The sequence below is a fragment of the Hymenobacter coccineus genome (genome assembly GCF_001816125.1).
Lineage (GTDB): Bacteria > Bacteroidota > Bacteroidia > Cytophagales > Hymenobacteraceae > Hymenobacter > Hymenobacter coccineus.
On sequence record NZ_MDZA01000210.1, the window covers coordinates 1 to 44,132 of the forward strand.

Here is a 44,132-nt window from a genome sequence, read left to right on the forward strand (position 1 = left end):
AAAATGGTGGATTTTTGGAGAGGCGCGGAGCGGAATGCGTCAGGCGTTGAACGGTTTGCCTCGTTACATCGGTACTGTTGAAACTGCTAAACATCGGATATTTCAATTTCTGGACGCAGACGTTTTGCCTGATAACATGGTCGTAGCTATTGCGCTAGATGACGCTTTTTACTTGGGCGTCTTATCAAGCCGCACCCACGTCGTTTGGGCATTAGCAGCCGGTGGAATTCTCGGTGTTGGTGCCACTCCGCGCTACAATAAGTCGCGCTGCTTCGACCCGTTCCCCTTCCCCGCTGCCACCGAAGTCCAGCAAGTCCGCATCCGCGAGTTGGCCGAAGCCCTCGACATTCACCGCAAGCGCCAGCAATCCCAACACTCCAGCCTCACCCTCACTGACCTCTACAACGTGGTCGAAAAGCTCCGCGCCGGTCTGTCCCTCACTCCTAAAGAGCAAATCACCCACGAAAACGGCTTAGCAACAGTTGTTCTTAGCTTACACCAACAACTCGACGTAGCCGTAGCTGCCGCTTACGGATGGTCTTCGACACTGAGCGACGCCGAAATTCTGACGCATTTGGTGCAATTCAACCAGCAGCGAGCTGCCGAAGAAGCCGCTGGCACCGTGCGCTACTTACGCCCCCTGTATCAGGCTCCCGGTGAGCAGCAAGCCGCGATGGCGCTGCCAGTCAACGCACCGGTGGCCACCGATGTAGCCGCAACAGCCGCCCAGCCGTGGCCGGCCGAGTTGGCGCAGCAGATGTTCGCCGTGCGCAGCATCGTGCAGCAGGCCGGCGGCGAGGCCCTGAGCAGCGCCCAGGTAGCTGCCCGGTTTCGGCGCACCAAGGCCGATAAGGTGAAGCCCTTACTCGACACGCTGGCCATGATGTCATTGGTGCGCCACCTGGAACCGGAAGACACTTATGCGGCCTAACAAGCAGACTGCAATACAGACAATACACTGCGCTTACTCACCATTCTCGGCCATACTACCCCAACTACTACCGCTTCCGTTCTGCCAACTCGTTTATTAGAATTGTGGTAGGCTTAACAGGTTGTCTTTTTGAGTCGAGTCGGGCTCTGTCTTGATATATTCGTTTCCGGCTGCGCTTTTTTGGTAGGTGACGTTGATGGTACGGCCGGCACGCGCAACGTGAAATTGATAGCCTTGCTTCAGATAAGCAATAACTTGAGCCACGGTGTATTGAAAGGTGCCGTTAACATTGGTGCCTTGTACATCGGTGATGTGCTCGTGCGAGCTGTTTACGTTCGGTTTACGGATGTGAGTAATGCGGTTGGCCATGATGAAAAGAACTACGATTTGGTGGAAAAATGATGAAGCGCCCACACCAGGCCGCAGCAGGAAAGCAGCAGCACCACGACGGCACGTGTGTCCTTGTTGAGCGAGCGTAAGAAGCGGAACGCGGAGGTTGAGGTTTGCACCGCTTGGCTGATGGTGCTCGTGATATTCATCAGCTCGTTCCCGGAGGTTGAGATACTTGGGGTCATGCGTTTGTTAAAAAGAGGGTTGAAGCTGTAAAATGGATTTAGAGTGAAGTGAGACGCGGGATTAGCTGTGAAGTCGGTGGTCCACCGCTGGACCTTCCCAGCGGCCTGTAATCTGGTAGAGTTCGTAGAACACCAGCCATTCCGCCAGCCACGGGATGGTTTTGTCGTGCAGGTGGTGCTTGTCCGACCACTGCAAATCGCCGGGATAGTAAAGGCACAAGCTGTTATCAGCCGGGTAGAAATGGGTCAGGGAGTGGTCACGGTACTCGATGCCGGGGTTTAGCACAAATACCTTTGGCGGGCGGCCCGGAGTGCATTCAATTTTGATGCGGTACGTGCCTTCGCCACCCGGCGAGGCCACTTCGCCCCGGCAGCAAAGCGCGTCGCGCGTTGACTGGCAGCGAAACGCCGGGTAATGGCGTTCAACCAATTGCTTCTCCCGGTGAAACACGGCGAACCAGTTCCGCCCCTGCCGAGCCAGCAGGTGAAAGCGCCGGCCGCCATCGAAACGGTGCGGCGGATTGGATACCCGGTCGCGGCCCTGGCTGGCAATGCTAACCGCTGCGGTCGTGGCAGCCCGCCCGCTATTGATAAGGTCGGCGGAAGCGCGCAGCTTGACTTCTTTGGCGTCCACATCCTCATCCAGCCCATCGGGGAAGCGGGGCCCCAAGTGGTGGCGCCAGAGCTTGCTAGCGCTCAACTGGTTTTTTTCGTCGTCCACCGCCTCGTCGGCATCCTCAATTAATTCATCGAGCGCGTCGAAAAAATTGCGTTTCAGTTCGTCAGAATACTTGCCGAACAGGTCGTCTCCGGGTGTGGTGGGCATGGTGCACTTCCATTCGCGCTCTAAATCCGTGCGGATGGCTTTAAGCAGGGCCCGCAAGGCGCAGTCGTCGCGGTCATTGGCCACGAAGTTGCACTCAGCCAGTACCGTCATACACAAACCGCTTGGCATCTTGTGGGCGCACCAGTCGCCCCACGATTTCAAGTACTTCACCAGCCGCACCAGCTGCCCTTTGGCGTCGCGCTGCTTCCGGAACCAGGTGATGAACTCCTTCGGGTCGCTGTCCTCCCACCCCTCGTTTTTAACTGCCAGATGCGGGTGGTCCTCGTCAGCGAGCATATAGTAGACCGGCAGGTCAATGTGGTAATCGGCCTTGTAGGTCACGCGAATGCATTTCTTGCGCCACTGTGCCGGCTCGCTGGTGTGGTCCTTCACGGCCTCGTACACCCACCGTTGCAGCGTGGTGGGCGTTACGTCGGGCTCGCACAGGAAATACACCCCGTCGTCCAGGTCGCAGGTGTCGTCGTGGATGCGGATTACCGTCCCCAGCTTTTGGCTGCCCTGCGTGAAGAATTTCGGCTTGTAAGCGGAGTGATGCTCTTTGAAGTAGTCGGTGATTTTGCGGCGCAGCTCGTTTTTAGAAGTGCTGAGCTTGGTTTTCTTTGCGCTGAGCACGTTGAGGTTCTGGTTGAAGTCCAGAAAAAGTTTGTTGCAGTTGGCCATCTTAAAGGTGTTGTGGGAAGTGATTAGGCGTGGGTTAGAGCGAGGGAGCGAAGGGGCAAACAAGGCGTGAAGGCCGGGACCGGGTCGGTACAGAAATCGTTGATAATTTTCCGGCCCCTGTCCTTGAAGTGGTTGCTGGCCCGCTCTTGCAAATCCGCGAGCTTAACAGGGTCGGTGGTGTCCAAATCGACGTATTCCTGCTCGTTGAGGAAGTTAAACTGTACCCGCTCGTAGAGGAATGCTTGCGGAGACTCGCGGCCCACACCCTGGCTGAGCACCTTGCAGATGTTGTCGGTGTAATCAGCTTGCGCATGGAGCATCATATCCAGAATGCGTTTGCTCTTAACCCAGTGAAATAGGCCCCAGTGACGCTGCTCGCGTGGTTCCGAAAACCGCTTATTGCCAGTGCCGATGGAAAGCAGCTGAATGTTGGCCCACGGCACCGACAAAGCACCGTGCGCTTCCGTGAGGCCAATCAGAGAAGGGTTGTTAGCGAAGACGCCTCCGTCCACGTTGTGACTAATGATAACCTCTTCCTCCGTCTCGTCGGCGAGGTAGCGCGGACTGTATGGGTCGAAATAGGTCGGCGCGGCAGCCGTGGACATGCCGACTTGGTAAGCAGGCATCTGGTAGTCGCGGGTGTATTCGCCGTGGTGGCAGGTTTTGTACACGCTCACTTTGCCTGATACCGCGTTGAAAACCGGAATGCATACCCGTGTCCGGGCGTGGCCTAGCCGGGTGTCGCCGTTAGGGGAGTAAGGCTTAAATTTTTCCTTCAGCAATGCTTCCAGCTTCTTGTTGGAGTACTGAGCGGTGCCCAGGCGCGAAATCCAGTTGCGGCCAGAACCGAAGATGTCTTTGGCGTGGTGCGAGTACAGGTGCACTAGTTCTCGCGCCGGCATTCCCAGGGCCAGCGCCAGAGCAATAATGCCCCCCGTAGAGGTGCCACAGATTAAATCGAAGTGCTGGTAAAGCGAGGTGTGCTCGTTGCCATCCCGTTTTAGCTGCGCTTCCAGGTCCGCCAAGAAGCGGGCGGTGTACAGGCCCCGAATTCCCCCACCGTCAAGGGAAAGGATGCGGAATGGACGTTCGGGTGAAGAAGTGGTAAGGCTCATGTAAAATCAGATTGGTTACTTTGCAGAAAAAGGGGTTGTGCTTGTTTATGCAGACGTAGCGTATGTAATACAGCTTGTGTCTATTGTAAGACACGTCTGTTTCATGAACGCAACACCTCCAAAGATTGTTCCATTGGTGAAACAAAGATTTACTTTGTGCAACAATGTCACTCCCCCATCATGAGCGTACAACTTGACACTGACAAACTTGCCGCGATGGTTAAATCCAAGCGTGCAGGCCGCGGGCTGCGGGCGGTAGCCCACGAGATAGGCGACGTCAGCGCCTCCACTCTCTCGCGCATCGAGCAGGGCTCTGTTCCCGACGTGAACACTTTCTTATTGCTTTGCAACTGGCTGAGCGTGCCCACGGATACCTTCACGATTGCGGATGAAGGAGTGGCAACACCAGAACCTGCTACCGTAGGAAGCGACAAGATTGTCGCGCACTTGCGGGCTGACCGCATTCTGCCAAAAGCCACTGCACAGGCCCTGATAGAAATGATTCAGCTGGCCTACCGACAGGTGAGCCAGTAAGCTATAGGGTACCAAAAACCGATGACCCTGTGGTTGCTAAGCCCAAACTCCCTTATCGTTTCGCCGCAGATGCGGAGCGAAAAGCAGAATCGTTACGCCAAGAACTTGGGCTGGAGCCGCATGAGCCTTTATGTGCATTCAGGCTTTGTGAGCACCTAAATATTAAGGTGGTTGTAGCTGAACAAGTGGAAGGGCTCTCTCCAGATAGCTTGCTAGTTCTAGACCATCCAAGTGGAAAAGGGTGGTCAGCTGTTACCATCCCTTTCCATTCAGCTGAGCAGTCCTCACACCTTATTATTCATAATAGGGCGCACTCGTCAGCTCGCCAGCAAAGCAACGTGATGCATGAAGTAGCGCATATTTTGCGCCGCCATGAGTTATCTGCTATTGACACGGGTAACGGACTCCCCGACTACATGAGGCTTTATCCAGAGGAGCAGGAGATGGAGGCAGACTGCTTGGGATGGACACTGCTATTGCCCCGACCAGCCTTACTTATGGCTTTAGGCAAAGGATGGGACCGAGGAGCTATTATGCAGCACTATAATGTCAGCGCCGAAATGGTCCGGCTTCGCCTGAACAGAACGGGGGTGCTACGTCAGCTTTCCTATCGGCGTTAAATATCAATTAGTTATTGAGTAACACTGGTAATATCAGTAACACTAGTAATATCGGCAATATCGATTGTAGCAGATAATAAAGTTATTTTGATGGCTCAGCAGCAGTGAGTTGGTAATCCAACGATTTGCCATGCTGACCCCGCATGAAGTCAAAGAACACGGTTAAGTCATCCGCGACGCGGCTCTGTTCCAGCGCCGCGAAATAATCCTGCCGGTCTTCGCGGAACACGATGGTCAGCGGCTGGCCGTAATAGCGCTGCACGAAGTTCATCAGCAGCCGGGAGGTGCGCCCGTTGCCATCGTTGAAGGGGTGAATGCTGACTAGGCGCTGATGCGCCTCGAAGGCCAACTCTAGTTGCTCGCGCAGCGTGGTGGCCACCGTCATCCGCTCGCGCAGCTCGCCGGTGAGGGTCGCCACCAGGGCTGGCACCTTTTGGGCGTTGGGGAAGGAGCTGGCCCCGACGATGAACACGTTGCCCCGGCGCAGGTCGCCCTGCGTGGGGTCCACCGTGCCCAGGGCGGTGTTGGTCGGGCGGCCGGTGGACTGCATCACGGCCGCCGCCAGCTCGCGTAGCAGGGCCGGGCCGGGAAGTTGCCGCGCGTCCGCCCGCTGCAAGGCCAGTTCCAGGGCGCGGGCGTGGTCGCCCAGCATGTCGTAGCCGGCCAGCGGCTTGCCCGGTCCCAGGGTGGGAGCTACCCCGAGCAGAAAATCAAACGCTTCCAGCACCGTTACGCGGGAGCCCTCAATCATGGTTGAGTGCGCCGACACCATGACTTGGCTGAGCTGCTGGCTGGTCTGCTGCCGGTCGGCCGGCAACTGCTGCACCTGATAAGTCAATTGCTCAATTTCCGTCCACGTCATGCGGCGTGCCGGAGCGTGGCCGCCCGCAGCGCAGCTGCGTCCACGGTGGCCAGGGGCAGGGGCGCGGTCAGGCCCGCGCCGTAAATCAAATCCGTCGCCCACGCCGCCAGGTCAGCCGCGTAAATCATACGCCGGCCGACCTCGTCTTGGTACTCGGTTTTGCCCGTCATAAATTTCTCCAGACCGGGACGCAGAGCCGCCGGCACGTCGGCCAGCGCCTGGTCAGACAGCGACGGGTTAAGGAGCCCGTTCAGGTAGTCCCGGAGGGCCTGGTAAGCATCTTGGCTGGAAGAAGTCATGAGAATCAGGTAAGACAGGCCGTACACGCAGCAACCAAAAGTAACGATTCCAGCCCGATTTTACCCTATTCCCATCTTGCTTTGGCCAGGTAACATTGGTAACACAAGTAATACCGGTAACATGTGTAATACTGGTAACATCAAGTTGGAAGAAGGTTGCCGGGCCGGTTAGGAAAGCAGCTGCGCATCCGCGCCCGCCGCCGGTGGCAGCACGGGCAGGGCTTGTGACTTTACCGTAAAGGCGAGGTAGAAAACAGCCCGTCCGTGTTTTTCCAAGTGACAGTCAATCCGCAGGTCGGTGGTGGCATTAATCTGCTCGATAGCCGCTTCCAATACGTGCTTGCGAAAAGACGTGAAGCCCCGCTGTTTTTCGTGTCCCTGCTCATCCAATAGGCCCAGAATCTGCTTAAAGTCAGGCATGGTGAAAGTGGGCGTGCGACCCTTGGCTTTGTAGCGGCAGCACAGCGCATAAATCCGCTTGGTGTGCTTGCTCGAAAGCTGTAAAAGCGCCCGCAAACTGGCGGCGGGAATTACGTCGCGCAGTTCGAGTAGGTATGGGATGCCGGTTCGGGCGAGTTTGATTTGCAGCAGGCCCTGTCCCGGCACGGAACGAACCCGGTCAAAAAGGCGCAGCGGCCGGTACTGCTCCTGCTTGCCCCGGATGGTCAGCGGTTGAGCTACCAGCGCCGTGGCTGCGGCCGTCACGTAGTTGTAATTATGCTTTTTGCCCGCCGCTGCGGAAAAACTGCCAAGCCACAACTCCACCGGGCGAGTGGTAGCCCCTTCTTCCAGCGTCGAGAGCAAGTAAAATAGTAAGTCGAGCTGCAAGCCACTGTAGGCAAAGCGGGCTGTAGTCAGGTCGGGTAGCCAGGTGGCGGGCAGTACGCGGGGAGGGGCGGATGCTCGCCGGGCAGCGGGCCGCCGCACGGGATGACGGGGCATGAGGCGGGTTGTGAGAAACGGTGAGCGGAAAGCAACCGGGGGCCAATTTCAACAATCCGCGCAGCTTTTCAATAATGACACACCTGTCATCGGCAATGTTAGTAATACAGGTAACATAAGTAATATAGGTAACACAAGTAACAATGGTACGATAAGTAACACCGGTAACACACCGTTGCCTATATTTGCGGCATGAGCAAAATACTGGCGTTTACGAACCAAAAGGGGGGAGTCGGCAAAACCACGTCCACGGCCAACGTCGGGGCGGGCCTCGCCCGTGCCGGCCAGCGGGTACTGCTGGTGGACTTGGACCCCCAAGCCAACCTGACCAAGGGCTTGGGCCTGGTCGATGCTGAGCAGAACGTGTACGGCGCACTCCTTGGCGAGTACAAGCTCAAAGCCTACCCGCTGCACAGCAACCTGGCTTTGGTTGCCGGCTCGCCGGCTCTCTCAGGCTTCGAGAAGGTAAAGGGCGACGAGCTGGACCGCGAGTTTCTGCTGAAGGAGCTGCTCGAACCCTTGCGCGAGCGGTGCGACTACATTCTGCTGGACTGCCCGCCGGCCTTGGGCCTGGTCACCCTCAACGCTTACGCCTGTGCCCAGGCGCTCTACGTGCCACTGGAAGCCCAGATGTACGCCGCCGATGGCCTGGAAAAAGTATTGGAGTTGGTCAGCCGGGTGCGGCGGCGGTTGAACCCCGACCTATCGGTGGGCGGCATCTTCTTCACCCGCCACGACGGCCGCAAAATATTGCGCCGCGAAACGGCGGAAGAGTTGCGCGAACTGTATCCGGGCCTCGTGCTAACCAGCTTCATCCGCGAGAGCATTGCCTTAGGTGAAGCCCCGCATTTGGGCCAGGACATTTTCACCTATGCCCCGCAGAGCGCCGGGGCCACCGACTATCAGGCGCTGGTAGCCGAGATTCTCACCCGCTAATCCGTTCGCTTCTCATGGCCAAGACCTTCAAAAACCTGCCCCGCCCCAGCGAGTCAACCACGCCCAAGCCCACGTCGGAGCGCGACTTTTTCGACCTCAGCGATGTGCCCGCGTCCGAAGAAAAAGCGGCTGATGAGCCAGAAACGGCACGTAATATCGGTAACATTGGTAATACCAGTAACACGGGTAATATTGATAACACAGCAGAAAAAGCTGAGCCTGTTTCAGCGCCTGCTACTGTCAGTGCCGCACCGGATGGCGTTCGGCAAACATTCGTGCTGAGCCGGGGCCATCTGGAGCAGCTGCGGGATTACGTGCACGCCCGCCGGGTCCAGGGCGACTATACCTACTCGCAGAAACAAGCCCTCCAGGAGGCTTTGGAATTGCTCTTTGCCAGCGCGGCCCCGGCCCCACCACGTCCGGCCCAGGCCCGCGAGCAGGAGCAGCAGCGCCGGCAGCGTATCCAGCAGGGCCGACAGGCCGGAGCCAGCGAGTAGGCTTGGCAGTGCCTGCCATTACCAGGGGAACGCGCCTTACGGATGCACGGAGGTGGGAACGTGCAGCACGGGCGTAACCGCGCTCATCTCTCCAAACACTTGCCCCGCCGCATTCTTTAGCTCCGTGATGTGGCCCAGGTGCCCGACGGAAACCACGGGGCCAAAAAAGAGCGGGCTATTGACAAAGGCGGGTTCGCGCTGCTCGTGCTCCGGCAGGGCAAGGATGGCTTCGGCGAGCTGGCGGAGAGTTAGGACTTTGTTTAACTGCATGAAGTGGGTTTCAATGGCGGTTCAGGTCAAGTGTAATCCGCCGCTAGTTCAGAGGCAGACTGTCCAGCGACATCAACAAAAGCAACTGCGAGAGGGAAGTGACAATGGTGCGCGTCCCGTCGGCGGCCACGATTGCCAGCGGCCAGGTAGGGCAAGGGCAGCGGGTCACGTAGGCATCCATCGCGGCCCACAAGGCTTGCAAGCGCGGCGCGTTCAGCGGCCGCTCGTCCAGCAGTATGAAAAAATGCCCGTAGGCGGCCGTAACGTCGGCCGGGGTAGCCAAGTGTGGGGGAAGGGGCGAAAGCGGTTCCAGGGCCATAATCCGGGCGAATTAGCGGGGTTTTTGCGTGGTACCCTCGAACAGCGGGCCGTTACTGGCTTTTTTGATGCCCAGAATGGTTAGTAGCAGGCCCGACAGGGAGTGCGATTTACCGTGTTTACCGGTTTTCAGGTCGTGGGCAAATTTATTGCAGGCGGCGACGTGCGCCGCGCTGGCCAGGATGCGTTCCACCAGGGCCGGGGTTACAATCCCGAGTTGAGCCAGCAGGCGGCCGGCATTTTCAACCTGATGCACCGCCAGACCGGCGGCCGTCGGTGCACCAGGCAGCAGTTCAAACGGCACCGGCATGGCCACGGCCTGCTTGCTGACGGTGAAGACCAGGTTCTCAAAGCTGCGGCCGTTCTTGTGCAGCCGGTAGCCGATGCGCAGGTCGGTCAGCTCGTTGATTTGCTTGACCGCCACATCGAGCACTTTGGCCTTGAACATGGACACCTCGCTGTACTGTTCGTGCCCTTTGGTATCCGCCAGGCCCAAAATCTGCTTTAGCTCCAGGATGCGAAACTTGGGGGTTTCGGTCTTGTCCTTCCACTGGCTGCAAATCGTGTAGATGCGCTTGGCGTGCTTGCTGGTGAGCAGCAGAGCCGCCTGCAACTCGAAGGAGGTGAAGTTGGCTTGCAGGTCGAACAGGTAAGGGATGGCGGGCTCCGTGAACTCGACGCGCAGCCGGCCGGTGCCCGTCACGTAGTCGATGCGCTTGAACAGCCAGAGCTGCCGGAACACCTCGCGGCCCAGCTCGTCGGTGGTCTCCAACTCGAAGCAGCGGCTGCCCATTGCCTGCGTGGCTTCCCGCAGCTGCTTGTAGTTATACTGCTTGCCGGTCAGCTCGCTCATGGCCTGCACGGAAATCTCGTAAATCGTGTCCGTCTGACTCCGGCGCAGTTGGGAGAGCAGGTAGAAAAATACGTCCAGTTGGGTTTCTGTGTACTCGTAGCGGGCCGTGGTTAGGGCATTGTGCTGGCGGACTTCTAACGGATTTTCAGAGACTTTCACGAGCGGCCAATTGGTGAGCAGCTGCAATATTACACAAACCGAACTAATTTAAAGAACCGTTCTAGAAACAGTGCGCTTTGTCTTATGAAAGGTTCGGGTTTAGCTTATGAAAGGTTCGGTTTAGCTTATGAACAGTTCGCTTTGCCTTATGAAAGGTTCGGTTTATCTTATAAGAAGTTCGGATTACCCCTTTGGGGGCATTGAAAGTCAAATAGTTATGAGCCCTACAAATAAGACAAATAAATCAAATAACACAAGTTGTGTTTCGCGCGAGCAAAAAAAGGCTTTTAGGTCCTGTTGGTTCGGACCTCCCGGCGCGAGGTAAACAAAAAACAAAACGGACCCCAACAAAAGCTTCGCACACAAAGGCGCGGGCGGTTATAAACTATATATTACTAATAATTAAAGGTTTATAACCAGAATTGTTGAGCTTGTACTAGTTAATGCTAATGGTGCTCAATAGGTGGAAACCAGAGGAGTAATCGTACTCATCAACTGCTAAATATAACCTATCGACGACTCCCAAAGAGGGGCGTTTTTCCCTGTAATATTGCCCTTAATCCAAGCAAAAAGCGAGCGATATTTCTCGACCCTGTTTTGTACTATCAGTGTATATTTTCCCGGTACCACTAATAACATAGTATGGGTAACAGCACAACTCCTAGTGCCCGAATTAGTCTTGCTAATCAGGTATGAAAGTGTGAGGATAGTCGCTGTGTTTTGCAATTGCAAAGAGTAAGAATAGCCGATGGATAGTTGCGCAACCCAGTAATAGGGTAACCAAGTAGCTCAGGGATTTTGTCGTTCGGCCCCACTGACCATGATGAAACTATGAGACTCTGAGGAGGCTATACTTTGAAGCGACGAAGAAGTGACTTTGTTGCTTGAGGCAGCATCAGTGGCACCGTGATGCTTTGGTGCTCTGGTGCTTGGTTAGTAAGTTGTAGTTACCTTGTAGCCTAGTAACCAGGAAGCCCCTGACGTATCCCTGATGCCTCCTTTGCCGTATGTTCTTGCGTCAGGGAGCAAGACAGGTTTTGCTAGCGCAAAACGTCTCGCTTTTTGCTCCCGTTGGTCGCAAAAAGAACCGCCTAACGCCTCCGCCAATGCCGACACCAGCCGCAACTGTTAATGAACAGCCCAAACCAAAACGCACGGGTAAGTCCGCTGGTGGGCGTCCGCGCAAGGCCCCGGAGGAAAAGCTAAAGAGCGTGACCACCCACGTTTCGGCAGCCCGTTATGCAGAGTTAGAGGCGGGAGCTGCTGAGGTGCGGCAGCCCATGTCGCAGTATGTGCGCCCCCTGATAGAAGCCGGCGTTGGGCGGCGCAAGCGTCCGTTGATGCAGCTCTCGGTAGAGCAGGATGGGTACCTGCGGCAGCTGGCGGGCCTGGCTAACAACCTCAACCAACTGGCCAAGAAAGCGCACCAAAATGGGTTCGAAGTAGTGGCAAACGAAGTGGCACAGCAGGCGGTAGGAGTTAGCCGGTTGTTGGATTATTTTGGGCAGGCCGTATGATAAGCCGCACGACGATAGGGCGCAGCTTTGCGGGCTTGGTGCGCTACCAGTTCGAAGGGCGGAAGGACTTGCCCAGAGACAAGCAAGCCGAGGTGCTGGCGGCCGTGGGTGTCCGGGCGGATAGTGCCGCGCACATGAGCACCGACTTTAACCGGGGGCGGCAGCTGAACCCCAATTTGGGGCAGGCCGTGTGGCACACGAGTTTGAGCTTTAACCCGGACGACGCGGCCAAACTCGACAGCGCCAAGATGCTAGCTATTGCGGAAGGCTACGTGCAGAAGATGGGGCTTGACAAGACGCAGTATGCCATCATCCGGCACCACGACCAGCCGGATAATCAGCACCTGCATATCCTGGCTAACCGGGTGGGCAATGATGGCAAAACCGTTAACGACGGCCAGAACTTCTACCGCTCGAAGGTGGCGCTCACCGAGCTAATTCAGGAACACGGGCTGACCCCACCGAAGGGCTTGCGGCCCGAGAAGCAACACCCGGCGCAGTTGCATGGTGTGGACCTTACCCGTCACGAGCTGAAAGAGGCGCTGCGCGCGGTGCTGACCACAACCACTGACGGCAAGGACATGCGCCAGCAACTGAGCCAGCAGGCCATCACGTTCCGGTTGTTCCGGACCAAGGAGGGCACACCGACCGGCATCAGCTTTTCTAAGGATGGGCAGACGCTGAAAGGGTCCGAGATTAGCCGCGAATACAGCCTGGCCGGCATCGTGAAGCAGCTCGAAGCCAACCAGGCCACGCGGCAGGCCGAGGTCGCCCGCCAGGAAACGAACCAACGTGCCGCCGAGCAGGCGCGGCAGCAAGCCGCGCTGGATGCTGCTGCCCAGGAACGGCGGCAAGTGGCCGCGCAGCTTGCTGCCCAACGCCAAGAAGCGGAGCGCCAGGCGGCGAAAGTGCCGGAGCTACCGGCTGTAGAACGCAAGTGGCAGGGGGACTACCAAAAATATGCAGCCGACTTAGCCCAACAAAATGCGCCCGTTCAGGCCCGCAACAAGGTTATCGACTCGTATAGCGCCTATTTGCAGCAGCAGCCGAACGAGGAAGGAATCGCCGCCGTGGTGCAGGCCATGAAGGGCGACCCGCGCACGGCGGCGTTAAAAGCCGAGTTAGACCGCCAGGTGGTCGCCCGGGCGACGCACGCGAAACAGTGGGCAGACAGCTACGGCCAGCAAGCGGCGCTGGAAAAGCAGGCAAAAGGCGGCATTTTTGGAAAAAACGCGGCTTCCCGGGAGGCAGAGGAAAAGCTGAAGTTCCTCACCGAAAAGGACCGACCCCTTCCCGGCCTGCTAGAGCCGGCCTTGCTGGCCTTTGCCCGCGCCGCCAAAGCAGCGGACCGACCAAGCCCACCCGTCGGTTTTGACGCCCGCGCCTATTACCAGCCCGAGCAAGCGGGCCTGAGCTTGACGGAGTACGCGGCCAAGCGCGAGGCCGAACGACAGCTGGTGGTGCGCGTGCAGGAGCCGGTAGGCGACAGTCAGGCCGCCGGCCGCGCCGACGCTTTGCAGCGCAGTTTGACGAGTAAAGGAGCTACCGTGTCGGTGAGTGATACCGTTGATGCCCAAGGTAATCGGGTAATTGAGCTAGCCGTGCAGTACAGCGTGCAGCAGCCCCGCCACGAATTGGAAGACATCAGCGTGACCCTGGATTGGGCCGCAGAACGGAAAGGGTACGAGTTGAAAGAGAGCGACACGGACCGGGCGCAGCGTCGGGCCTCCGGCCAGCGGGACGCTCAGCAGCAGCAGAGCCAAACCCCGGGCAAAAGCTTGGATTATGGCGGCCGGTAATGAGCGGCCCCGTCGGCCTAAGAAGCCACCGGAAGGGCGCGAGCGTGGCGTATTTGCGCCGTTGCCTGGCCCGGTGCCGAATACGCGACGCACGGACGATTCAAGGACGGTTAAGACGGGAGAAATAGTTTGAAAATCAAGGCGCTTAAAGTCGATGAAAACGACCTTACAAACCCCTAAAGCAAGGTTTTTGGCGTATCTTGTAGGATGGAACAACCCTTCAAAAAGCCTTCTTTTTGGGCCGAAAACGCCCCGCAGTTTACCCGCTATAATGAGCTGGATACTTTCCTCCGCATGTCCAGTTTCGCGTGGCATGCAGAACTCGCGTGCCGGAAGTGGTTGGACCGGGCGGCGGCTTTCCCGGGGGAACTGAATACGCCCAAAACCACAGCTTGGATGGCTTTGCTGAGCTACGTGAATCCTCCACTCGCTGCCGGCCATCAGTTTGGCATTTCGCCCGACGACGAACCGGACGTGGCTATTCTACGGGCGTACCAACTGCTGATTTCGGGCTTGACCCCCGAGCAGGCTGCGCAACAGATGGAAGATAATCCGTTGCCGGACAACTTAGCCGATTTTCTAGTGCAAGGCTAAGCCGCTTTTTTTGATAAAGAAGTGGCATAGCACCACCGAGACGTAACTGAGGATAAACAGCGAGGCTTGCTTTTCGAGGGGAAGCATTAGGCTACTCAACCCGTCATGGAGGATTTCGGCAGCCGTTGCGGCGAGGAATACCAAGTGCAAAAAAGGCTTCATAAAACGAAGGGTTAACTTGTGAAAGTGCTAAATGTAGCGCCGGCTGGTCGAACGCCAAAACCGGCACGGATTCCAAGACATGTCCGAGAAATAACCTTATGTTGAACGACGAAACCAAAAAACAAAAGGGGGAAAAAGCCGTCCCCCAATCGGCCAAAAGGCCTAGTTTTTTCGACGCGAAACCGGACCCCGCGACAATAAGGATGATAACCCCGCGTGAGCAGTGGACCCCCGCGCAAAAGCGCGCCGACAAACGCGACGAAGACGCCGCCCGTGCGCGGGGATACAGCTATTACCAGCAGGTGCAGGAACTGATACGGACCGGTGACCTCGCGGGAGCCGTGCGCGCCATCAATCCCTTTCCGAGTGGACATAACGGACACTCCCACATCGAAACCGTGCAGGCCGTGGCCACGGCCCAGGTGCAGGCCGGCGAGCTGCTGGCGGCCGTGGCCACGGCGCAGCGGCTGCCTTACGACGACACGAGGGGCGACCTAATCGGAGCCGTCGTCAAGGTGCTGCTGCAACGGGGCGATGTGGCCGGGGCGCAGTGGCTGGCGGCCACCGTAAGCGGATTTCGGTACGTGAGCGTGATGAAGCAGATTGCCGAGGCCCAGCAGCAGGCAGGCGACGGGGAAGCCGCCCGGTACACCCTGGTTCAGGCACGAGAGCGAGCCGAAGGGTTCAGCGAGGGCGACCCGAAAAGCGGCTATTTCCGGTCTTACTACCTGTCCGACATTGCCAAGGCCCAGGTGCAACTAGGCGACGTGGCCGGGGCGACCCATACCGCGCAGCTCATTACCCACCAGGAGGAACGGGGGTGGGCGTTTCGAGCTATCGAGGAGCATACGGCTAACGCGGCCGACACCGCCCGCAGGGACGCCGGCTTAGCCTGACGGCCGCCGTGCGAGGCAATGCCTTGCCCGTGCGGGTACTACCGGTTCATTTTCTTAACCACCTGCTGTTATGCCCAAGACTCATTTTCAGCCTGCCCCGGCTGGTCTTACCCCCGACCAACTGCGCGACTACCAGGAGCGGGAGCGGCACGCCAACAACGCGGTGGCCATCGCGTCGAGTGCCGGCACCGCGCCCAGCCCGGAGAGCCTGGCGCTGATGCAGCGCCACGTAGACGGGGAACTGAGCATCGAGCAAGTAATTGAACTGACTGATGCTATGCTCAAGGCCCGCTACGCGCCGCGTCCGCCGGGCCTGGAAGACCTTGGCGCGATGCTGCAAAGCCCGGGATTTCAGGAAAGATTCGAGGATGTGGTGAGCGGCACCGCCCGCCGCAATAACTCCTATATTGTGTACGTGGACGCGCAGAAACGCACGGTCCGCGAGTACCCGGCCACAGAGGAGATTTTCGAAACCAACGCTGACGGCAAGACCCTGACCCTGCTCTCTATTGGTGGTGTGCCAGCCGATACCGGCCAGCCCGTAGTAGTGGAGGCGACCCCGTATCGTTTTGCCCCCACTGCTTTGCTGCCACATAATACCAGTGGCGAATAGCCCATAAGCCCATGTTATCTGACGACCTACAATTTTTGGAAGACTGTCTAGCGGCCAACGAACTGCTGTTTTGTCGCAGTTGCGCGCAGCAGACCTTACATGCCCATCAGGAAGTAGTAGCGGTTCAGCCGGTGGCCACCGAGTTGCTGATGGAATGCACTCACTGCTACACCGTGCGCCGTTGGCTGGATTGGAACAGTGCCCAACTCACCTACCGCCAACGGGATTGAGTCCGCTAACTGGCACGCCGCTGCCAGGCGCTTGAAAGCAGCCGGGCTATTTGTTTAACAACCCTCATCTTAAAACCATGAGCCGCTTAGCCCACCTCGATAAATTGATTAATGACCCTGATTTTCAGCGGCGCATCCAGACCGAAATCCGCCGAAAAGCAGCGGCCTACAATTCGTCTATTATCTATCGAGACAGGCAGGGGCGAATGCTAGTGGAGTACCCAGGCAGTGGCCAGGTGTACGAACAGAACGCTGCCCAGCAACTGACCTTGCTTTCCTTGCAGGGGCAGTTGGTGAAGGGCGTTACACCCATTGCAAAAACGGAGGCGGACCAAGTGCAAACCACGTAAGAAGTAGGGCGGTAGGGAGAAAGAGCGTTGTTTTTTTGACACGAACCCGGCGGTATCTTTGTTTTAGCAGTGCATTAAAGCTCATTGGTGATGGAATCCGAACTGACCACTTTCCTGACGACGATAGATACTCCAGCGTTTCGCCGCGACAATCTGGCGAAGGTGCGAGCCAAAGCCGCCGCCGCTCAGGCTAGCCCTGGTTCCCTGGTTCTGGCCTCGGTGCCAGTCACTGAATCCGTAGACGTTGCCTTGCCAACGACCCGTTTACAAGCGGTGGTGAGCGGTAAATGAGCCCAGAGAAGCCCGTGCTACACATTTTCGGCGGCCCCAACGGCGCGGGAAAATCGACGCTGTTTGCGCGCTTCCAGGAAACGGCGCAGCAGCCCGTCGAGCAGGTAAACGGCGACGTGCTCCAGCAGCGGTACCCCCAACTGAGCGGGTTTGAAGTCGGGGAAATAACCGCCGCCCGGATTAAGGAGTTGCTGGCGGCGCGGGCCTCCTTTTCGATTGAAAACAACCTGGCCACCGCAGACAACTACAAGCTGATTGCCGGTGCGAAGGCCGCCGGCTACCGCGTCGAACTGGTGTATATCGGTTTGGATTCGGTGCAGGAGTGCCGGTTTCGGGTGCAGCAGCGGGTGAAGGAGGGGGGGCACGACGTGCCCCCGGCCATCATCGAGCACCGCTACTACCAATCCCTTTCCTTGCTCAAACAGCATTACCTCGCCTTTGACCATATCCGACTGGTGGACAATACGGACCGGGCTACGGGCTACCAAACGGCGGCCCTCATTGAAAAGGGAAAGGTGCTCGAAGTGCAGGCGGAGCCGGCCCGTTGGGCAAACGGCGTGGTGCGGCACATTCAGCAGCGGGAGCGGTTCGCGCAGCTGTCCTAGCCCCATGAGCGAACTTTCCAGCATCACGCCCGGTCACATTCAGCAGGCCAAAGCGGCCTTGCAAGCGGCCGGCATTCCGGTCGCGATTGGCCATCAAGCCCTAGACCTGGCCACGGCCTTTTACCACGAAACGCCCCAAGTCAGCCGCACGGACGCCCTGCGCCGGGAGCGCAATCTGATTCAGGACGAGTTGGAAACCGTCAGCAGCCAGTTGCAACAGGAACGCCAGAAGACGCGGCGGCTGGAACAGGAGTTAGAGGCCGCCCTGAACTCGCCGAGAGCCCACCAGAGAAAGGCGTACAATCTGCGTAAGCGGTTGCGGGCCATCCTGGCCGCGCTGCAACACCCCCAAGCGAAAGAGACCACCAAGCTTAAAAACATTGCGAAGTTGGTCGCCGTGGCGTTGAACGGGAACGAGGAGGACCCAGAGCACGATTTGTCGAGTTAGGCGTGTTTAGAAGGAAGACCAACGGTAACCAAGCTATTTCCCATGGATTTCCGCGACGAGGCGATTAAGCACAACTCCTTCATCGCCTATGGCGATGCGCAAGGGCGCCTCTTGCGGGAGTACCCCGTGAGCGGCGAGATTTACGAAGTGTCGCCCGGTCGAACGACGTTAACCCTGCTTTCGGTGCACGGCGTACCCGTCGGTCCCGCCGACCAGGTGGTGAAGCCCATCACCGATACGGCTGAAATCTATATCCAAAACCACTCGGATTCAACCCAAAAGAAAGCGCATTTTGGGTATCTGGTGGACGTTATGGAGTTGGATTTTATCACGCGGGTAGAGTTCGTGCATACCGTCGATACGGGAAGCCCGGCGTACGAGCAGCTGCGGGCCATTGGGCACGAATGCACCTACAGCGACGGAACGGACCCCCGCGCCGGCGTCCTGCAAAACAGCATCGACACCAAAGCCGAATTCATCCAGTTGTGCCGCATCATTGACCCGGCCCTAGCCACCGCAGAAGGCTGGTAACGTGCCACACCGCCAGCAGAAGTAGCGGCACCGTATTGGGTTCGCTCCGTCCTGGAATGGCGAAAGTTCCGCCCAACATCTTATTTGTCGAAGTCCAAAAAGTAGCCCATGAGGGTGTTGTTAAACAAATAGGGCAAAACCTCCGACTTGTCGGCATATCCACGCATCCTCGGTGATTAGTGCTTCGACGGCCAATGTATTGCACAGTTGCGGACAAAGTAATAGTCATAACGTTCGTTTTCGCTGCCCTGTTTCGATTGCGTTAAGGAGCGTGTAAGACTATACGGTTTCGATGCTCTCACGCCGCTTTTGCACCTTATCACGAGCGACCAAGCTACTTGGCCTCGGACTCTGATGTTTTCCCCTATTTGTTTAACAACACCCCATTTGGCAAAAAAGAAGCTTCGGCGGTCTGAGCTTCTTCCAAAAGGGCGGATTTACCAGACCCCGCAAGGCTTTCGCCTTCAACAACTTAAAAATACCACCCTACCCTCTCTTGCCTGACTGGACCACCTCGCGCTTACCCGTGCAGCGAGGTTTTGCGCCGCACCCGGCTCAGCGTTTCGGTGGTCATGCCCAGGTAAGCGGCCACCATGTGCTGGGGAATGCGCTGGGCAAACGCGGGGAATTTCGCCACAAACTCGCGGTACTTTTCCTCTGCCGAAAAGCTGATGGCCGCGTGCAGGCGGTTTTGAGACGCCAGAAAGCTCCGGTGCAGGGTGGCGTTGATGAGTCCGTCAAGCGCGGGAATCTCCTGGCGCAGCCGCGCCAACTCCTCTTTTTTGAACAGCAAAATGGTCGACTCCTCGATGGCGTCGATGTTGTAGCGGGTGGGCTGGCCCGTGGTGAGGCTTTCCTGGTCGCCGGCCCACCAGTTTTCCACCGCAAAATGGAGGATGTGCTCGGCTCCCTTCTCGTCCACCGTGTAGGTGCGCAGGCAGCCGCTGGCGACGAACGCCTGGTAGGGCCACACCTCGCCGGCTTTCACTAAATAGTGGCGCTTGGGCAAGGTCTGGACCACGGTCGCGGCCCGAATGCGCTCGATTTCAAGGGGCGTGAAATCGGCCTTGTTCAACAGGTACTTCTCGAAAACGGCAAACATGGGCACCCTCCTTACGCGTGAAACCAGCCCGCAAATAACCGGCATTTTCCGGAGAGAAACCGCTTTGTAGGTCAGTAGTTACCCGAGGCCTCGGTCGTTCTAGCTGACCAGCCGCGGCTGGCTCAGGAGCGGGCCGAAAGTAACCAGCCGCTTTTTTGACAAATGTCAATGGAAGCCGCTACCACCCGCGCGGACCTTCGCAGTGTTGTTACCAATCCATCATTAACGCCATGCAAACCGCAAACGAAGCCGTTATCCGCGCCGTCTATCAGACCGCCGAAGCCAAAGATATTAAGGGATTTGTCGCCTTGTTCACGCCCGACGGGTATTTCTGGGACGTGTCGGCGGACAAGAAATACGCCGGCGAGCAACTGGGCCTTACCGTCACGGTGTACGCGGACGCCTTCCCGGACATGCACCGGGCCCTCGACCAGGTGTACGTCGCCGACGACGTGGTGGTGGTCGAACTCTTGCTCAACGGCACCCACCAGGGGCCGCTGGCCCTGCCGGCCGGCACGATTCCCGCCACGGGCAAGGCAATTCATACGCCCTGCTGCGACGTTTTTCACCTCGAAAACGGCAAGGTGAAATCCTTCCACTGCTACACCGCCGGGACCATCCTGTTCGGGCAGTTGGGGGTGTTGGGCAACTTGGCGGCCGCTTTTAAGCAATCCTAAACCACCCATTCACTTTCTTTTAGTACCTACGGGCTTTGCCAATCTTATATGAACATCCTGCACGTTATTTCCAGCCCCCGCGCCGCCTCGTACAGCCACCGCCTCAGCAACGGCATCGTGGCGAAGCTACAAACGGCGCATCCCGGCAGCACCGTCCAGGTGCGCGACCTGGTGACGCACCCCTTCCCGCATTTGGAGGAAGCCACCATCCAGTCGTTTCAATCGCCCGCCGAGCAGCGCTCCGCTCCCCAGCGGGAAGCGACCCGCCACTCCGATGAGGTCATCGCCGAACTGCTGGCCGCCGACGTCATCGTCATCGGAGCGCCCCTCTACAATTTCGGCATTTCCTCGAACCTCAAGGCCTGGATTGACCACCTCGTGCGGGCCGGGGTCACGTTCCGCTACGGGGCCAACGGGCCGGAGGGCCTGGTGCCCAACCGGAAAGTGTACGTGGCGATGGCCAGCGGCGGCGTGTATTCGGACGGGTTCATGAAAGCCTACGACTTCGTGTCGCCGTACCTGCAGACCGTGCTCGGCTTCATCGGCCTCACCGACGTGACGGTGGCCCGCGTGGAAGGCACTTCCAACCCCGCCCTGGAGCCCACGGCCCTGGCCACGGCCCTCGACGGCGTACACGTCTAAGCAGCAACCGAGCCGGCGTAGCGGGGCGGACGCAGCCGGCTCCCTACCCCCCATCCGTTCCAGCACCGCGCCGACGCGGAAAATTTCCAGTAACTCCATCTCCACTCACATGGCCTCCACCCTGTTTCATCCCGCCGCTACCCGCCACCACGCCAACCTGGGCTGGCTCGATGCCTACCGCAGCTTTAACGCGGGCGGGGCGTACGACGCCAACCGGCAGGCGTTTGGCGCGCTGCAAATCCTCAACGACGACACCGTGGCCGGGGGGCGGGGCTTCGGGATGCACGCGCATCAGAACATGGAAATCCTCACCTTCCCCCTGGCCGGGGCCATTGCCCACGAGGATTCGCTCGGCAACCACGGCGTGATTCGGACCGGCGAAGTGCAAGTGATGAGCGCGGGTTCCGGCATCGCCCACAGCGAAAAAAACCACAGCCCGCACGAGGCGGCCCACTTCCTGCAAATCTGGATTGCCACCGACCAGACGGGGGCGGCCCCGCGCTACGACCAGCAAGCCTACGCGCCCACCCCCAACGGTCTCGTGCAAGTGGCTTCGCCCGAGGAAGGCCTGGCCGGGGTGCAGCTGCGGCAGCGGGCGTGGCTCCACCTCGGTACGCTCACGCCGGGCGGCTCCACGACCTACGTCATCAAACGGCCGGGCAACGGCGTGTACGCCCTGGTGCTGGCCGGCGAAGTGGACATCGATGGCCGGCAGTTGGCGGCCTACGACGGGCTGGGCACCTGGGACACGGCTCATCTCACGGTGAAGGCCCTCAGCCCGGCGCGGGTGCTGCTGATTGACGTGCCCATGCGCGCCTGAGGGCGAACTAACCAAGGCGCACCATTCCCTTCTTTTAAAATTCACACGCTCTTTTAAAATTCACATTCTTATGTCTCCTTCTGTTCGTAACATCGTCGCTTGGGTACTGCAAGTGCTGCTCGGCTTGGCTTTTATTGCCTCCGGCTTCAAAAAATTCACCGACCTGGCCGGTACCCTGGCCATGTTCAGCGGCATCGGGCTGCCCGGCACCCTGGCGTACGTCGTGGCCGGGGCCGAAGTGCTAGGCGGCATCGGGCTGCTGGTGCCGCGCTTCACCCGCCCCGCCGCGCTGGGGCTACTGGTCGTCATGCTCGGCGCGGTGGTAATGCACGCCACCAAAATTCCCGGCGGACTGGCCAACGGCGTGCCGGCGCTGGTGCTGCTGGTGTTGCTAGCGGTGGTATTCTGGCTGCGTCAGCGCGGCCCGCGGCGTTGCGCAACCGTTCACAAGCACTAACTCATTGTAATCATGAAATTAAATCAGTCAACGCCCGCACTGTTGGTAAAAACTACCTATCAGGTAAACCCTGGGGATGCTGAAGCATTCAAAAACATTACCCAACGCATGGCCGAGGATGCGCGGCAGCGAGAAGGAAACGCCTTTCTCCTCGCCGCACAGGACGTAAGCAATCCAGCAATTTTTCACCTCACCGAAGGGTGGGAAAATCAACAGGCAATTGACAAGCACGTCGCCAACGAAGATTTTCAGCGGGTGCTGGCGGAGGCAATGCAGCTCCGTATCGAGTCGCGTTCCGTGACCGTCTTTGAGGTTAGCCGAAGCTACGACGTTAACCTGCCTGCGTAATTGCCAGGCAGGCAGCACTAGGCAAGCAGGATATTTTCTGCTGCACCAGCCACCAGGCCTGGCTGCGTCTATTGCCAGATAAGGCAGCGCCATCGTGTAAATGCTTGCCAAAAAGCATGTAAGTAGCAGCAGCCCATCCTGGTGGTTGCACCAACCCACATCACTCACGCAACATGAATTTCTCGAAAAAAAATGTCGTCATCACGGGCGGCAGCACTGGAATCGGGTTTGCCACCGCGCAAGCCTTTCTCGATGCCGGTGCCAACGTTTGGATAACTGGCCGGAGCGAAGGCAACCTGCAGGCCGCCGCAACAAAGCTCAATAGCCCTAACCTAAAAACGATTGCGGCCGATACCTCCAGTCTAGCCGGCGTAACCGAGTTGGAAAAAGCGGTGGCGGGGAGCATAAAAACCGTCCACGTGCTGCTGCTGAACGCGGGCATCGGGGTTTTTGCGCCGATTGAACACATGACCGAAGCCGACTTCGATGCCCAGTTCAACACCAACGTGAAAGGGAATTACTTCACGTTGCAGAAACTGATGCCTTATCTGGCCGAAGGGTCGGCGGTGGTGTTCACTTCTTCGGCGGCGGCCACCGCCGCCAATCTCAACACGAGCGTGTATGCGGCGACCAAAGGCGCGTTGAACAAGATTGCGCAAATAGCGGCAAACGAACTGGCAGCCAAAAAAATACGCGTCAACATTGTCAGTCCTGGGCCCGTTGCAACGGACGGTTTGCTAAGCGTGATACCCCAAGAAGCATTGGGTCATATAGCCGCAACGACGGCGCTGCAACGATTGGCGCAACCGGAAGAGGTGGCCAAAACAATCCTGTTTCTGGCTTCGGATGATGCCAGCTACATCACGGGAACAGAGCTGCTTGTTGACGGAGGCTATGCCACTTATGCGTATAAATAAGCTCCACGTCAACCTTTAAGGGGGCAGCACAAGCGTAAGAACAAAAATTCCCGTTAGGGCAGTTGCGCGAGTGGTCGAACAGGCAGGCGCTCGTGCTGACTGAGTGCACGAAACAACGAATCACGGCTGGCCATAAAAGGATGCGGGTTTGAGTGGGCGGTCGGTCGGATGACTCTTGTGCTACCCCTTACATAATCTTCTCCTGCGCGGCCTGGTACACCGTCCGGACGACGGGCTCGAAGCCGAGGCTGCGCGCCAGGGAAGCGTCGCTCATCAGGTACCAGGGGTTGGCCAGCGGCTCGGCCGAGGCGTCCAGGGGTTTGCCCACCAGCTGCGCCAGCTCGTAGATGGTGGTCGGGGCATCGTCGGCGATGTTCACGATGCGGCCGTCCAGCTTGCCGGTCAGGGCCAACTGCATCCCCGTGGCGATGTCGCGGTGGTGGATGGTGCTCATGCGCATGGCGGGGTGCCACTTGCCCGCTACCGCGTACTTGGGCAAGTCTTCGAGGTGGCCGTCGCCGTCGCCGTACACGAAAGGAAACCGCAGCACGACCCAGTTGAGGCCGCTTTCGCGCACTTCCTTCTCCGCCGCCACCTTGCTGGCCGGGTAGGCCTGCGGCGGCGTCACGGCATCCGCTTCCCGGCCGGGGTGCCCCTGGTCGTTGCGGTACACGTTGGAGGTGCTGGCCATGATGAAGCGGGCCGTGGGCGCGTGGGCTTTTACGGCCGCCAGGAGGCCGCGCGTGCCCTCCAGGTTGCTCTTCCAAATCAGGTCCGTGTCCGGCGTGCGGAACACCGCCGCCAGGTGAATAACGGTAGAAACATCCTGCACCGCTTCGGCCAGCGCGGCCGGGTTGAACAAGTCGCCCACCACGGCCGGCACGCCGGCCGGCGCATCCTTGGCGTGGCGCACCAGGATGCGGCAGTTGTGGCCGGCTTCGATAAGCCGCGGGAGCAGACGGGCTCCCACCAGGCCGGTTACGCCGGTCAGCAGTATTTTTTCGGGTTGGGTGCTCATTTTGTGCGTTGGTTTAATTGTGCGCACAAAGTTCGGCGGCCCGGCCGGCCGTAGTGCTGGACGAAACCCGGTAAGGTCAGGACAAATCCCGCGAGAAGGGTTGTTGTTCAGCAAACAGGGCAAAACCGCTGATTCAAGCCGGTACAGTTCGTTTTTCAGTCAAGCAAAAGAGGTTCTAAACGCTAAAGGCGACAGGTTCGTCTTGGCCTTGAACAGCTTGCTGAACGAAGGCACATGCTCGAACCCTAACTCGTAGGCAATTTCGCTGACGGTCAGACGGGTAGTAGCTAATTTTTCTTTGGCTTTGGCTATCAGCCGGGCGTGAATGTGTTGCTGCGTATTTTGTCCGGTAACGACGCGCAACAGGTTACTCAAATACTTGGGGGACAGGTGCAGGCAGTCGGCCACGTACCGAACGGTGGGCAAGCCTGTTTCTGTCAAATCAGCGCGGTCGAAGTATTCATGAAGCAGCATTTCCAATCGTTCGAGCACCTCATGGTTGGCTTTCTCGCGGGTAATAAACTGGCGGTGATAAAACCGGTCCGCGTAATGCAGCAACCCTTCCACTTGCGAGACGATAATTTGCTTGCTAAATCGGTCAATGTTGGATTCATACTCCTGCCGAATAGCCACCAGTATGTTCGTAATGGCCGCTTCTTCCCTGGCCGAAAGAAATAAGGCTTCCCGGAGCGAATAATCCCAAAAATCGTAGTGGTTAATCGTTTTGGCCAGCGGGGTATTCCAGATAAAATCAGGATGCATGTTTATCACCCATCCTGATTTTTTTACTTCTTTGTCCTTGTTAGCAGTCGAAACGCTGAATACCTGGCTGGGCGACGTGAAATAGAGAATGCCTTCGTTAAAATCAAACGGATGCTGCCCGTATTTTACCCTGACGTTCTGCATTCTTTTTACAGAAATAGCGTAAAAATCCAGCGCCATTGTAATGGGCTCCTCGCTATCCAGCGGCCCAATGTCCCCAATGTCGACTACACTGATAAGCGGATGCAGGGGGGGCGGCACCTTCCAAAACCGATGCAGTTCGCTTATCGTTTTGCAGTGCTTCATCCCGGTGCGCCTTCTTTTTGCACTTCCAATACCAGCTTGCCCCGCACGCGCCAGGTTTCGCTTTCGCGGTGGGCATCGGCCACCTGGGCCAGCGGATAGGCTTGGCTCACGAGGACTTGCACCTGGTTCGCATCAATGAGCTTGGCGATTTCCTGGAGCCACTCCTGCCGGGCCTGGTTAGGGGCCAGCTCGCCGGTGGCCTGCTTCTGCGCTAGGGCGGCCAGGACGGCCCCGTCAAACGGCGCATCGATGTTAACCGTGACGAAGATGCCGCCCTGCTTCAGGACGGGGACCACCTTCAGCCGCTCGGCATTGTCGCGCATCGGCGAGGCTTCCATTACCACGTCCACGTCGTGTAGTAGCTCCCCCACTTGCTGGCTGCGGTAGTCCAGCACCTCGTCGGCTCCCAACTGCTTCACGTAGTCCAGGTTGCCGGCCGATGCGGTGCCGATGACGTACGCGCCCCGGGCTTTGGCAAACTGCACGGCGAAGCCCCCCACGCCCCCCGAGGCCCCCTGAATGAGCACGCGCTGGCCGGCCTGCACCTTGCCGTGCGCGAAGAGGGCCGTCCAGGCCGTGAGGCCGGCCAGCGGCACCCCCGCCGCCGCCATAAAGCCAATACTCTCGGGCTTGCGGGCAAACTGGCTGGCTTTGGCCGCGCAATACTCGGCGTAGCTGCCATCGCCGGGAAAATTAGGAATCCCGTACACGGCGTCGCCTATTTGAAATCCGGTTACCTCGCTGCCGACTTCTTCCACCACCCCGGCCGCATCCCAGCCCAGGGTCAGGGGCAGCGTCAGATAAGGCCGCAGCACGTCGTTGCCGCCTTCCCGAACCACCCAGTCCACCGGGTTTACGCCGCTGGCGTACACCTTAATTAAAATTTCATCGGCCGCCGGTACCGGCCGCGCTACTTCTTCCAGTTGCAGGACCTCCGGTCCGCCAAAGGCATGGATTCTAACTGCTTTCATAAGAGGGCATTTCGTTTTTGTTGACGATACAAAGGTCGCCCCCGCTTGAAAAACAGATTTAATCAAAACGCCCTTTGTTGTAGTCAAAATGACCAAGCGTGCTAGCTCCTAATACCCGACACGGCTGCTAATTAGTTACGCGCGCATGGTGCGCCCCCACCTTATCAGTAGCCAATTGATGCGCCGAGACGGAGGTTTTACCCTGTTGGTTTATCAACCCCAAGAAGGTAGCGGCGGTTTGGCCGGTCACTTTTTTAAATAAGCGCGAAAAATAGGCCGGGTCGTGGAAGCCCAGCTCAAACGCCAGCTCCTTCACGGAAGTCCACTCCCCGTAGTAGAGCCGACGCTGCGCCTCCAGCATGAGGCGGTTGGTGATGAACTCCTTGGGCGAAAGGCCGGCGTAGTGTTTCACGAGCTGGCACAAGCTGTCAGGGCTCACGGCCAGCTCGGCGGCAATCTGCCCGACGGTGGGGTGTTCGGTGAGGTTGTCCTCCACGAACACGCCGAATTGGAGGTATTTCGTGAGCCGCTCATCCGCCGGCTTTTCCGCTGCCGCAAAATACGCTACGTCGATTTCGGTGAACAGGCTATGGAGCTGCACCAAAATGAGTTCCGGGTGGGCATCCGGCGTGCGCAGCAACCCCGTCAGCAACCCAAAAATAGCGCTGACCCGGGCCGCCGCCGGAGCGGTAAACCGTATTTTTTGTTGATTGAGCGGATTCAGCAAAAAGGGGTAGTGCCGGGGCAGCCGGGCCAGGCACGCCTGCTGCAAGCCCAGCTTGTAGTACCCGTTGCCGGGCGTGGGAGCTGGCACCTGCCGAACCTGGTGCGGCAGCGCGAACACCAATTCCTGCGGCGCCACCGCGAATGTTTCCAGGTCCACCTTGAGTTCGGCCGCGCCCTCCCACAGGAAAAAAAAGAAGTAGTACGACAGCCGGTGCGTCGCCGCATAGGGCGCGGCGGCTTCCGGCGACACGTGACCAAAGCCCGGCGCTACCAGCCGAATGGGCAGGTTCTGATGCTGGCTGAGCGCCCGAAACAACGAATCACTGCTGGCCATAAAGGGATGCGGGTTGGAGTGGGCGGTCGGTCGAATGCGCAACTCGTTCGGGTGGCCCCGGCAGGCGGCTGCTTCGCGAGCTGCGAGGGAGCCAGGCCAAACCGGTTTTTAAAGGCAAACGAGAAGTGGGATAACTCCTTAACGTCTTGGTCGAACTAGGTAGCCGACGGTTTTGGTGCTGTTGGGTAAGCGGAAAATCTGAAGTTAGCCAGCCGGCCCTGGGCGGTCAACGTCCGGGACCGGCGCGGTAGTCTAGGGGTTCAACTGGTGGAAGTAAGCATCCAACTGCTCGCGGCCGGCCAAGCGGCGGGTTTCGGCGCTGCCGTAGCCAATTTCCAGTTCGCCGGCCGCCAGGCGAGCCAGAACGCTGTCGGCGAAGGCAGCGAGGGGCTCGCCGTGGGTGTGCTGCCCGGCCCCGCTCAAGTTGGTGTTGACGGCGGGCGGCACGATTTCCACTACCGCCACGCCAAGCTTGGCGGCCTCGTAGCGCAGCGACTGGGTGAACGAGTGCAGCGCCGCTTTGGTGGCGCAGTACACGGGCGCGGCCGCCCAGGCCGTGAAGGCCAGCCCCGACGTCACGTTGATAATAGTGGCTCCCGGCTGGCCCTGCAGGTGCTTGAGCAGCAGGGCCGACAGGTGAATGGGCGCGTCGAGGTTGATGGCAATTTCTGAGTGCGCCTGCTCCCAGGCGGGCGGCGAGGTGGCCAGTTCGGCCACGGCCACCCGGTTTTGGATGCCCGCGTTGTTGAAGAGTACGTTCAGGCGCGGGTGCTCGCGCTGCACCCACGCGGCCAGGGCCACGCGCGCGGCCGGCTGGGCCAGGTCGGCGACGTGGGTGAGCAGGCCCGGCACCCGTTGCTGGGCCTCGCGGAGCTTGTCGGCCCGGCGGCCTACGGCAATGACCTGGCTGCCGGCCGCGAGCAGGCGCTCGGCGAAGGCCAGACCGATACCGGTGGCCCCGCCCGTGAGCAGTACGGTGTTGTTTGCTAAATTCATAGAAAGAACAGAGGTGAGAGTTGAAGCCAAACGCCCGGCCAGCATAGCCGAAACGCTTTACGATAAGCAGCAACTCGGCGTCGAGGAGATTGATTATCCAGCGCTGACGCATCGCCGAAGTCATCCGCTATAAATAGCTGCGCCACCACAGCGTCGTTATCCACGCCACCCGGCCGCCAATGGGCGCGGTGGCCGTCTGGCCGGCCCTGTCCTTGCGCACCCAGTCAAGGCGATTGACGAGGACGACCAACCGGTAATAGGATGCCTTATTGTTGAGTGGGTAAAAATCTAACGACCAATGAAATAAGTGCCGCCGAAAAGTAATTGAGCGAGGCCGAAGACCGCGCCAAAAGTAGTTTTCTTAATGGCAATATTGTCGGGTTGACCGGGCGATGTAAACGAGAGGCGGTCGTACCCGATGCTGCCTACGGAGGCGGTGATGCCAAACTTGGGCACCGGCAGGAAAATAATGCTCGGCGTAAGGGCCGCGTAAACGCCGCTGCCAGTAGCATCCCCTGCGGGCACAAACTGGCGCTGGTAGCCCACGTCCACGGTGCCCACCACCCCAAACTGTTCGCTCAGCATGTGGTAGTACTGCCCAAACGCCCCCACACGCAACAGCGTGGCCGCCTTCGAGGTCACGGTAGTGCTCCCATCAATTTTGGCGAGTCGGCTGGCCGTCAGGCTGATTTTCAGGCCCAGCGCCGCGTTGTCGGCCACGAAGTAAGCCGCTTGGGGCTTAAAAACGAATTGACTGTAAAAATTCTCGGTGGTGCGCCCCCCTCGCGAAGAGTCCTCCACTTTATCGGTTGTGCCGCTGTAGCTGATGTCGCCGCCTACGGCAATGGTGGCCTTGGTTAAAATTTTGGTCCAAAAGTCGCATCTGGTTCAAATTTCAAAGGTGGACTATCAAGCATTCCCCACTTATATTTGTAAGAACTTACGTAAGCTTGTTAGAAACGGAATTGATGGATTTCTTTGAGCAACTGGGGCCCGCTTCCCTGGGTAGCCGCTTGCGGCGGATGAGCGAACAACTAACGGTGCAATCCGCCGAGGTGTATGCCCTCTACCACCTGCCGTTGGAGCCGCGGTGGTTTCCGGTTTTTTACACCGTGGCAGAACAGCCCGGCCAGTCCATTGGCGAACTCGCGCAGCACGTGGGCCACACCCACGCGGCGGTCAGCCAGGTAGTGAAGGAATTGGTCAAGCAGGGTTTAGTTACCGCGGAGCGCGGGGCGGCCGACCTGCGACGCAGCGTCATTCGCCCAACTGAAAAAGGAGCGGCCCTGTGGCCTGCGCTGCAAGCGCAGGCCGCCGACGTGCGCCAGGCTACCGACGCGCTGCTGGCCGAAACCCGCCACAACCTCTGGCTGGCCATTGGCGAGGCCGAGCACGCGCTCTCGCGCCGCGACCTGCCGAGCCGCGTGAAGGCCGTTCGGGACCGGCGCGTGGGGCACGAAATAGAATTGTTGGCCTACGCGTCGGAGTACCAAGCCGATTTCAAGCGCCTCAACCTGCAGTGGATTGAGCGGTATTTTCGCGTGGAGCCCGCCGATTTGCGGGCGCTCGACCACCCGGAAGAATACATTCTGGCACGGGGCGGCTACATTGCGCTGGCGGCGTATCAAGGCACCATTGTGGGGGCCTGTGCCCTCCTCAGAATGGACGCGCACACCTACGAGCTGGCCAAAATGGCGGTGGCGCCCGACGCGCAGGGCCTGGGCATCGGCCTCCGTTTGGGCCAGGCCGTGGTGGCCAAAGCGCGCGCCCTGGGGGCCACCCGCCTGTACCTGGAAAGCAACACCCGGCTCGGCCCGGCGCTGAACCTGTACTACAAGCTCGGCTTTCAAAAAACCGTCGCGGGCACCCCTTCGCCTTACGAGCGGTGCAACATCCAGATGGAACTCTTCCTTACGTAAAAAATCAAGCGCATGTACGACCACAAAATTGCCATTTTGTTGAGCGGCGACCTGCTGGAGTGGCAAAAACTCAACGTCACGGCGTTTTTAAGCAGCGCGATTGCGATTCAATTTCCGGAAACGCACGGGCAGGCGTTTGTCACCGCCTCCGGCTCGACGTTCTTGCCCTTCCTCAAGCACCCGGTGCTCGTGTACCGCGCCGACACTTCGGCCGATGTGCGCAAGGCCTTCGAGCGGGCGCGGGAACGCGGGGTGCGGTTGGGTATCTACCCCCGGCCCTTGTTTGCCACTAAAAACGAGGCGGAGAACCTGGCGATTATTGCCGGCCTGCCCGATGCTGAGCTGGACCTGGTGGGCATTGTCATGTACGGAGAAAACAAGCAAGTAGACAAAGCACTGAAGGGCTTAAAATTCCACCCATGAGGTCTAATGGCCGTTTCCGTGCCTCCTTCGCCGTTCTCAAAGCAGTGTATGGGTCAGGTGTGGCTTTGGGACGAATCTCTCAACCAAAGCCAGTACTTCGACACGGCGGCGTTGGGCGCGGTTGGATTGGGCCTTGCTAAAAAGGGTGGTTTCAAAGGCACATTTGGCGCTGCGGGGGAGCCTTCTTCGGGCGCCTCCCCCTCCTCAGCAAGCAACGCCCCAAAGAAAGCCAGCCCCTTTGCAAGCAGAGGGGGTTGGCCGCGCCGGCTACGCGAAGGATGTCTTGGCGGTGGGGGTGGTTACCCCGGTTACCCCGGGCAGGTCGGCCAAGAGCAGTTCCACTTGGCCCGGTTGCAGACGGGCGCTGGTGATGCGAATTCCGGCCGGACTTTGGAGGCAGAGCTCGGCCCCCGACCGCACCAGCCAGCCCTTGGTCAGCAGCCCCTGCGCCGCGGCGGCAGCATCGGGCAGCGTGCGGAATGGAGCAACCGTTGTCGGCTGTCTGGGGCCAGCGGATGGGCACGAGAATTCCGGCCCTGAAGCTTGCTACTTCGTTGGCCGCGCAACGTTAAGCTCACTCGGGGTACATTTTTGCAAGCCGAACCAAAGGGAGCGGCCCATGTTGCCGAAAGTGGGCGGCCCTGGCGAACGCAAGCCTCAAAAATATTCCGAACAACATGCTACGCCAGTCAATCGTAAATCGCTCATATTCAATATGAAACATCCCGGCAGCCGGCTATACCAGACCCTTCACGAGCAGTACCAGGACCTGGGCTGGCCGGTGGCGCTGATGGCGGCGCAGCCCGATTTCACAGTCTTTAACCTGGCCGACCTGCACCAGCCCCTGCCGTTTACCGCGCCGCTGAGCCGGCTCAATTTCTTCGTGTTCGTCTTCGTCAAGAGCGCCCGCGGCCGGTACGTGGTCGATGAGCAGCAGTTTTCGCTCTGGCCCGGCACGGTGTACTTCACCAACCCCGGCCACTTCCGCGCCTTCGAGTACCAGGCCCTGGAAGAAGTGTACCTGGTGACGCTCAGCGAGGACTTTTTGCGCGCGCACGTGCACCCGGCGGTTTTCGAGGAGTTCCCGTTTCTGCTGGCCGAGACGTTTCCGGCCCTGACCGTGCCGCCGGCCGTGTTCGCGGAGTTCGAGCGCCTTTACTTGCAATTGCACCGCGAATACGTGTCCCGCTCGCCCTTCCGGCAGCGGCTGATGGGGCATCTGCTGCTGGCGCTGCTGCTCAAGCTCAACGAGCATTTCGGGCTGGATTACAGCCCCATCTACGAGGGCAACCGCAGCTCCGACATCGTGCGGGGCTTCAAGCGGCTGCTCGAGCAGCACTACCGCGACCTGGCCGCCGGGCGGGCCGAGCAGGCGTTCCGGGTGCAGGACTACGCCGATGCCCAGCAGCTGCACCCCAACTACCTGAGCACGGTTATCAAAGTCAAAACCGGCCGCACGATTGGCACCTGGATAGCCGACAAGAACATTGCCGAAGCCAAGGCGCTGCTGCAAAGCTCGTCGGTGGCGGTGAAGGAAATTGCCTACCGCCTCGGCTTCGCCGAGCCGGCCCACTTCAGCACGTATTTCAAGAAGCACACGCTCGTATCGCCGCTGCGCTACCGGAAGGAAAACCAGGGCCTGGCATCTTAGAGGCTGTTTGAGTAAGTGCTGGCAGGGTGTAGAGACGCATATTTGCGTCTCGTCGTTTGCGCTAAGTGGCCGAAATCGTTCAACGACGAGTTCAACGACGAGACGCAAATATGCGTCTCTACACCCTGCCAGCACTCTTACAGCCTAACTCAAACAGCTTCTTAGGAATTCGTACTTTTTGCGGGGTTATTCGCACTTTTTCCGCCCGTTAGCCGCCGGACCTTTGTCTTGTTGAATTACGACAAGCAGCCCAAAGGACCAATAATGCTATGCTGACGCTCGAAAACAAAGTGATGCTGATAACCGGGGCCTCGCGGGGCATCGGGGCAGCCATTGCCCAGGCCGCCGCCCGCGCCGGGGCCCACGTTATTGTGAACTACGCCGGGAGCCTGGCCGATGCCGACGCCGTAGTGGCCGCCATTGCCGAAGCCGGCGGGCAGGCCCTGGCCGTGCAGGCCGACGTGAGCCAGCCGGCCGACGTGAAGCGGCTGTTTGCCGAAAGCATTGCCCGCTTCGGGCGGGTCGATGTGCTGGTCAACAACGCCGGCATCATGGCCCTGGCCCCGCTCAAAGACACGACCGACGAGGATTTCCAGCGCATGATGGATGTCAACGTCAAGGGCGTGTTCAACACCCTGCGCGAAGCGGCCACGCAGCTGGCCGAAGGCGGCAGCATCATCAACTTTTCCAGCTCGACCACGCGGGTGATGATGCCCAACTACGCCGCGTACTGCGCCAGCAAGGGGGCCGTCGAGCAGCTCACACGGGTGTTTGCCAAGGAGATGGGGCCGCGCCGCATCACGGTCAATACCCTTTCGCCGGGCCCGGTCGATACGGAGCTGTTCACCAAGGGCAAGTCGGCGGAAGTCATTGCCCGCATCGCCGGCATGTCGGCCTTCAACCGCATCGCCGAGCCGCCGGAAATTGCCGACGTGGTGCTCTTCCTGGCCAGCGACCATGCTCGCTGGATTTCCGGCCAGAACCTTGGGGCCAACGGGGCCTTCGCGTAGCCGCTGGGGTCACAAAAGCATCGTGCCCTGCTCAAGAAAACCGGCTTTTGACCCGACCCAAGCAGCTTTGGCGCGGGGCCCTGCCCCGTGCCGATTACTATCCGGCCTCTGGCCGGAAGAACGACAACGCTAGAACCAGAACACTACCCTACTCGAAAAAACCGGCTTTTGACGAATACTCTGCCCGAAAAACCGGCTTTTGGCCCGGCCGGAGGCCGGGTAGTAACCCGTCACGAGGCAGAGCCCCGCGCCAAGCGTTGTAATCAGTCACAACTTCTTTATCACCAACTCCCACTTTACACCCCCAATCATGATACTGCCAACCCCCAACCCCCAGCCCCTGACCGCCGAAGAGATTCAGGCCATCGAAACCTTTTACGGTGCCTGGAAGCTGCACCAGCCCGAGCTGCTGGACCAGGTGTGCACCCCCGACTGGAAAGACATTCCGCTCGGTCCGGGCCAGGCCGACGGCCCGCAGGGCCTGAAGGACATCATCGTGAAGTTCACCGCCGCCTTCCCCGACGTGGAAATCATCCTGCACGAGCTGTTCGGCACCCACGAGCGGGCCGGGGTGCGCGCCGAAATCGTCTTCACCAACCAGCAGCAGGTGCCCGGCGTGAGCGGCACCGGCAACCGGGTGTCCATCGCGCTGCACGAGTTCCACTACCTGAAAGACGGCAAGCTCACCCACACCTGGCACCTGGAACAAGGCGCCTTCCAAGACTACGCGATGTTCGCGTTGAAATAAGCTATTCGCAACCCGCAGCTAAACCTTTTTAGGTCAGGCGATTTCGCGACGGCCTACCCCTCCCAATTCATTTAAGCGAAAGAATCTCATGAGCACTTCCCCCAAAACGGCCGTCGTTACCGGCATCAGCAGCGGCATCGGCCTGGCGCTGGCCCACAAGCTGCTGGCCGAAGGCTACCACGTCATCGGCACGACCCGCACGGGCACCGTGGAGGGCCCGGCGAACGAAAACCTGCAAATCGTGTCCCTGGACGTGACCAGCGACGCCAGCATCGAGCTGGCCGTGGGCCGGATTGCGGCCCTGGCCCCCGGCGGCGTGGACCTGTTGGTGAACAACGCCGGCGCGGCCCCCGACGTGTTCGCCGTGGCACCCGACCGGGCGGCCTTCGCGCAGACGTTGGACACCAACGTGACCGGCACGGTCTTCCTGACCGAGCCGCTGCTGCCCCACCTGAACGAGGGCGGCCAGGTCATCTTCATTTCCAGCAACATGGGCCTGCCCCGCAACGCGGCCCCCAACGGCCCCGGCTACCGCCTCTCGAAGGCGGCGGTGAACATGTACGCCGCCATGCTGGCCAAGCGCCTGGCCGAGCGCCACATCCGCGTAACGCCCATGCACCCCGGCTGGGTGCAAACCAAGCTCGGCGGCGACCAAGCCCCCCTGACCCCGGAGCAGGCCGCCGACGGCCTCTACCAAGGCATCGTGACCAACACGGAAAGCGGCCAGTTCTGGGACGCCACCGTGGGCGCGGTCGCGGCGTTTTAGCGGGGCGATTGCCGCGCTCGCAATGACAGACGATTTCAGGACAACTATCCAAGGCTAAAACCGCGCACCCCTCCTCACCCCACACCCAATGGCCAAACGCGCCAACCGATACCGCCTGACACTGGAGCCACTGGCCCTGGCCAGCGGGGCCGCCAACCTGGCCGAACCCATGCAGCTGGAGTTTGAAAACCACGATGAAGTGTTCGATATCATCCGCCGCCTGCGGGAAAAAGACCCTTTCCAGGACGCGCAGCAGGCCACCGAGTTTGCCATCGGCCTCAAGCTGTTCAGCGAGGTGATGCTCCGCAACCGGAGCCACCCGCTGTTCGCGGAGTTTCTGCCAGCCTTCCGGGCGTTTATGGGCAAGCTGAAAGGCTAGCTAGTTCGCCGCGGCCAGGACCCTGCGGGACCCATTATTCTCACTTATAATCAACTTGCCATGAATACGTTAGCCGATAAGGTAGCGGTAGTGACGGGCTCCGCCAGGGGCCTGGGCCGGGCCATTGCCGAGCGCTACGCCGCGCTCGGGGCCCGCGTGGTCCTCAACTACTCCAAGGATAAGGCGGCGGCCGAGGAGGTCGTGCGCACCATCGAGGGGATGGGGGCCCAGGTCGTCGCCGTGCAGGCCGACATGAGCCGGGTAGCCGACATCGAGCGGCTATTTGCCGAGGCCAAGCGGGCCTTCGGCAAAATCGATATTGTGGTCGCCAACGCCGGCATCGAGTTGGTCGAAACCCCGGTTCTGGACTTCACCGAAGCGCAGTTCGACCAGGTGTTTGCCCTTAACACGAAGGGCACCTACTTCACCCTGCAAGCCGCCGCCCGCCACGTCGAAGACCACGGCCGCATCCTCTACGTGGGCTCCAGCACCAGCGCCTTCCCCATGCCGGGCATGGCCGTGTACGGGGGCAGCAAAACCACGCCCCGCTACTTAGTTGAGGTGCTGGCTAAGGAAATCGGCCCCCGCGGCATTACCGTCAACTCCCTGATTCCCTACGGCGTGGACCACGCCGGCATCTTCGTGGACCCGGCCGCCTACCCAAACGAGCGCAAAAAGCTTATCGAAGCCAGCCCACTGGGCCGCATGGCCGAGCTGGAAGACGTGGCCAACGTGGCCGAGTTCTTCGCCAGCGCCCTCTCGTCGTTCGTCAACGGCCAGCATTTGCTGGTTAATGGCGGGGCCAGCGTGTAGTCGGCGAGGCCGCGTCTTTATTTTTTGTTAACGGTTGGCAAGTTCGTGTACAGTGTCAAAGATTAGTTAAAAGGGAAGAGTTAAAAATCAGATGGATTGATTTTTAACTCTTCCCTTTTAACTCTCCACTTTTGGACCAAACTTTTAACCAAGGCCAATGGTGCCCGCCGCAATCGGGCTTTGGGCGCGGGCCGCCGTCGCGGCGCTGCCCAAAAGGGCCAACAGAAGCAAGTGTTTTTTCATGATGAAAAAAAGGGGGGGGGACGTTGGGTTAGCGTAAGCAATACCGCGCTGGTATAGCTGGTTAACACCCGCTAGTCTTCTGTTTCAGGAGTACCGAGGGCGCTACTCCGAACCTGTTTTTGAAGGCGAAGGAGAAATGTGATAAATCCTTAAAGCCCAGGTCGAAGTAGATGTCAGAGGGTTTTTCGTGCTGCTCATCCAGCAGAAAATAGGCCTCTTGCAGCCGTTTTTGCACCAGCCAGCGGCTGGGCGTTTGGTGGAAAACGGCTTGAAAATCCCGCTTAAAAGCCGATAAGCTCCGGCCCGTTAAAAAAGCGAAGCGCGGCAAACTCACGTTGAATTTGAAGTGGGTATTCATGAATTTTTCCAGGCCAATTTTGCCCGGTAGGCCGTAGTCGAACAGGATGTCGGCCAGCTCCGGCTGGTGTTGCAGCAAAATCAGGAGCAGCTCCTCGTGCTTCACCGCCCGGAAAGCCTCGGTTACGCTGCCGGCCGGCGTGCGGTAGGGCCCCAGCGAGCGAATAAACCCGGCAATGGTTTCGGTGGCCGCCAGGGCCACGAACGCGTCGGACGGGCAGCTTTTTTTCGTGCCTACCGGGTGCTTTTCCTCAAACGCGCGTAGAAACGGCTCGTCGAAGCAGCAGTACGTCATTTCGCAGCCCGCCCCCGCGCTGCCGGGGTCGTAGCGCACCAGGCGGTTTTTCCGCACCAGGTAGTAATCCCCCGCTTGCAGGGTAAAACGCTGGTGGCCGTCGTACACCCGCAGCTCGCCGGCGGCGAGGTACAGAAACAGGTGGTCGGCCACGAATTGCTCCGACAAGCTACGGGCCGGGGCCGGCGGCGCGAGGTGCCCGGCCGGATTTATTTCGCTACCCTGGTCCATTCTTTGGTCATGCCCAGCCACTGAAACTTGGCGTATATCCTGATTTCCAGTTGGTCGCCCCGCATCCGCATGGTGCAGCTAAAGGTGCGGCCCGAGCGGACATCGTAATAATCACCGTTTTCGTACGCGCCGTCCACGTAGGTCAGGTTGGAGAGAATGACCGCGTTCAGCAGCGGGTGGCTACGCAGGGCCGGATTCGGGTTGTTCACGTCTTTCTTCAGGGTTTTGCCATCTTTTTCGTAGAGGTCGTTGCCCCAGCCCGCCAGCAGGGTGCCGTAGTACTTGCCGTCGGCCTTGAGAATTTCCGTTTTGGAGTCTTTGGCCTTGCTGACCCAGGTGCCGAGGACGTTATCCGCGTCGGAAGTTTTGCTGCTAGTGGGCGTTTGCGCCATGACGCTTGCGGTTAAAAAGAAGAACAGCCCGGCGCTGCCGGCCAAGCCCCGGTTAAGAATGCGTAAGTTGTTGCTAATGAATATCATCCGCGACAAGCTACTTGACCAGCTGGTACTTGATAAGGCTGTCCATCGCCGCCGTAATGGCCTGCTCGTTGGTGGAAAGCGGTTGCCAGCCCAGTTCCCGCTTGGCTTTGGCGTTGCTGACCCGGCGGTTCACCTTCAGAAACATCGCCCCCGTTTTGGCTTGCGCGTTGAACAGCGATGCTACTTTGAGTACCCAGTCGGGCACCGTTTTGGTGGTCACCCTGGCCGTTAGGTCCGGCCAGTGCTGGCGGAGAAATTGCGCGATTTCGGGCATGGAAATCTGCCCGTCGGCCGAGGCGATGAAGCGCTGCCCGGCGGCGGACGGCGTGGTCATGGCCCGGATTTGCAAATCGGCCACGTCGCGCACGTCCACCACGTTCAGGACGATGTGGGGCGCGGCCTTCAGCGAGCCGTCCACCAGGTGCTTGAGCATATCGAAGCTGCCGGAGACGTGCGGACTCAGGGCCGGCCCCAGAATGGCCACTGGGTTGAGCACGCTCAGCTCCAGCGCCCCGCCCTCCGTTTGGATAAAATTCCAGGCGGCGCGTTCGGCCAAACCCTTGGATTTTTCATACACCGACAGCCCGTTCAGGCCCGGGTCGGTCCAGTCGGCTTCCGTCGTTTCGGTGGTGGTATCGGTGTGGCTGAAGCCGACCGCGCCAAAGCTGGACGTGAGCACCACCCGCCGCACGCCCGCATCGCGGGCGGCTTTCAGCACCCGCAGGGTGCCCTCCACGGCGGGCTTGAGGTGGGCGCTTTCGTCGGTGGGGGCGGCAAAGCCCACGGGTGAGGCCACGTGCAGCACGTAGGCGCAGCCCTGCACGGCGGCGGACCAGTGGCGGTCGTCGGTCAGGTCGGCTTCCACAAACTCCACCTGCTCAGCGGTTTCTGCGCCGCCCGCCCGCAGCGTTGCCAGCACCTGGGGTTGGCTGGCCAGGGAGCGGACCGTGGTGCGGACGCGGTAGCCTTGTTGCAGTAAGGTCAGGATGCAGCGCATCCCCACAAAGCCGGTGCCGCCCGTTACCAAAACTGTTTCCGCATTTTTCATCATCGTATTCGTTTCGTGGGTACACGACAAAGGTCCGGCAGAAAACAAACTTATGGTTTGTTGAAACGTCCAATTATAGTTTGTTGAAACGTTCAATTTGCTGGCTTGTATTGGGCGGGTGCAGTTGGCAGGGAGCCGCATGGGTTGCCGGTGGGTAGTGCCTAAAGCAGGCGGCTTCTGAACCCTCGTTTTTCGAGACGCTCCAAATTGCCAAATCCGATTACCTAGCCCTGACGGGAATTTCTGTTCTTACGCTTGCGCTACCCCAAGTACCCCAGATTTTACATTCTGTAAACGTTCGTTTACAATATGTAAAATAGGCTACCTTGCGGGTGATTTCTTCCCTCTTGTTCTGATTTGATGGCCCCGGCGCGCCGCTACACTCCTTATTACAGAGTCTCCACCCAGAAGCAGGGCAACTCCGGTTTGGGCCTCGACGCCCAGCGGGCGGCCGTACAGGCTTTTATATCGGACGTGGGCCAGCTCGGGACCGAGTACGTGGAAATTGAGAGCGGCAAAAAGAACCAGCGTCCGCAGCTGCTCGCTGCCATCGCCGAGGCCCGGCGCGTGGGGGCGACGCTGCTCATCGCTAAGCTGGATAGGTTGAGCCGCAACGCGGGCTTCATTTTCGCTTTGCGCGACTCAGGGGTGGAATTCGTCTGCTGCGACATGCCCGACGCCAATACGCTAACCGTGGGCCTGTTTGCCGTCATTGCCCAGCACGAGCGGGAAACCATTTCTAAACGCACGAAGGATGCCCTGGCCGCCAAAAAGGCGCGGGGGGCGCAATTGGGAAGTCCGGGCAACTTTACGCCGGCCGTCATCGCCCAGGGCCAAGCCACGATGCAGGCCAATGCCCGCGAGAACCAGCAGAACCGCCAGGCTGCCCGGTTAGCGGAGCTACTTCGAGCTAAAGGCCACACCTTGCAGCAAGTGGCCGACGAGTTGAACCAGGCCGGCTATTGCACCCGGCGGGGCAGGGCCTTCCATCCTACCACCGTGCAGCGGCTGTTGTCGGTTCAGGCTACGTCGGTGAACAAATAACCCGCGTAAGGGCGGAGAACTCAGCGCACGCCGGGTAATGCCTGTTTTCCGGCTAACTGCTGTTCGCAGAATGGACAAGCTCCGCTGCCAGGGAAGCGCAAGGGCGTTGTTTCGTAGGTCAGGTAGTAATACGGTACGCCGCAACGGGGTACCGATTCCCCCGCGTCGTAATAGTGTAGAGGGAGCAAGTGAATGGACCGCGAACGCCACCCAGCGGAAGCAGCAGCTACTGGCGGCAAGTGGCGTTGATAAACCTGTAAGTCACTCTCGCTGTCGAGGTAACGGATTCGCGGGAGCAAATGCACCAGCGCCTGATGGGTTCGCTCTTGAACAAAGCGTAGCAGATTGTCCACTGCCTCTTGCTCCGGCTCATTATTCGCTCCAAACTCTTGTACGCGTTGGCGTAGACGACCTAAATGGTCGCAGGATTCTGTTACGTCTGCGCATTGAAAGGCATCCTGAAAGGCGTAGAGGGGCACCCGTTCCTCATCGGAGGCCAGTATCCAAGCCAAGTTGAAGCCGTGGCATTGGTAAAAGGTTAGCAGGGTCAGCAGGTTGGCAGCTGAGCCGGTGCCGCTTTGCTCCAGCCGCGCAATTACCGCCGGCGAAAGGTCAACGGCCCGGGCGAGACTGGCCCGGGACCACTCCTTGGGGTTTGAGTTTTGGGCCGCAAGGATGGCCCGGAGGTGGGTGAGGCGCTTGCCTAGAGATGCAGAAGAAGACATGGGGACGGACCAAAAAACCGCTCGCAGTGAACAGGAACGCATTAGATGGTGGCCTATTCTTGGGGAAGCGTACTTTGAGTAATGTTTCCGCAATCTATTTCATAAAAACGAATTAAGGGCGTATGCGCCCTTAATTCGTCTGGCTCCCGGCGGCAGCTTGCCGTGTGAAAAACCCCGCTGGCTTACAAGTTTTCTCGGAGCGCCTGCGCTCCTTGCGCAAACAGCGGGGCTACTCCCAACAGAAGCTGGCAGACATTGCTAACGTGGAACAGTCCACCATCAAGCGCATCGAGCTGGTGCAGCTGGCCCCGACCCTGGACTTGCTCATTTCCCTGAGCCGGGCGCTAGACCTGGAGGTACGTGATTTGGTGGACGACCCCGCCATCACGAACTCGGACAAAGAGGTTTAAAAATCGGGGTTCGAGGCAGCCGCGTCCGGCTAGACCTGGTTTATAGACGCAAAAAGCCCCTGTTTTGCTCTGTGAGCAGAACAGGGGCTTTTTGGTTACGCCCAGTCGTATTAGCCCCCGTGTCGGGGCTGGTAGCGAAAGGTGACGTAGCCCTCGTCACGGCCGGCCAGCACTTGGTGCAGTACCTGGCGAGTAACGGCGCGGTGCTGGTGCCAGTGACGACGCAGAAACGCGGGTGAGGGCGAAGTGATGCGGCGGTCGTGCCGGTTATGGCAGCGGCCTCGTTGCCGGGCGGTCCAGGCCCAGCGTTTTTTGGGTTGTTTTATGGGAGCGGTTAGGTTGATACCTACCGCTCATGGGATGTGCTGTGAAAGCGTTTCATGGTAAGAGAAGCCCCGTAGGAGGCTGTGCGCTAATGCGCAATGAAGATAGAACAAAAGGGAAATATTCTTTCCCCACTGCCCCGAAGAACTAAAAGCCTATAGTAAGCATCGGAATGCATCCCGCTACTCGGAAAGGGCTTATTTTGCATCGTGCATTATACCGACTTTGAAACGCGCTGGCTGAAATCAGGCGGCGCGGAGCGGGCCAACTACGGCCTGTTTCTGCAAGACCTCTGCGACCTACTCGGCGTTCCGCGCCCCGACCCTACTACCGATAGCCCAGCCCAGGACGCTTATGTATTGGAACGGGCCGTCACGTTTGAGGATGGGGGAGGCAAGCAGACTACCGGCCGAATTGACCTCTATAAACGCGGGTGCTTTGTGCTGGAAACCAAACAAGGCACCACCACCCCCGACGAACAGGCCGCCGCCGAAAAGGCGCAGTTGGGCTTGCCGGCCGAGAAGCGCCGCAAGGGCCACGCGGTGCGCGGTACCGCCAAGTGGGAGCAGATGATGAAGGCCGCCCAGGAGCAGGCGCTGCGCTACGTGCGGGCGCTGCCGGCCAGCGAGCCGCGACCCCCGTTTGTGGTCGTGGTGGACGTGGGACACTGTTTTGATGTGTACAGCAACTTTGCCGGCGTCGGCGATACCTACGTGCCCTTTCCCGATGCCGCGCACTCCCGCTTCTACCTGCCGGCGCTGGCTAAGCCCGAGCTGCGGGAGCAGCTGCACCTACTCTTTACCGACCCGCAGCAGCTCGACCCCGGCCGTCGCGCCGCCCAGGTCACGCGCCAGCTCGCCGGCTACCTGGCCGGGCTGAGCACCCAACTGGAAAAGGCGGGCCACCCGTCCGACGTGGTGGCGCAGTTCCTGATGCGTTGCCTGTTTACCATGTTTGCCGAGGACGTGCAGCTAATTCCGACTGATTCCTTTAAGGGACTGCTGGCCACTTATGCTGAAACGGAAGAATCCCGGAGCTACCTGCCCGAAGCGCTGCAAGGCTTGTGGGCGGTGATGGACAAAGGCGGCTTTTCTCCCGAGTTGCGCACCAAGCTTCGGCGCTTTAACGGCCAGCTATTCCACGATGCAAAGGCGCTGCCCCTGAACGCCGACCAGATAAAGCTGCTGCAACTTGCTGCGGACGCCAACTGGACGGAAGTGGAGCCGGCCATCTTCGGCACCCTGCTCGAACGAGCCCTGGACCCGACCGAACGCCACAGTTTGGGCGCGCACTACACGCCCCGGCGCTACGTCGAGCGGTTGGTACTGCCCACCGTGATTGAGCCGCTCCGCCGCGAGTGGGCCGCCGCGCAGGCCGCCAGCGCCACCCGCCTGGACGAAGGCAAGGGAAAAAAGGCCGTGGACGATGCCCGCGAGGAAGTGCTGAAATTCCTGCGCCGGCTCACGTCGGTGAAGATTCTGGACCCGGCGTGTGGCTCGGGCAACTTCCTGTACGTGACGCTGGAGCACCTGAAACGGCTGGAAGGCGAGGTGCTCTCGACGCTGGCGAAGCTCGGCGGCTCCGGGCGCTTGGATTTGGGTGACGGCACCACCGTAAGCCCCCGGCAGCTGCTCGGGATGGAATTGAATCCCCGCGCCGCCGCCATTGCCGACGTGGTGCTACGCATCGGCTACTTGCAGTGGCACCTGCGTTCCCACGGCCTTACGCAGCTAGCAGAACCCTTGCTGGACAACTACCAGAATATTAAGCAGCAGGATGCCGTGTTGGGGCACAACGCCGATTACAGCAAGACGTGGCCGGCTGAGTGGCCCGATGCTGATTTTATCATTGGTAATCCGCCTTTCGTGGGTGCGTCCCGAATGCGTGACGCGCTAGGTGGAGCCTATACCATTGCATTGCGCCAGGCTTACGCAGGCCACGTTCCCGAGTCGGCCGACCTGGTGATGTTCTGGTGGTACCGGGCGGCGGCCATCGTGCAGGCAGGCAAGGCGGAGCGGTTTGGGTTTATCACAACCAATAGCCTTCGGCAAACCTTTAACCGCCGGGTGATGCAACCGTTCCTGGACGGCGACCAACCGTCGCTGGCCTTCTCTTTCGCCATTCCCGACCATCCGTGGGTGGACAATGCCGACGGAGCCGCCGTGCGCGTGGCCTTTACCGTGGCCGACCGCCCCAGCGCCCAACCGACCGGGCAGCTACTGAGGGTGTTGACGGAGCAGGCCGTAGCTGGCAACGATGCTGCCGAAGTAACTTTTGGCAATCAGGAAGGCCGCATTCAGCCCGATTTGACTATTGGGGCTGACTTGGATAGCATGCAAAGTTTGCAAGCGAATGAGAAGCTGGCAAATCGGGGCGTTCAGCTAATGGGTGCAGGCTTTATTGTGCCTAGAGAAAAAGCCTCCGAGCTAGGGTTAGAAACAATCGCCGGAGCATCGAAGCATATCAGGACCTACGTAAACGGCCGTGACCTTACCGATAGGCCGCGAGGGGCATTGGTGCTTGACTTATTTGGTCTAACAGAGCAGCAGGTAATCGCGCAATTCCCCGCAATCTACCAGCACGTTTACCAGACTATAAAACCGGAACGTGATACAAATAATCGCGCCAGCTACCGCGAAAAATGGTGGATTTTTGGAGAGGCGCGGAGCGGAATGCGTCAGGCGTTGAACGGTTTGCCTCGTTACATCGGTACTGTTGAAACTGCTAAACATCGGAT

General features: G+C 59.3%; 53 protein-coding genes. 32 read left to right on the top strand and 21 right to left on the bottom strand.

Features of this window, described 5'->3' with window-relative positions; translation table 11 throughout:
* Positions 1-172 precede the first annotated feature (172 nt).
* Positions 173-931 (top strand): GAT domain-containing protein, encoded by a 759-nt coding sequence (locus tag BEN49_RS26935; RefSeq protein WP_125916832.1) that lies wholly within the window; start codon positions 173-175, stop codon positions 929-931.
* A 96-nt stretch (positions 932-1,027) separates the two neighbouring features.
* On the opposite strand, the gene BEN49_RS12645 is transcribed toward BEN49_RS26935, so the two are convergent.
* The 4 genes from BEN49_RS12645 to BEN49_RS12655 all read right to left on the bottom strand — a co-directional run bounded on the left by BEN49_RS12645 (position 1,028) and on the right by BEN49_RS12655 (position 4,128).
* Positions 1,028-1,300, bottom strand: coding sequence for a DUF3892 domain-containing protein (locus BEN49_RS12645; protein ID WP_070743954.1), 273 nt, complete (start codon positions 1,298-1,300; stop codon positions 1,028-1,030).
* An 11-nt stretch (positions 1,301-1,311) separates the two neighbouring features.
* A complete protein-coding gene (locus BEN49_RS27970) occupies positions 1,312-1,506 on the bottom strand; it encodes a hypothetical protein (RefSeq protein ID WP_125916834.1) in 195 nt (64 codons plus the stop codon).
* A gap of 61 nt (positions 1,507-1,567) precedes the next feature.
* A complete protein-coding gene (locus BEN49_RS12650; protein ID WP_070743956.1) occupies positions 1,568-3,013 on the bottom strand; it encodes a CBASS cGAMP synthase in 1,446 nt (481 codons plus the stop codon).
* A 23-nt stretch (positions 3,014-3,036) separates the two neighbouring features.
* The gene (locus tag BEN49_RS12655) at positions 3,037-4,128 is read right to left on the bottom strand and encodes a CBASS cGAMP-activated phospholipase (RefSeq protein WP_070743958.1); all 1,092 of its coding nucleotides are present in this window, start codon (positions 4,126-4,128) and stop codon (positions 3,037-3,039) included.
* A gap of 180 nt (positions 4,129-4,308) precedes the next feature.
* On the opposite strand from BEN49_RS12655, the gene BEN49_RS12660 reads away from it, so the two are divergent.
* The gene (locus BEN49_RS12660; protein ID WP_070743960.1) at positions 4,309-4,662 is read left to right on the top strand and encodes a helix-turn-helix domain-containing protein; all 354 of its coding nucleotides are present in this window, start codon (positions 4,309-4,311) and stop codon (positions 4,660-4,662) included.
* A gap of 29 nt (positions 4,663-4,691) precedes the next feature.
* Positions 4,692-5,282, top strand: a complete 591-nt coding sequence (locus BEN49_RS25690) for an ImmA/IrrE family metallo-endopeptidase (protein WP_083326057.1) — start codon at positions 4,692-4,694, stop codon at positions 5,280-5,282.
* An 82-nt stretch (positions 5,283-5,364) separates the two neighbouring features.
* Here BEN49_RS25690 and BEN49_RS12665 read toward each other — a convergent pair whose 3' ends face one another.
* From BEN49_RS12665 to BEN49_RS12675, 3 genes are all read right to left on the bottom strand, one after another.
* On the bottom strand, positions 5,365-6,144 hold the full coding sequence (locus BEN49_RS12665) for a Fic family protein (protein WP_070743962.1): 780 nt from the start codon (positions 6,142-6,144) through the stop codon (positions 5,365-5,367).
* On the bottom strand, positions 6,141-6,443 hold the full coding sequence (locus BEN49_RS12670) for a hypothetical protein (protein WP_083326062.1): 303 nt from the start codon (positions 6,441-6,443) through the stop codon (positions 6,141-6,143). Before BEN49_RS12670 ends, BEN49_RS12665 begins: the two co-directional genes overlap by 4 nt.
* 168 nt (positions 6,444-6,611) lie before the next feature.
* Positions 6,612-7,385: a replication initiation protein gene (locus BEN49_RS12675; protein ID WP_083326058.1), complete on the bottom strand. Its 774-nt coding sequence runs from the start codon at positions 7,383-7,385 to the stop codon at positions 6,612-6,614.
* A 192-nt stretch (positions 7,386-7,577) separates the two neighbouring features.
* Between BEN49_RS12675 and BEN49_RS12680 the strand changes: the two genes are divergently transcribed.
* Positions 7,578-8,321: a ParA family protein gene (locus tag BEN49_RS12680; protein WP_070743968.1), complete on the top strand. Its 744-nt coding sequence runs from the start codon at positions 7,578-7,580 to the stop codon at positions 8,319-8,321.
* Positions 8,322-8,335: 14 nt separating this feature from the next.
* On the top strand, positions 8,336-8,818 hold the full coding sequence (locus BEN49_RS12685) for a hypothetical protein (protein WP_070743970.1): 483 nt from the start codon (positions 8,336-8,338) through the stop codon (positions 8,816-8,818).
* Between the two features lie 36 nt (positions 8,819-8,854).
* On the opposite strand, the gene BEN49_RS26945 is transcribed toward BEN49_RS12685, so the two are convergent.
* Genes BEN49_RS26945 through BEN49_RS12695 form a run of 3 tightly spaced genes read right to left on the bottom strand, consistent with a single transcriptional unit; the run spans position 8,855 to position 10,418 of the window.
* The gene (locus BEN49_RS26945; RefSeq protein ID WP_125916836.1) at positions 8,855-9,088 is read right to left on the bottom strand and encodes a hypothetical protein; all 234 of its coding nucleotides are present in this window, start codon (positions 9,086-9,088) and stop codon (positions 8,855-8,857) included.
* A gap of 43 nt (positions 9,089-9,131) precedes the next feature.
* Positions 9,132-9,371: a hypothetical protein gene (locus tag BEN49_RS12690; RefSeq protein ID WP_125916838.1), complete on the bottom strand. Its 240-nt coding sequence runs from the start codon at positions 9,369-9,371 to the stop codon at positions 9,132-9,134.
* A gap of 48 nt (positions 9,372-9,419) precedes the next feature.
* Complete coding sequence (locus BEN49_RS12695; RefSeq protein WP_070744035.1) at positions 9,420-10,418, bottom strand: replication initiation protein; 999 nt, start codon at positions 10,416-10,418, stop codon at positions 9,420-9,422.
* A 1,007-nt stretch (positions 10,419-11,425) separates the two neighbouring features.
* Between BEN49_RS12695 and BEN49_RS29550 the strand changes: the two genes are divergently transcribed.
* From BEN49_RS29550 to BEN49_RS12740, 10 genes are all read left to right on the top strand, one after another.
* Complete coding sequence (locus BEN49_RS29550; RefSeq protein ID WP_083326059.1) at positions 11,426-11,935, top strand: MobC family plasmid mobilization relaxosome protein; 510 nt, start codon at positions 11,426-11,428, stop codon at positions 11,933-11,935.
* Entirely contained in the window at positions 11,932-13,734 is a 1,803-nt protein-coding gene (locus tag BEN49_RS12700) for a relaxase/mobilization nuclease domain-containing protein (RefSeq protein WP_070743973.1), read from the top strand. The genes BEN49_RS29550 and BEN49_RS12700 overlap by 4 nt, the downstream gene beginning before the upstream one ends.
* 207 nt (positions 13,735-13,941) lie before the next feature.
* Complete coding sequence (locus BEN49_RS12705) at positions 13,942-14,328, top strand: hypothetical protein (protein ID WP_070743974.1); 387 nt, start codon at positions 13,942-13,944, stop codon at positions 14,326-14,328.
* Positions 14,329-14,693: 365 nt separating this feature from the next.
* On the top strand, positions 14,694-15,386 hold the full coding sequence (locus BEN49_RS12710; protein ID WP_125916840.1) for a hypothetical protein: 693 nt from the start codon (positions 14,694-14,696) through the stop codon (positions 15,384-15,386).
* A 70-nt stretch (positions 15,387-15,456) separates the two neighbouring features.
* Complete coding sequence (locus BEN49_RS12715) at positions 15,457-15,999, top strand: antitoxin VbhA family protein (RefSeq protein WP_070743977.1); 543 nt, start codon at positions 15,457-15,459, stop codon at positions 15,997-15,999.
* 307 nt (positions 16,000-16,306) lie between these two features.
* Positions 16,307-16,579, top strand: coding sequence for a hypothetical protein (locus tag BEN49_RS12720; protein ID WP_070743978.1), 273 nt, complete (start codon positions 16,307-16,309; stop codon positions 16,577-16,579).
* Positions 16,580-16,669: 90 nt separating this feature from the next.
* Positions 16,670-16,870, top strand: coding sequence for a hypothetical protein (locus tag BEN49_RS12725; RefSeq protein ID WP_070743980.1), 201 nt, complete (start codon positions 16,670-16,672; stop codon positions 16,868-16,870).
* Positions 16,871-16,884: 14 nt separating this feature from the next.
* Positions 16,885-17,475 carry an ATPase gene (locus tag BEN49_RS12730; RefSeq protein WP_158022895.1) on the top strand — a complete coding sequence of 197 codons (591 nt, stop codon included), beginning with the start codon at positions 16,885-16,887 and terminating at the stop codon, positions 17,473-17,475.
* 4 nt (positions 17,476-17,479) lie between these two features.
* Positions 17,480-17,923, top strand: coding sequence for a hypothetical protein (locus BEN49_RS12735; RefSeq protein WP_070743983.1), 444 nt, complete (start codon positions 17,480-17,482; stop codon positions 17,921-17,923).
* A 42-nt stretch (positions 17,924-17,965) separates the two neighbouring features.
* The gene (locus BEN49_RS12740; protein ID WP_070743985.1) at positions 17,966-18,454 is read left to right on the top strand and encodes a hypothetical protein; all 489 of its coding nucleotides are present in this window, start codon (positions 17,966-17,968) and stop codon (positions 18,452-18,454) included.
* A gap of 520 nt (positions 18,455-18,974) precedes the next feature.
* Here the strand turns inward: BEN49_RS12740 and BEN49_RS12745 are convergent.
* A complete protein-coding gene (locus BEN49_RS12745; RefSeq protein ID WP_070743987.1) occupies positions 18,975-19,556 on the bottom strand; it encodes a Crp/Fnr family transcriptional regulator in 582 nt (193 codons plus the stop codon).
* Positions 19,557-19,786: 230 nt separating this feature from the next.
* Between BEN49_RS12745 and BEN49_RS12750 the strand changes: the two genes are divergently transcribed.
* The 6 genes from BEN49_RS12750 (at position 19,787) to BEN49_RS12775 (ending at position 23,417) form a co-directional block, all read left to right on the top strand.
* Complete coding sequence (locus tag BEN49_RS12750; RefSeq protein ID WP_070743989.1) at positions 19,787-20,233, top strand: nuclear transport factor 2 family protein; 447 nt, start codon at positions 19,787-19,789, stop codon at positions 20,231-20,233.
* A gap of 48 nt (positions 20,234-20,281) precedes the next feature.
* Complete coding sequence (locus tag BEN49_RS12755; protein ID WP_070743991.1) at positions 20,282-20,875, top strand: FMN-dependent NADH-azoreductase; 594 nt, start codon at positions 20,282-20,284, stop codon at positions 20,873-20,875.
* A 109-nt stretch (positions 20,876-20,984) separates the two neighbouring features.
* Positions 20,985-21,695, top strand: a complete 711-nt coding sequence (locus BEN49_RS12760) for a pirin family protein (RefSeq protein WP_070743993.1) — start codon at positions 20,985-20,987, stop codon at positions 21,693-21,695.
* A gap of 70 nt (positions 21,696-21,765) precedes the next feature.
* Positions 21,766-22,152 (top strand): DoxX family protein, encoded by a 387-nt coding sequence (locus tag BEN49_RS12765; RefSeq protein WP_070743995.1) that lies wholly within the window; start codon positions 21,766-21,768, stop codon positions 22,150-22,152.
* 12 nt (positions 22,153-22,164) lie between these two features.
* Positions 22,165-22,500, top strand: coding sequence for a putative quinol monooxygenase (locus BEN49_RS12770; RefSeq protein ID WP_070743997.1), 336 nt, complete (start codon positions 22,165-22,167; stop codon positions 22,498-22,500).
* Between the two features lie 173 nt (positions 22,501-22,673).
* A complete protein-coding gene (locus tag BEN49_RS12775; RefSeq protein ID WP_070743999.1) occupies positions 22,674-23,417 on the top strand; it encodes an SDR family oxidoreductase in 744 nt (247 codons plus the stop codon).
* A 187-nt stretch (positions 23,418-23,604) separates the two neighbouring features.
* Here BEN49_RS12775 and BEN49_RS12780 read toward each other — a convergent pair whose 3' ends face one another.
* The 6 genes from BEN49_RS12780 to BEN49_RS12805 all read right to left on the bottom strand — a co-directional run bounded on the left by BEN49_RS12780 (position 23,605) and on the right by BEN49_RS12805 (position 29,250).
* Positions 23,605-24,435 carry an NAD-dependent epimerase/dehydratase family protein gene (locus tag BEN49_RS12780; protein ID WP_070744001.1) on the bottom strand — a complete coding sequence of 277 codons (831 nt, stop codon included), beginning with the start codon at positions 24,433-24,435 and terminating at the stop codon, positions 23,605-23,607.
* Between the two features lie 159 nt (positions 24,436-24,594).
* A complete protein-coding gene (locus BEN49_RS12785) occupies positions 24,595-25,503 on the bottom strand; it encodes a helix-turn-helix domain-containing protein (RefSeq protein ID WP_070744003.1) in 909 nt (302 codons plus the stop codon).
* Positions 25,500-26,474, bottom strand: a complete 975-nt coding sequence (locus tag BEN49_RS12790) for an NADP-dependent oxidoreductase (protein WP_070744005.1) — start codon at positions 26,472-26,474, stop codon at positions 25,500-25,502. The genes BEN49_RS12785 and BEN49_RS12790 overlap by 4 nt, the downstream gene beginning before the upstream one ends.
* 127 nt (positions 26,475-26,601) lie before the next feature.
* Positions 26,602-27,534 carry a helix-turn-helix domain-containing protein gene (locus BEN49_RS12795; RefSeq protein ID WP_070744007.1) on the bottom strand — a complete coding sequence of 311 codons (933 nt, stop codon included), beginning with the start codon at positions 27,532-27,534 and terminating at the stop codon, positions 26,602-26,604.
* A gap of 252 nt (positions 27,535-27,786) precedes the next feature.
* Positions 27,787-28,530 carry an SDR family oxidoreductase gene (locus tag BEN49_RS12800; RefSeq protein WP_070744009.1) on the bottom strand — a complete coding sequence of 248 codons (744 nt, stop codon included), beginning with the start codon at positions 28,528-28,530 and terminating at the stop codon, positions 27,787-27,789.
* Positions 28,531-28,818: 288 nt separating this feature from the next.
* Positions 28,819-29,250: a hypothetical protein gene (locus BEN49_RS12805; protein WP_125916842.1), complete on the bottom strand. Its 432-nt coding sequence runs from the start codon at positions 29,248-29,250 to the stop codon at positions 28,819-28,821.
* 302 nt (positions 29,251-29,552) lie between these two features.
* Here BEN49_RS12805 and BEN49_RS12810 point away from each other — a divergent pair, with 302 nt between their 5' ends.
* The 8 genes from BEN49_RS12810 (at position 29,553) to BEN49_RS12845 (ending at position 36,239) form a co-directional block, all read left to right on the top strand.
* Positions 29,553-30,449, top strand: coding sequence for a bifunctional helix-turn-helix transcriptional regulator/GNAT family N-acetyltransferase (locus tag BEN49_RS12810; protein WP_204376105.1), 897 nt, complete (start codon positions 29,553-29,555; stop codon positions 30,447-30,449).
* A 12-nt stretch (positions 30,450-30,461) separates the two neighbouring features.
* A complete protein-coding gene (locus BEN49_RS12815; RefSeq protein WP_070744013.1) occupies positions 30,462-30,872 on the top strand; it encodes a DUF2000 family protein in 411 nt (136 codons plus the stop codon).
* 715 nt (positions 30,873-31,587) lie between these two features.
* A complete protein-coding gene (locus BEN49_RS12820) occupies positions 31,588-32,523 on the top strand; it encodes a helix-turn-helix domain-containing protein (protein ID WP_070744015.1) in 936 nt (311 codons plus the stop codon).
* A 269-nt stretch (positions 32,524-32,792) separates the two neighbouring features.
* Complete coding sequence (locus tag BEN49_RS12825) at positions 32,793-33,533, top strand: SDR family oxidoreductase (protein ID WP_070744017.1); 741 nt, start codon at positions 32,793-32,795, stop codon at positions 33,531-33,533.
* A 310-nt stretch (positions 33,534-33,843) separates the two neighbouring features.
* The gene (locus tag BEN49_RS12830; protein WP_070744019.1) at positions 33,844-34,281 is read left to right on the top strand and encodes an ester cyclase; all 438 of its coding nucleotides are present in this window, start codon (positions 33,844-33,846) and stop codon (positions 34,279-34,281) included.
* Positions 34,282-34,369: 88 nt separating this feature from the next.
* On the top strand, positions 34,370-35,047 hold the full coding sequence (locus tag BEN49_RS12835; RefSeq protein ID WP_070744021.1) for an SDR family NAD(P)-dependent oxidoreductase: 678 nt from the start codon (positions 34,370-34,372) through the stop codon (positions 35,045-35,047).
* Between the two features lie 88 nt (positions 35,048-35,135).
* Positions 35,136-35,426: a DUF3861 domain-containing protein gene (locus tag BEN49_RS12840; protein ID WP_070744023.1), complete on the top strand. Its 291-nt coding sequence runs from the start codon at positions 35,136-35,138 to the stop codon at positions 35,424-35,426.
* Between the two features lie 60 nt (positions 35,427-35,486).
* Complete coding sequence (locus BEN49_RS12845; RefSeq protein ID WP_070744025.1) at positions 35,487-36,239, top strand: SDR family oxidoreductase; 753 nt, start codon at positions 35,487-35,489, stop codon at positions 36,237-36,239.
* A 304-nt stretch (positions 36,240-36,543) separates the two neighbouring features.
* Here BEN49_RS12845 and BEN49_RS12850 read toward each other — a convergent pair whose 3' ends face one another.
* The 3 genes from BEN49_RS12850 to BEN49_RS12860 form a co-directional block, all read right to left on the bottom strand.
* On the bottom strand, positions 36,544-37,365 hold the full coding sequence (locus tag BEN49_RS12850) for a helix-turn-helix domain-containing protein (RefSeq protein WP_083326060.1): 822 nt from the start codon (positions 37,363-37,365) through the stop codon (positions 36,544-36,546).
* Positions 37,344-37,757, bottom strand: a complete 414-nt coding sequence (locus BEN49_RS12855) for a DUF2147 domain-containing protein (RefSeq protein ID WP_070744042.1) — start codon at positions 37,755-37,757, stop codon at positions 37,344-37,346. Before BEN49_RS12855 ends, BEN49_RS12850 begins: the two co-directional genes overlap by 22 nt.
* Before the next feature lie 97 nt (positions 37,758-37,854).
* The gene (locus tag BEN49_RS12860) at positions 37,855-38,922 is read right to left on the bottom strand and encodes an SDR family oxidoreductase (RefSeq protein WP_239691923.1); all 1,068 of its coding nucleotides are present in this window, start codon (positions 38,920-38,922) and stop codon (positions 37,855-37,857) included.
* A gap of 330 nt (positions 38,923-39,252) precedes the next feature.
* Between BEN49_RS12860 and BEN49_RS12865 the strand changes: the two genes are divergently transcribed.
* Entirely contained in the window at positions 39,253-39,936 is a 684-nt protein-coding gene (locus tag BEN49_RS12865; protein ID WP_070744027.1) for a recombinase family protein, read from the top strand.
* A gap of 20 nt (positions 39,937-39,956) precedes the next feature.
* On the opposite strand, the gene BEN49_RS12870 is transcribed toward BEN49_RS12865, so the two are convergent.
* Entirely contained in the window at positions 39,957-40,661 is a 705-nt protein-coding gene (locus BEN49_RS12870) for a hypothetical protein (protein WP_070744029.1), read from the bottom strand.
* A gap of 164 nt (positions 40,662-40,825) precedes the next feature.
* Here BEN49_RS12870 and BEN49_RS12875 point away from each other — a divergent pair, with 164 nt between their 5' ends.
* Both BEN49_RS12875 and BEN49_RS12880 read left to right on the top strand, forming a co-directional pair.
* Positions 40,826-41,071, top strand: a complete 246-nt coding sequence (locus BEN49_RS12875; RefSeq protein ID WP_070744031.1) for a helix-turn-helix domain-containing protein — start codon at positions 40,826-40,828, stop codon at positions 41,069-41,071.
* Between the two features lie 533 nt (positions 41,072-41,604).
* A partial coding sequence (locus BEN49_RS12880; RefSeq protein ID WP_070744033.1) for a class I SAM-dependent DNA methyltransferase occupies positions 41,605-44,132 on the top strand: 2,528 nt, incomplete at its 3' end.

Bases quoted from the DNA above. Each gene is read 5' to 3' on its own strand.
- BEN49_RS12645 (WP_070743954.1), bottom strand. From the start codon at position 1,300: ATGGCCAACCGCATTACTCACATCCGTAAACCGAACGTAAACAGCTCG.
- BEN49_RS27970 (WP_125916834.1), bottom strand. From the start codon at position 1,506: ATGACCCCAAGTATCTCAACCTCCGGGAACGAGCTGATGAATATCACG.
- BEN49_RS12650 (WP_070743956.1), bottom strand. From the start codon at position 3,013: ATGGCCAACTGCAACAAACTTTTTCTGGACTTCAACCAGAACCTCAAC.
- BEN49_RS12655 (WP_070743958.1), bottom strand. From the start codon at position 4,128: ATGAGCCTTACCACTTCTTCACCCGAACGTCCATTCCGCATCCTTTCC.
- BEN49_RS12660 (WP_070743960.1), top strand. From the start codon at position 4,309: ATGAGCGTACAACTTGACACTGACAAACTTGCCGCGATGGTTAAATCC.
- BEN49_RS12665 (WP_070743962.1), bottom strand. From the start codon at position 6,144: ATGACGTGGACGGAAATTGAGCAATTGACTTATCAGGTGCAGCAGTTG.
- BEN49_RS12670 (WP_083326062.1), bottom strand. From the start codon at position 6,443: ATGACTTCTTCCAGCCAAGATGCTTACCAGGCCCTCCGGGACTACCTG.
- BEN49_RS12675 (WP_083326058.1), bottom strand. From the start codon at position 7,385: ATGCCCCGTCATCCCGTGCGGCGGCCCGCTGCCCGGCGAGCATCCGCC.
- BEN49_RS12680 (WP_070743968.1), top strand. From the start codon at position 7,578: ATGAGCAAAATACTGGCGTTTACGAACCAAAAGGGGGGAGTCGGCAAA.
- BEN49_RS12685 (WP_070743970.1), top strand. From the start codon at position 8,336: ATGGCCAAGACCTTCAAAAACCTGCCCCGCCCCAGCGAGTCAACCACG.
- BEN49_RS26945 (WP_125916836.1), bottom strand. From the start codon at position 9,088: ATGCAGTTAAACAAAGTCCTAACTCTCCGCCAGCTCGCCGAAGCCATC.
- BEN49_RS29550 (WP_083326059.1), top strand. From the start codon at position 11,426: ATGTTCTTGCGTCAGGGAGCAAGACAGGTTTTGCTAGCGCAAAACGTC.
- BEN49_RS12700 (WP_070743973.1), top strand. From the start codon at position 11,932: ATGATAAGCCGCACGACGATAGGGCGCAGCTTTGCGGGCTTGGTGCGC.
- BEN49_RS12705 (WP_070743974.1), top strand. From the start codon at position 13,942: ATGGAACAACCCTTCAAAAAGCCTTCTTTTTGGGCCGAAAACGCCCCG.
- BEN49_RS12710 (WP_125916840.1), top strand. From the start codon at position 14,694: ATGATAACCCCGCGTGAGCAGTGGACCCCCGCGCAAAAGCGCGCCGAC.
- BEN49_RS12715 (WP_070743977.1), top strand. From the start codon at position 15,457: ATGCCCAAGACTCATTTTCAGCCTGCCCCGGCTGGTCTTACCCCCGAC.
- BEN49_RS12720 (WP_070743978.1), top strand. From the start codon at position 16,307: ATGAGCCGCTTAGCCCACCTCGATAAATTGATTAATGACCCTGATTTT.
- BEN49_RS12725 (WP_070743980.1), top strand. From the start codon at position 16,670: ATGGAATCCGAACTGACCACTTTCCTGACGACGATAGATACTCCAGCG.
- BEN49_RS12735 (WP_070743983.1), top strand. From the start codon at position 17,480: ATGAGCGAACTTTCCAGCATCACGCCCGGTCACATTCAGCAGGCCAAA.
- BEN49_RS12740 (WP_070743985.1), top strand. From the start codon at position 17,966: ATGGATTTCCGCGACGAGGCGATTAAGCACAACTCCTTCATCGCCTAT.
- BEN49_RS12745 (WP_070743987.1), bottom strand. From the start codon at position 19,556: ATGTTTGCCGTTTTCGAGAAGTACCTGTTGAACAAGGCCGATTTCACG.
- BEN49_RS12750 (WP_070743989.1), top strand. From the start codon at position 19,787: ATGCAAACCGCAAACGAAGCCGTTATCCGCGCCGTCTATCAGACCGCC.
- BEN49_RS12755 (WP_070743991.1), top strand. From the start codon at position 20,282: ATGAACATCCTGCACGTTATTTCCAGCCCCCGCGCCGCCTCGTACAGC.
- BEN49_RS12760 (WP_070743993.1), top strand. From the start codon at position 20,985: ATGGCCTCCACCCTGTTTCATCCCGCCGCTACCCGCCACCACGCCAAC.
- BEN49_RS12765 (WP_070743995.1), top strand. From the start codon at position 21,766: ATGTCTCCTTCTGTTCGTAACATCGTCGCTTGGGTACTGCAAGTGCTG.
- BEN49_RS12770 (WP_070743997.1), top strand. From the start codon at position 22,165: ATGAAATTAAATCAGTCAACGCCCGCACTGTTGGTAAAAACTACCTAT.
- BEN49_RS12775 (WP_070743999.1), top strand. From the start codon at position 22,674: ATGAATTTCTCGAAAAAAAATGTCGTCATCACGGGCGGCAGCACTGGA.
- BEN49_RS12780 (WP_070744001.1), bottom strand. From the start codon at position 24,435: ATGAGCACCCAACCCGAAAAAATACTGCTGACCGGCGTAACCGGCCTG.
- BEN49_RS12785 (WP_070744003.1), bottom strand. From the start codon at position 25,503: ATGAAGCACTGCAAAACGATAAGCGAACTGCATCGGTTTTGGAAGGTG.
- BEN49_RS12790 (WP_070744005.1), bottom strand. From the start codon at position 26,474: ATGAAAGCAGTTAGAATCCATGCCTTTGGCGGACCGGAGGTCCTGCAA.
- BEN49_RS12795 (WP_070744007.1), bottom strand. From the start codon at position 27,534: ATGGCCAGCAGTGATTCGTTGTTTCGGGCGCTCAGCCAGCATCAGAAC.
- BEN49_RS12800 (WP_070744009.1), bottom strand. From the start codon at position 28,530: ATGAATTTAGCAAACAACACCGTACTGCTCACGGGCGGGGCCACCGGT.
- BEN49_RS12810 (WP_204376105.1), top strand. From the start codon at position 29,553: ATGAGCGAACAACTAACGGTGCAATCCGCCGAGGTGTATGCCCTCTAC.
- BEN49_RS12815 (WP_070744013.1), top strand. From the start codon at position 30,462: ATGTACGACCACAAAATTGCCATTTTGTTGAGCGGCGACCTGCTGGAG.
- BEN49_RS12820 (WP_070744015.1), top strand. From the start codon at position 31,588: ATGAAACATCCCGGCAGCCGGCTATACCAGACCCTTCACGAGCAGTAC.
- BEN49_RS12825 (WP_070744017.1), top strand. From the start codon at position 32,793: ATGCTGACGCTCGAAAACAAAGTGATGCTGATAACCGGGGCCTCGCGG.
- BEN49_RS12830 (WP_070744019.1), top strand. From the start codon at position 33,844: ATGATACTGCCAACCCCCAACCCCCAGCCCCTGACCGCCGAAGAGATT.
- BEN49_RS12835 (WP_070744021.1), top strand. From the start codon at position 34,370: ATGAGCACTTCCCCCAAAACGGCCGTCGTTACCGGCATCAGCAGCGGC.
- BEN49_RS12840 (WP_070744023.1), top strand. From the start codon at position 35,136: ATGGCCAAACGCGCCAACCGATACCGCCTGACACTGGAGCCACTGGCC.
- BEN49_RS12845 (WP_070744025.1), top strand. From the start codon at position 35,487: ATGAATACGTTAGCCGATAAGGTAGCGGTAGTGACGGGCTCCGCCAGG.
- BEN49_RS12850 (WP_083326060.1), bottom strand. From the start codon at position 37,365: ATGGACCAGGGTAGCGAAATAAATCCGGCCGGGCACCTCGCGCCGCCG.
- BEN49_RS12855 (WP_070744042.1), bottom strand. From the start codon at position 37,757: ATGGCGCAAACGCCCACTAGCAGCAAAACTTCCGACGCGGATAACGTC.
- BEN49_RS12865 (WP_070744027.1), top strand. From the start codon at position 39,253: ATGGCCCCGGCGCGCCGCTACACTCCTTATTACAGAGTCTCCACCCAG.
- BEN49_RS12870 (WP_070744029.1), bottom strand. From the start codon at position 40,661: ATGTCTTCTTCTGCATCTCTAGGCAAGCGCCTCACCCACCTCCGGGCC.